This is a genomic window from Burkholderia sp. Bp8994, assembly GCF_003853805.1.
Lineage (GTDB): Bacteria > Pseudomonadota > Gammaproteobacteria > Burkholderiales > Burkholderiaceae > Burkholderia.
On sequence record NZ_QTQH01000019.1, the window covers coordinates 113424 to 159853 of the forward strand.

At 66.6% G+C, this 46430-nt stretch carries 46 protein-coding genes (1 of these 46 only partly in view); 20 read left to right on the forward strand and 26 right to left on the reverse strand.

Annotation, left to right across the window (positions count from 1 at the left end):
• From DIE04_RS21510 to DIE04_RS21520, 3 genes are all read left to right on the forward strand, one after another.
• Positions 1-40, forward strand: the 3' portion of a protein-coding gene (locus DIE04_RS21510; protein WP_124487888.1) for an MFS transporter. 1244 nt of this gene lie to the left of the window's left edge; the window shows 40 of its 1284 coding nt (coding positions 1245-1284); its start codon lies off the left edge, out of view; it ends in the stop codon at positions 38-40.
• A gap of 157 nt (positions 41-197) precedes the next feature.
• Entirely contained in the window at positions 198-803 is a 606-nt protein-coding gene (locus DIE04_RS21515) for a nitroreductase family protein (RefSeq protein ID WP_044845905.1), read from the forward strand.
• Positions 804-1162: 359 nt separating this feature from the next.
• On the forward strand, positions 1163-2413 hold the full coding sequence (locus DIE04_RS21520; RefSeq protein ID WP_044845904.1) for an Hsp70 family protein: 1251 nt from the start codon (positions 1163-1165) through the stop codon (positions 2411-2413).
• Positions 2414-2515: 102 nt separating this feature from the next.
• Here DIE04_RS21520 and DIE04_RS21525 read toward each other — a convergent pair whose 3' ends face one another.
• Complete coding sequence (locus DIE04_RS21525) at positions 2516-2719, reverse strand: cold-shock protein (protein WP_006477070.1); 204 nt, start codon at positions 2717-2719, stop codon at positions 2516-2518.
• Between the two features lie 421 nt (positions 2720-3140).
• Between DIE04_RS21525 and DIE04_RS21535 the strand changes: the two genes are divergently transcribed.
• A complete protein-coding gene (locus DIE04_RS21535; RefSeq protein WP_124522197.1) occupies positions 3141-4739 on the forward strand; it encodes an APC family permease in 1599 nt (532 codons plus the stop codon).
• Between the two features lie 115 nt (positions 4740-4854).
• Here DIE04_RS21535 and DIE04_RS21540 read toward each other — a convergent pair whose 3' ends face one another.
• From DIE04_RS21540 to DIE04_RS21570, 7 genes are all read right to left on the reverse strand, one after another.
• Positions 4855-5646: a class III extradiol ring-cleavage dioxygenase gene (locus DIE04_RS21540; RefSeq protein WP_059607887.1), complete on the reverse strand. Its 792-nt coding sequence runs from the start codon at positions 5644-5646 to the stop codon at positions 4855-4857.
• A 224-nt stretch (positions 5647-5870) separates the two neighbouring features.
• Entirely contained in the window at positions 5871-6467 is a 597-nt protein-coding gene (locus DIE04_RS21545; protein ID WP_124522195.1) for a UbiX family flavin prenyltransferase, read from the reverse strand.
• A 13-nt stretch (positions 6468-6480) separates the two neighbouring features.
• The gene (gene grxD / locus DIE04_RS21550) at positions 6481-6792 is read right to left on the reverse strand and encodes a Grx4 family monothiol glutaredoxin (protein WP_011883132.1); all 312 of its coding nucleotides are present in this window, start codon (positions 6790-6792) and stop codon (positions 6481-6483) included.
• Between the two features lie 67 nt (positions 6793-6859).
• Positions 6860-7702 (reverse strand): peptide chain release factor N(5)-glutamine methyltransferase, encoded by an 843-nt coding sequence (gene prmC, locus DIE04_RS21555; RefSeq protein WP_124522193.1) that lies wholly within the window; start codon positions 7700-7702, stop codon positions 6860-6862.
• Between the two features lie 7 nt (positions 7703-7709).
• On the reverse strand, positions 7710-8792 hold the full coding sequence (gene prfA, locus DIE04_RS21560) for a peptide chain release factor 1 (RefSeq protein WP_044845899.1): 1083 nt from the start codon (positions 8790-8792) through the stop codon (positions 7710-7712).
• Between the two features lie 85 nt (positions 8793-8877).
• On the reverse strand, positions 8878-10176 hold the full coding sequence (gene hemA, locus DIE04_RS21565; protein ID WP_044845898.1) for a glutamyl-tRNA reductase: 1299 nt from the start codon (positions 10174-10176) through the stop codon (positions 8878-8880).
• 26 nt (positions 10177-10202) lie between these two features.
• Positions 10203-10964, reverse strand: coding sequence for a response regulator transcription factor (locus DIE04_RS21570; RefSeq protein WP_124487893.1), 762 nt, complete (start codon positions 10962-10964; stop codon positions 10203-10205).
• Positions 10965-11135: 171 nt separating this feature from the next.
• Between DIE04_RS21570 and DIE04_RS21575 the strand changes: the two genes are divergently transcribed.
• From DIE04_RS21575 to DIE04_RS21590, 4 genes are all read left to right on the forward strand, one after another.
• Complete coding sequence (locus tag DIE04_RS21575; RefSeq protein ID WP_044845896.1) at positions 11136-11390, forward strand: hypothetical protein; 255 nt, start codon at positions 11136-11138, stop codon at positions 11388-11390.
• Positions 11391-11408: 18 nt separating this feature from the next.
• Entirely contained in the window at positions 11409-13223 is a 1815-nt protein-coding gene (locus DIE04_RS21580) for an aminopeptidase P family protein (RefSeq protein ID WP_124522191.1), read from the forward strand.
• A 66-nt stretch (positions 13224-13289) separates the two neighbouring features.
• A complete protein-coding gene (locus DIE04_RS21585) occupies positions 13290-13841 on the forward strand; it encodes a cysteine hydrolase family protein (protein ID WP_124522189.1) in 552 nt (183 codons plus the stop codon).
• Positions 13838-14461, forward strand: a complete 624-nt coding sequence (locus tag DIE04_RS21590) for an HAD family hydrolase (protein ID WP_124522187.1) — start codon at positions 13838-13840, stop codon at positions 14459-14461. The genes DIE04_RS21585 and DIE04_RS21590 overlap by 4 nt, the downstream gene beginning before the upstream one ends.
• A gap of 130 nt (positions 14462-14591) precedes the next feature.
• Here the strand turns inward: DIE04_RS21590 and ettA are convergent, their stop codons facing one another.
• The 3 genes from ettA to gcvA form a co-directional block, all read right to left on the reverse strand.
• Positions 14592-16259 (reverse strand): energy-dependent translational throttle protein EttA, encoded by a 1668-nt coding sequence (gene ettA / locus DIE04_RS21595; RefSeq protein WP_044845892.1) that lies wholly within the window; start codon positions 16257-16259, stop codon positions 14592-14594.
• 189 nt (positions 16260-16448) lie between these two features.
• On the reverse strand, positions 16449-16757 hold the full coding sequence (locus DIE04_RS21600; protein WP_124487898.1) for a DUF3761 domain-containing protein: 309 nt from the start codon (positions 16755-16757) through the stop codon (positions 16449-16451).
• A 113-nt stretch (positions 16758-16870) separates the two neighbouring features.
• Positions 16871-17788 (reverse strand): transcriptional regulator GcvA, encoded by a 918-nt coding sequence (gcvA, locus tag DIE04_RS21605; RefSeq protein ID WP_124522185.1) that lies wholly within the window; start codon positions 17786-17788, stop codon positions 16871-16873.
• Positions 17789-17981: 193 nt separating this feature from the next.
• Here gcvA and DIE04_RS21610 point away from each other — a divergent pair, with 193 nt between their 5' ends.
• The 5 genes from DIE04_RS21610 (at position 17982) to DIE04_RS21635 (ending at position 23943) form a co-directional block, all read left to right on the forward strand.
• On the forward strand, positions 17982-19301 hold the full coding sequence (locus DIE04_RS21610; protein ID WP_124522183.1) for an MFS transporter: 1320 nt from the start codon (positions 17982-17984) through the stop codon (positions 19299-19301).
• A gap of 103 nt (positions 19302-19404) precedes the next feature.
• Positions 19405-19749, forward strand: coding sequence for an MmcQ/YjbR family DNA-binding protein (locus tag DIE04_RS21615; protein ID WP_124522181.1), 345 nt, complete (start codon positions 19405-19407; stop codon positions 19747-19749).
• A 457-nt stretch (positions 19750-20206) separates the two neighbouring features.
• Positions 20207-21598, forward strand: a complete 1392-nt coding sequence (gene gabP / locus DIE04_RS21625) for a GABA permease (protein ID WP_124487902.1) — start codon at positions 20207-20209, stop codon at positions 21596-21598.
• A gap of 374 nt (positions 21599-21972) precedes the next feature.
• Complete coding sequence (locus DIE04_RS21630; RefSeq protein ID WP_124522177.1) at positions 21973-22842, forward strand: alpha/beta fold hydrolase; 870 nt, start codon at positions 21973-21975, stop codon at positions 22840-22842.
• A 39-nt stretch (positions 22843-22881) separates the two neighbouring features.
• A complete protein-coding gene (locus DIE04_RS21635) occupies positions 22882-23943 on the forward strand; it encodes a radical SAM protein (protein WP_124522175.1) in 1062 nt (353 codons plus the stop codon).
• Between the two features lie 76 nt (positions 23944-24019).
• Here the strand turns inward: DIE04_RS21635 and ychF are convergent, their stop codons facing one another.
• Complete coding sequence (gene ychF / locus DIE04_RS21640; RefSeq protein ID WP_059532716.1) at positions 24020-25114, reverse strand: redox-regulated ATPase YchF; 1095 nt, start codon at positions 25112-25114, stop codon at positions 24020-24022.
• 247 nt (positions 25115-25361) lie between these two features.
• On the opposite strand from ychF, the gene DIE04_RS21645 reads away from it, so the two are divergent.
• The 4 genes from DIE04_RS21645 (at position 25362) to DIE04_RS21660 (ending at position 30029) form a co-directional block, all read left to right on the forward strand.
• Positions 25362-26540, forward strand: a complete 1179-nt coding sequence (locus DIE04_RS21645) for a UbiH/UbiF family hydroxylase (RefSeq protein WP_124487905.1) — start codon at positions 25362-25364, stop codon at positions 26538-26540.
• 90 nt (positions 26541-26630) lie between these two features.
• Positions 26631-27359 (forward strand): DsbC family protein, encoded by a 729-nt coding sequence (locus tag DIE04_RS21650; protein ID WP_044845883.1) that lies wholly within the window; start codon positions 26631-26633, stop codon positions 27357-27359.
• A 126-nt stretch (positions 27360-27485) separates the two neighbouring features.
• Positions 27486-29285, forward strand: a complete 1800-nt coding sequence (locus DIE04_RS21655) for a M61 family metallopeptidase (protein WP_124522173.1) — start codon at positions 27486-27488, stop codon at positions 29283-29285.
• Positions 29286-29432: 147 nt separating this feature from the next.
• The gene (locus DIE04_RS21660; RefSeq protein WP_124487907.1) at positions 29433-30029 is read left to right on the forward strand and encodes an FMN-dependent NADH-azoreductase; all 597 of its coding nucleotides are present in this window, start codon (positions 29433-29435) and stop codon (positions 30027-30029) included.
• 128 nt (positions 30030-30157) lie between these two features.
• Here DIE04_RS21660 and DIE04_RS21665 read toward each other — a convergent pair whose 3' ends face one another.
• From DIE04_RS21665 to rpe, 8 genes are all read right to left on the reverse strand, one after another.
• The gene (locus DIE04_RS21665) at positions 30158-31099 is read right to left on the reverse strand and encodes a uracil-DNA glycosylase (RefSeq protein ID WP_124487908.1); all 942 of its coding nucleotides are present in this window, start codon (positions 31097-31099) and stop codon (positions 30158-30160) included.
• Between the two features lie 13 nt (positions 31100-31112).
• Positions 31113-31739 carry a CYTH domain-containing protein gene (locus DIE04_RS21670; protein WP_044845879.1) on the reverse strand — a complete coding sequence of 209 codons (627 nt, stop codon included), beginning with the start codon at positions 31737-31739 and terminating at the stop codon, positions 31113-31115.
• Positions 31739-32524: an indole-3-glycerol phosphate synthase TrpC gene (gene trpC, locus DIE04_RS21675; protein ID WP_044845878.1), complete on the reverse strand. Its 786-nt coding sequence runs from the start codon at positions 32522-32524 to the stop codon at positions 31739-31741. The genes DIE04_RS21670 and trpC overlap by 1 nt, the downstream gene beginning before the upstream one ends.
• A 29-nt stretch (positions 32525-32553) precedes the next feature.
• Entirely contained in the window at positions 32554-33585 is a 1032-nt protein-coding gene (gene trpD, locus DIE04_RS21680) for an anthranilate phosphoribosyltransferase (protein ID WP_039318793.1), read from the reverse strand.
• A gap of 13 nt (positions 33586-33598) precedes the next feature.
• Positions 33599-34198, reverse strand: a complete 600-nt coding sequence (locus DIE04_RS21685; protein ID WP_124522171.1) for an aminodeoxychorismate/anthranilate synthase component II — start codon at positions 34196-34198, stop codon at positions 33599-33601.
• Positions 34199-34211: 13 nt separating this feature from the next.
• Complete coding sequence (trpE, locus tag DIE04_RS21690) at positions 34212-35705, reverse strand: anthranilate synthase component I (protein ID WP_059449739.1); 1494 nt, start codon at positions 35703-35705, stop codon at positions 34212-34214.
• Positions 35706-36063: 358 nt separating this feature from the next.
• Positions 36064-36810, reverse strand: a complete 747-nt coding sequence (locus DIE04_RS21695; protein ID WP_124487911.1) for a phosphoglycolate phosphatase — start codon at positions 36808-36810, stop codon at positions 36064-36066.
• A gap of 4 nt (positions 36811-36814) precedes the next feature.
• The gene (gene rpe / locus DIE04_RS21700; RefSeq protein WP_044845875.1) at positions 36815-37501 is read right to left on the reverse strand and encodes a ribulose-phosphate 3-epimerase; all 687 of its coding nucleotides are present in this window, start codon (positions 37499-37501) and stop codon (positions 36815-36817) included.
• A gap of 177 nt (positions 37502-37678) precedes the next feature.
• Between rpe and apaG the strand changes: the two genes are divergently transcribed.
• Positions 37679-38053 carry a Co2+/Mg2+ efflux protein ApaG gene (apaG, locus tag DIE04_RS21705; protein ID WP_057924835.1) on the forward strand — a complete coding sequence of 125 codons (375 nt, stop codon included), beginning with the start codon at positions 37679-37681 and terminating at the stop codon, positions 38051-38053.
• Positions 38054-38131: 78 nt separating this feature from the next.
• Positions 38132-39364, forward strand: coding sequence for a murein transglycosylase A (locus DIE04_RS21710; RefSeq protein WP_124522169.1), 1233 nt, complete (start codon positions 38132-38134; stop codon positions 39362-39364).
• Between the two features lie 136 nt (positions 39365-39500).
• On the opposite strand, the gene paaK is transcribed toward DIE04_RS21710, so the two are convergent.
• From paaK to paaN, 5 genes are all read right to left on the reverse strand, one after another.
• Entirely contained in the window at positions 39501-40799 is a 1299-nt protein-coding gene (gene paaK, locus DIE04_RS21715) for a phenylacetate--CoA ligase PaaK (protein WP_044845874.1), read from the reverse strand.
• Positions 40800-40837: 38 nt separating this feature from the next.
• On the reverse strand, positions 40838-41290 hold the full coding sequence (gene paaI, locus DIE04_RS21720) for a hydroxyphenylacetyl-CoA thioesterase PaaI (RefSeq protein WP_185500394.1): 453 nt from the start codon (positions 41288-41290) through the stop codon (positions 40838-40840).
• 1 nt (position 41291) lies between these two features.
• Positions 41292-42083 carry a 2-(1,2-epoxy-1,2-dihydrophenyl)acetyl-CoA isomerase PaaG gene (paaG, locus tag DIE04_RS21725; RefSeq protein WP_124487913.1) on the reverse strand — a complete coding sequence of 264 codons (792 nt, stop codon included), beginning with the start codon at positions 42081-42083 and terminating at the stop codon, positions 41292-41294.
• Between the two features lie 45 nt (positions 42084-42128).
• Complete coding sequence (pcaF, locus tag DIE04_RS21730; RefSeq protein ID WP_124522167.1) at positions 42129-43331, reverse strand: 3-oxoadipyl-CoA thiolase; 1203 nt, start codon at positions 43329-43331, stop codon at positions 42129-42131.
• 87 nt (positions 43332-43418) lie between these two features.
• Positions 43419-45125, reverse strand: a complete 1707-nt coding sequence (gene paaN / locus DIE04_RS21735; RefSeq protein ID WP_124522165.1) for a phenylacetic acid degradation protein PaaN — start codon at positions 45123-45125, stop codon at positions 43419-43421.
• Positions 45126-45254: 129 nt separating this feature from the next.
• On the opposite strand from paaN, the gene DIE04_RS21740 reads away from it, so the two are divergent.
• A complete protein-coding gene (locus DIE04_RS21740) occupies positions 45255-46031 on the forward strand; it encodes an enoyl-CoA hydratase (protein WP_044845869.1) in 777 nt (258 codons plus the stop codon).
• Positions 46032-46190: 159 nt separating this feature from the next.
• On the opposite strand, the gene DIE04_RS29840 is transcribed toward DIE04_RS21740, so the two are convergent.
• The coding region (locus DIE04_RS29840; protein WP_185500395.1) for a hypothetical protein at positions 46191-46430 on the reverse strand (240 nt) is incomplete at its 5' end.

The following is a 46430-nucleotide window of genomic DNA, read 5'->3' on the forward strand; positions in this document are numbered from 1 at the left end:
CAATCGCGGCCCGTCCCGCGCGGCCGCGCAGGCCGCCTGAGCTCGGTGCGCCGGCCGACCCGTGCGCGGGTGCGGCCGGTCAATGCAGGATCGGTGATTTGCATTGCGCGGGATGACCGGGCGCGCGACGGCTCAAGCGGTTATGCTTGCGGTTCGCCGGGCGTTCGCGCCCTTCATCGATGTCAGCGAGGAACCGCATGTCCGTCAAACCTGCTCCCACCACTGTTTCGATTCACGACCTGATCGCCGGCCGCTGGAGCCCGCGCGCGTATTCGGACGAGCCGATCAGCGCCGCCGATCTGCACGCGGTGCTCGAAGCGGCGCGCTGGGCGCCGTCCGCCTACAACGCGCAACCGTGGCGCTTCATCGTGTTCGATCGCACGCAGGACGAAGCGGCGTTCAAGCACGCATTCGCGACGCTGGTGCCGTTCAACCAGGGCTGGAACGCGCCGGCGCCGGTGCTGATCGCCGTGACCGCGCATACGCTCACGCCGAAGGGCGAGCCGGCGCCGACCGCGCTGTACGATGCGGGCGCGGCCGCGATGTCGCTGGTGCTGCAGGCGCACGCGCTGGGTCTCGCCGCGCACCAGATGAGCGGCTTCGATGCGAAGGCGTTCCGCGATGCGTTCGAGATTCCGGCCGACGTCGCGATTCCGGCGATCATCTCGCTCGGCCACTACGGCAACGTCGACAAGCTCGACCCGGTATTGCGCGAACGCGAAAAGGCGCCGCGCACGCGCCATGCGATCGGCGAGGTCGTGTATGCGGGCGCATGGAAGAAGGGTTTCGACGCCGCGGCCTGATGGTGCAAGCGGCCAGGCGTGCGTCGAGCACCTTGTCCGCACCGGTTGCCGGTGCGCTGCAGGCGGGCAGCGGGGCGCGTCGGGCACCCCGTCTGCACCTGTCGCCGGTGTGCCGCAAGCGGGTGTCGGGGCGCGTCGAGCACTCTGTCCGAACCTGTCGCCGGTGCGCTGCAAGCGGGCGGCGGGGCGCCTCGGGCACCCCGTCCGCCCCTGTCGCCGGCATGCCGCAGGCGCGCCTGATCTCCGCCCCGGGCCGGTTGCACCGCGCCGGCGGCCGCCCCCGGTTGTGATCCGGCGGGCTTCATGTTAAAAAGCCCGTCCTTTCCGTTTTCGCGCCGGCCATGCTGCGGCACCTTCCCATGACTTACTGCGCGATCGATTTCGGCACGTCCAATTCCGCCGTGGCCCTGCCCGACGGCGATGCCATGCGCCTCGCGCCCGTCGAGGGCGACCACCTGACGCTGCCCACCGCGATCTTCTTCAACAACGACGAGCAGACGGTCGAATACGGCCGGGCGGCGCTCGCGTCCTATATCGACGGTTTCGACGGCCGCCTGATGCGCTCGATGAAGAGCATCCTCGGCTCGCCGCTCGCGGAAACCACGACCGATCTCGGCGACGGCAGCGCGATGGCGTACACGGAGATCATCGCGCGCTTCCTGACGCACCTGAAACGCAAGGCCGAAGCGCGCGCCGGCGCGCCGATCGGCCGCGCGGTGCTCGGCCGGCCGGTGTTCTTCGTCGACGACGATCCGCGCGCCGACCGTCTCGCGCAGGACCAGCTCGAAGCGGCCGCGCAGTCGGTCGGGTTCGCGGACGTGCATTTCCAGTACGAACCGATCGCGGCCGCGTTCGACTACGAGTCGCGCCAGCAGGCCGAGCGGCTCGTGCTGGTCGCCGACATCGGCGGCGGTACGTCGGACTTCTCGCTGGTGCGCGTCGGGCCGGAGCGGATGGCGCGCCTCGAGCGCAAGGACGACGTGCTCGCGCACCACGGCGTGCACGTCGCGGGCACCGATTACGACCGGCGCGTCGAGCTGGCGGCGATCCTGCCGGCGTTCGGCTACCGCGCGCTCGATCCCGAGGGACGCGAGCTGCCGAACCGGATCTACTTCGACCTCGCGACCTGGCACCTCATCAACACGGTCTACACGCCGAAGCGGCTGGGCGAGCTGAAGCTGATGAAGCACCTGTACCAGGACGTGCGGCAGTACGACCGGCTCACGCGCGTGGTCGAGCAGCGGCTCGGGCATGCACTGATGGCGCGCGCGGAAGAAGCGAAGATCGGTGTGGCGGCGGGCGGGGAGACGATGATCGACCTGAACGACGTGGAAGAGGATCTGCAGATCGCGTTCGACGCCGAACGCCTGGTCGACGCGAGCGTCGACGACACGGCGCGCATCGTCGATGCCGCGCGCGAAACGGTGCGGCTGGCGGGCGTCGCGCCGCGCGACGTCGGCGCGCTGTATTTCACCGGCGGCTCGACCGGGCTCGCGTTCCTGTCGGGTGCGCTCGCCGGCGCATTCCCGGACGCGCAGCCGGTGTTCGGCGATCGCCTCGCGAGCGTCGCGACCGGGCTCGGCATTCACGCGCAGCGGCTGTTCGGCTGACCGGAGGCCATTCTCGATCGTGGCGGCCGCATGGCCGCCCGCGCCGGAAAACAAAAAGCCCCGCCGAAGCGGGGCTTTTTTACACGAATTATCGCGCCGAACTTAGACCGGACGGATGTTCGCAGCTTGCAGACCCTTCGGGCCCGTCTTCACTTCGAATTCAACCTTCTGGTTTTCTTGCAGCGTCTTGAAGCCTTCGACGCGGATTTCCGAGAAGTGCGCGAACAGATCGTCGCCGCCGCCTTCCGGGGTGATGAAGCCGAAGCCCTTTGCGTCATTGAACCACTTGACGGTACCGGTTGCCATGTTACTTGTTCCTAAAAAGATAAAACGGGGCCGAGGCCCATGGGGTGCGGAAAATCAAGGAAGGGGGTAATGGGACCAACCGGAGTACCGTTGATGGGCGAACTACGAAAGAACCAATTCACTCGCCGCTTGAAATCCTGCAACGTTGTTTATACGGGTAATCGGTCGCGCGGTCAACCGGATTTCCATGCACTCAGGGTTATTGCGGAGTTAAGGTTTACAAACCTTGCAAACGATGCGACTTTTTTGTAGGGGCCGAACGATTTTGGCGCCAACTTGGAGGTGCAACCGTTAAACTACGCGCCGCGTGGACGGGTTGCCCCGATCGGGTGATCCTTCCCCCCAAAATTGCATGCGCGCTGCTGTCCGAGCCGATCCCGGACCGCGGGCCGACCATGCTTTTTGAGACATAGGAGAGGATGTGAAGAGTTCTATTCAACGGAACATCGGCCCGTTTGCACTGATGCTGACGGGGCTGGGTTCGATTATCGGTTCGGGCTGGCTGTTCGGCGCCTGGAAGGCTGCGAAGATTGCCGGTCCGGCGGCGATTTGCGCATGGATCATCGGCGCGGTCGTAATTCTCGCGATTGCGCTGACGTACGCTGAACTCGGTGCGATGTTCCCCGAGTCGGGCGGCATGGTGCGCTACGCGCGCTACTCGCACGGTTCGCTGGTGGGCTTCATCAGCGCGTGGGCGAACTGGATCGCGATCGTATCGGTGATCCCGATCGAGGCGGAAGCGTCGATCCAGTACATGAGCACGTGGCAGTATCCGTGGGCGCATGCGCTGTTCGTGAACGGCGAGCTGACGACACCCGGCCTGCTGCTGTCGGCCGTGCTGGTCGTCATCTACTTCATGCTGAACTACTGGGGCGTCAAGGCCTTCGCACGTGCGAACACCGCGATCACGATCTTCAAGTTCCTGATCCCCGGCCTCACGATCCTCGGCCTGATGCTGTCGAGCTTCCACTCGGAAAACCTCGGCACTGCATCGAATGCAAGCTTCGCGCCGTACGGCTGGTCGGCCGTGCTGACCGCGGTCGCGACGAGCGGTATCGTGTTCGCGTTCAACGGCTTCCAGAGCCCGGTGAACCTGGCCGGCGAAGCGCGCAATCCGTCGCGCAGCGTGCCGTTCGCGGTGATCACGTCGATCCTGATCGCACTCGTGATCTACGTGCTGCTGCAGATGGCGTACATCGGTTCGGTGAATCCGGCCGACGTCGCGAAGGGCTGGTCGCAGTTCAACTTCTCGTCGCCGTTCGCCGAACTCGCGATCGCGCTGAACCTGAACTGGCTCGCGATCCTGCTGTACGTCGACGCGTTCATCAGCCCGAGCGGCACCGGTACGACCTACATGGCGACGACCACCCGCATGATCTACGCGATGGAGCGCAACAACACGATGCCGAAGATGTTCGGCAACGTGCACCCGATCTACGGTGTGCCGCGCCAGGCGATGTGGTTCAACCTGCTCGTGTCGTTCATCTTCCTGTTCTTCTTCCGCGGCTGGAGCTCGCTCGCGGCAGTGATCTCGGTCGCAACGGTGATCTCGTACCTGACCGGCCCGATCAGCCTGATGGCGCTGCGCCGCGCGGCGACCGACATCGAGCGTCCGCTGTCGATCCCGCTGATGAAGCTGATCGCACCGTTCGCGTTCGTCTGCGCGTCGCTGATCCTGTACTGGGCGAAGTGGCCGCTGACGGGCGAAATCATCCTGCTGATGATCGTCGCGCTGCCGGTGTATTTCTACTTCCAGGCGAAGTCGGGCTGGACCGGCTGGGGCGCCGACCTGAAGGCCGCATGGTGGCTGGTCGCGTACCTGCCGACGATGGCCGTGCTGTCGCTGGTCGGCAGCAAGGAGTTCGGCGGTTACGGCGTGCTGCCGTACGGCTGGGACATGCTGATCGTCGCGGCAATCTCGCTGGTGTTCTACTTCTGGGGCGTGAACACCGGTTACCGGACCCAGTATCTCGACGAGCGCGAGTCGCACGACGAGATCCTTGAAGGGGTCGGTGCCTGACGCCTGACCTGCCACCGGAATCGGCGGTGGCGGAAAGCGCAAAAAAGCCCGTCCGAGCGATGCTCGGGCGGGCTTTTTATTTGTGCTCGGCGCTTGTGTCGCCGTGTCGCGCGATTCAGGCGGCCGCGCTTGCGAACACGTAGTTCGTCATCGCGAGCACGCGTTGATACGTGCCGAGCGACTGGATGCCGAGCTGGTAGTCGTCGTCGGCTGCGCCGAGCGCGGTGAACACCGGCAGCAGGTGCTCGTCGGTCGGATGCATCAGCGCTGCGTGCGGCGCCTGCCGGCGATAGTCGAGCAGCGCGTCGACGTCGCGCGCGGCCAGCTTCGCCTCGAACCAGTCGGTGAATTCCGCGACGCGCGGGTCCGCATCCTCGGGCGCCGCGCTGAAATCGGCCGCGCGCAGGTTGTGCGTGATCTGGCCCGAGCCGATCACCATCACGCCTTCGTCGCGCAGCGGCCGCAGCGCGCGGCCGAGCGCGAAGTGATGGGCCGCGTCCGCACGCGGCTGGATCGACAGCTGCGCGACGGGTACGTCGGCCTCCGGGAACATCAGCAGCATCGGCACCCACGCGCCGTGGTCGAGACCGTGCTCGGTCGTCGCTGTCGCGATGCCGGCCGCGTTCAGCAGCGCGGCCGCCCGCTCGGCGACCTCGGGCGCGCCCGGTGCCGGGTAGCGGATCTCGTACAGTGCGCGCGGGAAGCCGTAGAAGTCATGGATCGTTTCCGGGTGCGCGGCCACGCTCGCGACCGGCTGCTGCGTGCCCCAGTGCGCGGACAGCATCAGCACCGCGCGGGGGCGCGGCAATTCGGCGCCGAGGTGCGTGAATGCGCCGGACGGCAGCGTCGGGTCGATCGGCAGCGTCGGGGCACCGTGTGACAGGTAAAGCGAAGGCAAGCGGTTCATGGTGGGGAGCCTGCAATAGTGGGTTGCCTGTGACTATAGGCGCGCACCGGACATTGATAAATCGGCTTGCCGGAATTTGATTGAATCGCAATGGTTGATAATTCGGCCGATTCAGGTGCGCGGGAGCCGGCGCGGGGAGGCGGGGCGTGGCTGGATCGAACCGGAAGGCGGCCGAATCGACGAAGATGCGTGGAGAACGGCGCCGAAGCGCCGCGTCGAGCGGCTTACCGTGCGGGCCGGATGCCGGCCCACGGCGTCGTCATCGGTGCGCTGAGCGCGAACAGGTCGAGCACGCGCGTGACGGTCTGGTCGACGAGTTCCTCGATCGTCTTCGGCATCGCGTAGAACGCGGGCAGCGGCGGAAACACGATGCCGCCCATTTCGGTCACGGCGGTCATGTTGCGCAGATGCGCGAGGTTGAACGGCGTTTCGCGCACCATCAGCACGAGACGGCGGCGTTCCTTCAGCGTGACGTCGGCCGCGCGCGTGATCAGGTTGTCCGACAGGCCGTGCGCGACGCTCGCGAGCGTCTTCATCGAGCAGGGGGCGATCACCATCCCGTCGGTTGCGAACGAACCGGACGCGATCGTCGCGCCGACATCGCGTACCGAATGCACGACATCCGCCCGGCCTTCGACTTCGGCCTTCGACAGCTGCAATTCATGCTGGATATTGAGCCAGCCGGCGTTCGAAACCAGCAGATGCGTTTCGACGCCGCCGGCGGCGCGCAGCAATTCGAGCAGCCGCACGCCGTAGACCGCGCCGGTGGCGCCGGTGATCGCGACGATCAGCCGGCGTGGCGGCGCGCTGGGAGATGCCATCGGGAACGGGGCGTTACGCGGCGGCGAACAGTTGCTGCAGTTCGCCCGACTGGTACATCTCCATCATGATGTCCGAGCCGCCGATGAATTCGCCCTTCACGTACAGCTGCGGGATGGTCGGCCAGTTCGAGAATTCCTTGATGCCCTGGCGGATCTCGTCGTCCTCGAGCACGTTGACCGTCTTGAACTGGTCGACGCCGCAGGCTTTCAGCACCTGCACGGCGCGGCCCGAAAAGCCGCACATCGGGAATTGCGCGTTGCCTTTCATGAAGAGCACGACCTGGTTTTCGTCGACGATTTGCTTGATACGTTGTTGGGTGTCCATGACTGACCTTGCGTTGGCGGGGCGTTAGAACGAAATGATAGCGGATTTCAACCGGGCGGGCCGGCCGTCAGACGGGCCGGCGGCCGCCCGTGGTGCGTTCGATCGCGGCGACATCGGCGAGCGATTCGACCGCGACGAAGCCGCGTGACACGAGCAAGGCACGCACGGCTTCGGCCTGGTCGTAGCCGTGCTCGATCCAGAGCGTGCCGCCCGGTTTCAGGTACGCGCCGGCGCCTGCGACGATCGTGCGGATCGCGCTGAGGCCGTCGGCATCGTCGGTGAGCGCGCCGCGCGGCTCGAACCGCAGGTCGCCCTGCGCGAGGTGCGGATCGTGCTGCGCGATGTACGGCGGATTGCTGACGATCGTGTCGAACGCGAGCGTCGGCTCGAGCGCGGCGTACCAGTCGCTCTGCAGCCAGTGCAGCGGGCCGCCGGGGCGGCGCGCGTCGAGCAGCTTGTGCGCGTTGCGCCGGGCGACGTCGAGCGCGGCCGATGAGCGGTCGAGCGCCCACACGCGTGCGTCGGGCCGTTCGGCGGCGATCGACACGGCGATCGCGCCGCTGCCGGTGCCGAGATCGAGCACGGCCGGATGCGGGCGACCGTCGATCGCGTCGAGCGCGGCTTCGACGAGGAGTTCGGTTTCGGGGCGCGGGATCAGCACGTCGGGCGTCACATCGAACGGCCGGCCGAAGAATTCGCGCATCCCGACGAGCTGCGCGACCGGCTCGCCCGCGACGCGGCGCACTTCGAGCGCCCGGTAGCGCGCGATCGCGGCGGGCTCGAGCGGGGCGTCGCCGCGCGTGATCAGCTGCGTGCGGGTCCAGCCGAGCGCGTACGCGAGGAGCACGCGCGCATCGACCGGGTCGAGCGGCGACGCGCGCAGCAGATCGTCGGCGGTGGTGTCGGGCATCGCGACCTCAGTCGGTGTCGCCGAGCGACGCGAGCAGTTCGGCCTGGTGTTCGGTGACGAGCGCGCCGATCAGTTCGTCGAGATCGCCGTCCATCAGCGCCTCGAGCCGGTACAGCGTGAGGTTGATCCGGTGATCGGTCATCCGGCCCTGCGGGAAGTTGTACGTGCGGATCCGCTCCGAGCGGTCGCCCGAGCCGATCAGGCTCTTGCGCGTCGCCGCTTCCTTCGCGTGCTGCTCGTGATACTGCTTGTCCTTGATGCGCGCGGCGAGCACCTTCAGCGCACGATCCTTGTTCTTGTGCTGCGAGCGGTCGTCCTGGCACTCGACGACGATCCCGGTCGGGATGTGCGTGACGCGCACCGCCGAATCGGTCTTGTTGATGTGCTGGCCGCCCGCACCCGACGCGCGGAACGTGTCGATCCGCAGGTCGGCCGGATTGATCTCGACCTCGCCGATTTCGTCGGCTTCCGGCATCACCGCGACCGTGCAGGCGGACGTGTGGATGCGCCCCTGCGTCTCGGTCGCCGGCACGCGCTGCACGCGATGGCCGCCCGATTCGAACTTCAGCCGCGAGTAGGCACCCTGGCCGGCGATCCGCACGATCACTTCCTTGTAGCCGCCGAGATCCGACGGGCTCTCCGACATCATCTCGACCTGCCAGCGCTGGCGTTCCGCGAAGCGCAGGTACATGCGCAGCAGGTCGCCCGCGAACAGCGCCGACTCGTCGCCGCCGGTGCCCGCGCGGATTTCGAGGAAGATGTTGCGGTCGTCGTTGGGGTCCTTCGGCAGCAGCATCTTCTGCAACTCGCCTTCGAGGCGAACCATGCGTTCCCGCGCGCTGCGAATCTCGTCTTCGGCGAAATCGCGCATCGATGCATCGGCGACCAGCTCCTGCGCGGCCGTCTCGTCGCTGCGCGACTGGCGCCACAGCGCGTACTGCTCGACGACCGGGCCGAGTTCCGCGTGTTCGCGCGTCAGCTTGCGGTACTGGTCGAGGTCGGCCGTGACGTTTTCGCGGCTCAGCAGGTCGTTCAGTTCGGCCAGCCGGATAGACAGCTGGTCGAGCTTGCGTTGCATGCTCGTCTTCATGGTGTGGAGCGACGCTCCCGGACAAAAGGGGTATTCGAAAAGGATAGGCCGGCGCGCGGCCGGCGGCAGGGGCAACCGGCCGGCGCTAGTGGCCGGACTGGTCGTTCGAGCGCGGCGCGTGCTGGTAGAAGCCGCGCATCAGGTCGATCAGCGAATCGCGGTCGGTGCCGTTCACGCGGTTGAGCGCGCTCGTCGGGCCGTGGATCAGCTTGTTGGTGAGCGCCTGCGACAGCGCTTCGAGGACGGCGGCCGGATCGTCGCCGCGCGCGAGCAGCTTCTGCGCTTTCTCGACTTCCGCGCGGCGCAGCGCGTCGGCCTGCGTATGCATGTGACGGATCACCGGCACGACGCTGCGCGTGTCGAGCCACTGCATGAAGTTCTGCACGCGGGTTTCGATGATCGTCTCGGCTTGTGCAACCGCGGCCTGGCGTGATGCGTTGCCTTCGCGCACGATCGCACCGAGATCGTCGACGGTGTAGAGGAACACGTCCTTCAGCTTGCCGACTTCCGGCTCGATGTCGCGCGGCACCGCGAGGTCGACCATGAAGATCGGCCGGTGGCGGCGCGCCTTCACCGCACGTTCGACCGCGCCGAGGCCGATGATCGGCAGCGTCGACGCGGTGCACGACACGATGATGTCGAATTCGTGCATGCGGGCCGGCAGGTCCGACAACGGCATCGCGCGGCCGTTGAAACGTTCGGCGAGCCGCTGGCCGCGTTCGGCCGTGCGGTTCGCGACGACGAGCTCGCGCGGGCTCTGCGCGGCGAAGTGCGTCGCGCACAGCTCGATCATCTCGCCGGCGCCGATGAACAGCACGCGCTGATCCGACACTTTTTCGAAGATGCGCTGCGCGAGGCGGACCGCGGCGGCGGCCATCGACACCGACTGCGCGCCGATCTCGGTCGTGCCGCGCACTTCCTTCGCGACGGCGAACGTGCGCTGGAACAGCTGGTTCAGATAGGTGCCGAGCGCGCCGGCTTCCGTCGCGGTGCGCACCGCATCCTTCATCTGGCCCAGGATCTGCGTTTCGCCGAGCACCATCGAATCGAGACCCGACGCGACGCGGAATGCGTGCCGGACCGCTTCCGATTGCGGCAGCGCATAGACGTGCGGGGCGAGTTCGTCGACCGGAATCTGGTGGTACTCCGACAGCCAGCGAATCGCACCCTCGCGGGCGGCCCGATCGTCGGTCGCGCAATAGAGTTCGGTGCGGTTGCAGGTGGAGAGGATTGCCGCTTCGGGCGCATTCGGCGCCTGGGGGCCGAGGAACACGTTCTTGAACGTGACGAGAGCCGGCTTGATTTGCTCGAGCGGAAACGCCACGCGTTCGCGCAGGGCGACAGGCGCAGTGTGGTGGTTGATTCCGATCGTGAGGAGTTGCATATCGAGGGCTATCGTTTAGCCCCATATTATAGCGTTTCAGCGATTTCCTCACTTGCGGCATACCGGGCATCGGCGTGGCGCGGCCTCGAATTTGGGGGCTCGATCGGCACGCGGTCGAGCTGGTAGCCGTAGCCGTAGAGCGGCAGAAGCCGGTAGCCGTGCTCCGGAAGCAGCCGCAGCTTGCTGCGCAGCCGGGACGCATGGGTGTCGAGCGTGCGCGACTTCATGTCGCGGCGGCGGCCCCACACCGTTTCGAGGATATGGGCGCGCGACACGGGCCGCGACAGGTTCGCGAACAGCAGCTGTGCGAAGCGGAACTCCTTCGGCGTGAGCGCGACGATCGCATCGCCGAAGCGCACGAGGCTGTGGGTCGCATCGAACGCGTATTCTCCATACATTTCGCGCGAGCGATTCGGCGGCCGCCGGACACCTGCGCGCCGGCTCAGCGCGTTGACGCGTGCGAGCAGCTCGGGGCCGCTCACCGGGCGCACGAGGCAGTCGTCGGCCCCAGCGTGCAGGCACGACACGACTTCGCTTTCGCGCGGCAGCTGCATCACGGCGATGGCCGGCAGCCCGGGCAGGATCGCCTGCGCCCGCGGAATGACTTCCTCGGCTGGCTGGTCGCCGGCCCAGTTGCCGATGATCAGCATGTCGCAGGTATCGGTGGCGAGCCACTCGAAGAATGCCGCGCTGGACGGAAACGCGTGGCACACATGGCCGCCGGCGAACAGCAGGCGGTTCAGGAGCGCAGCATGATGCGCCTCCGGATCGATGAGAGCGATTCGCATGAGGATTTCTTCAATACGCCTGCGGGTGCGCGCTTGCCATAACGTCGGGTCGGCCCCTACACTCGAATGTTCGCGGCGCCCGGCTGGTCTCGGGTTCGATGGATGAATCGATGCTAGCCGCTGGCAACGTTCACGCCTATGGGACGAATCTGAATTTATAGAAGGCGTCGAATGAACTGGTTTGGAATCCTTGTCCTGGGAGCGGCCGTCGGGCTGTTCGGCCGGTGGCTGCATCCGATGCGGCGCACGGGCCGGCCGGCATGGTGGATCGTGGTGCTGGTCGGCATCGCAGGCGCCGCCGCCGCGCGCATGGCCGGCAATCTCTCTGGACTGTTTTACGACGGCGAAACGCTCGAATGGCCGGTCTGCACCGGTGTCGCGTTCCTCGCCGTAGCCGTGACGGTCGCCGTGTCGGCCCGTCGCTGAACGCTCTCAGGTGAAATCATGAATGCCCGTCTCCCCGAAGTCTCGTCGGTGCCGGCCCGCCTCGCGCTGCTGCGCGGCGCGATGGTCCGCGAGGACCTGGCCGCCTATCTCGTGCCGTCCGCCGATCCTCACCTGTCCGAGTACCTGCCCGAGCGCTGGCAGGCGCGACGCTGGCTGTCCGGTTTCACGGGCTCGGTCGGCACGCTGGTCGTGACCGCGGATTTCGCGGGCTTGTGGGTCGACAGCCGCTACTGGGTGCAGGCCGAGGCCGAACTCGCCGGCACGGGCGTCCAGCTGATGAAGATGACGGGCGGGCAGCAGAGCGCGCCGCACGTCGACTGGCTCGCGCAGAACGTGCCGGCCGGGACGACGGTCGGCGTCGACGGCGCCGTGCTCGGCGTCGCGGCGGCACGCGCGCTGACGGCCGCGCTGAGCGCGCGCGGCATCGCGCTGCGCACCGATCTCGACCTGCTCGACGCGATCTGGCCGGAGCGCCCGGGGCTGCCGGGAGACGCGGTGTTCGAGCACGTGGCGCCGCAGGCCGACACGACGCGCGCGAGCAAGCTCGCCGAAGTGCGCCGCGCGATGCACGCGCAGGGCGCGCAATGGCATTTCGTGTCGACGCTCGACGATCTCGCGTGGCTGTTCAACCTGCGCGGCGCCGACGTCAACTTCAACCCCGTGTTCGTCGCGCACGCGATGATCGGGGCCGATCGCGCGACGCTGTTCGTCGCCGACGGCAAGGTGTCGCCGGCGCTGGCCGCGTCGCTCGCGCAGGACGGCGTCGAGGTCCGCGCGTACGACGCCGCGCGCGCGGCGCTCGCGGCGCTGCCCGACGGCGCGACGCTGCTGATCGATCCGCGCCGCGTGACGTTCGGCACGCTCGAGGCCGTGCCGGCCGGCGTGAAGCTGATCGAGGCCGTGAACCCGTCGACGTTCGCGAAGTCGCGCAAGACGTCCGCCGAGATCGAGCACGTGCGCGTGACGATGGAGCACGACGGCGCCGCGCTCGCCGAGTTCTTCGCGTGGTTCGAGCAGGCGGTGAACCGCGAGACGATCACCGAGCTGACGATCGACGAGCAACTCACGGCCGCGCGCGCACGGCGCCCTGGCTACGTGTCACCGAGCTTCGCGACGATCGCCGGCTTCAACGCGAACGGTGCGATGCCGCACTATCGCGCGACGCCCGAGTCGCACGCGACGATCGCCGGCGACGGCCTGCTGCTCGTCGATTCGGGCGGCCAGTACACGACCGGCACCACCGACATCACGCGCGTCGTGCCGGTCGGCACGGTCAGCGACCTGCAGCGCCGCGATTTCACGATCGTGCTGAAGTCGATGATGGCGCTGTCGCGCGCACGCTTCCCGCGCGGCATCCGCTCGCCGATGCTCGACGCGATCGCGCGCGCGCCGATGTGGGCGGCCGGGCTCGACTACGGCCACGGCACCGGTCACGGCGTCGGCTACTTCCTGAACGTGCACGAGGGCCCGCAGGTCATCTCGCACTACGCGCCGGCCGAGCCATACACGGCGATGGAAGAGGGGATGATCACGTCGATCGAGCCGGGCGTGTACCGGCCCGGCAAATGGGGCATCCGGATCGAAAACCTGGTCGTGAATCGCGCGGGCGGGCAGACCGAATTCGGCGATTTCCTCGCGTTCGAGACGCTGACGCTGTGCCCGATCGACACGCGCTGCGTGCTGATCGAGATGCTGCATGAAGAAGAACGCGCGTGGCTGAACGCGTATCACGCGACCGTGCGCGAGCGCGTCGGCCGGCACGTGAGCGGCGACGCGAAGGCGTGGCTCGACGCGCGCACGCAGCCGATCTGACGCGACGCGCAATACACGACAGATACTGGCCGCGCGACGGCCGGACCACGACGGAGAGGGCAATCGATGGCAGACACCGCAGTGATCGTGATCGACATGCAACGGGGGCTGGTGCAGCGGGCGCGGCCCGCGTACCGGCTCGACGACGTCGTGTCGGGCATCAACCGGCTGACGGCGGCGGCACGTGCGGCAAACGCGCCCGTGTGCTTCGTGCAGCACGACGGCGATGCGGACGACGACATCGTGCCCGGCACGCCCGGCTGGGAACTGCATGAGGAACTGATCGTCGGTCGCACCGACTGGCGCATCCGCAAGCAGGTGAGCGATTCGTTCCACGACACGCCGCTCGCCGCGCAGCTCGACGGCCACGGCATTCGTTCGGTGCTGATCTGCGGTTATGCGACCGAGTTCTGCGTCGATTCGGCCGCGCGCCGCGCGGCACTGCTCGGCTATCGGACGACCGTCGTGTCCGACCTGCACACGACGAACGAGCGCGCGCACCTGTCGGCCGCGCAGATCGTCGCGCATCATCACTTCGTGTGGGAAAACAATACGCTGTCGGGCAATGCGGTGACGCCGCGTCCGCTCGCCGACGTGCTTGCCACGGAGTTCGCATGACGATCAAGGCGGTGGTGTTCGATTTCGGCGGCGTGCTGATCGACTGGAGCCCCGAGTACCTGTACCGGCAACTGATTCCAGACGAAGCCGAGCGCCGCTGGTTCCTCACGCACGTGTGCGCGATGGACTGGGTGATCCGGCAGGACGGCGGGCAGACGATCGACGACGGCACGAGCGAGCTGGTCGCGAAGTTTCCGGCGCACGAGACGCTGATCCGCGCGTTCTACGCGCGCTGGCACGAGATGATCGGCGGCGTGCTCGACGAAGGCGCCGCGCTCGTCGACCGGCTCGATGCGCAGGGGATGCCGCTCTTCGGGCTGACCAACTGGTCCGCGCAGACCTTTCCGTATGCGTGGGACAACTTCCCGGTGCTGCGGCGTTTCAAGGACATCGTCGTGTCGGGCCGCGTGAAGCTCGTGAAACCCGATCCGGCGATCTACCGCGAGATGCATGCGCGGATCGATCCGCACCTGCCGGGCATTGCGCCGCATGAGCTCGTGTTCATCGACGACAACGCGAAGAATGCCGCGGCCGCGACGGCACTCGGCTGGCATGGCATTCATCACACGAGCGCGGCCGCGACCGAGACGCGTTTGCGCGAACTGGGCGCGCTCGCGTAGGCGTCGCGCCGGACCGCCGGATGAAAAAAGCGGGCCATGAGCCCGCTTTTTCGTTCTGCCGATCTGGAAGCGGCCGCATTCGGCACCCGGCGTCGTGTCGCCGCGTCGCCGGATGCACGGGCCGCGCCACTTAGCGGCTGATCGGCTTGTAGCGCAGGCGCTTCGGCTTCGCGGCTTCCTCGCCGAGGCGCGCACGCTTGTCGGCTTCGTATTCCTGGTAGTTGCCGTCGAAGAACGTGACCTGCGAATCGCCTTCGAACGCGAGGATGTGCGTCGCGATCCGGTCGAGGAACCAGCGATCGTGCGAGATCACCATCACCGAGCCGGCGAATTCGAGCAGCGCGTCTTCCAGCGCGCGCAGCGTTTCGACGTCGAGGTCGTTCGACGGTTCGTCGAGCAGCAGCACGTTGCCGCCGGAGATCAGCGTCTTCGCGAGGTGCAGGCGGCCGCGTTCGCCGCCCGACAGGTTGCCGACGATCTTCTGCTGGTCGCCGCCCTTGAAGTTGAAGCGGCCGATGTACGCCCGCGACGGCGTTTCGTACTTGCCGACCGTCAGCACGTCGGCGCCGCCCGAGATTTCCTCGAACACCGTCTTCGAGCCGTCGAGCGCATCGCGGCTCTGGTCGACGTACGCGAGCTTCACGGTCGGGCCCATCACGACTTCGCCCGAATCCGGCTGTTCCTTGCCGGTCAGCATCTTGAACAGCGTCGACTTGCCGGCGCCGTTCGGGCCGATGATGCCGACGATCGCGCCGGCCGGAATCTTGAAGTTCAGGTTGTCGATCAGCAGGCGGTCGCCGAACGACTTGCTGACGTTCTTGAACTCGATCACTTCATTGCCGAGGCGGTCGCCGACCGGAATGAAGATTTCCTGCGTTTCGTTGCGCTTCTGGTATTCCTGGCTGTTCAGCTCCTCGAAGCGCGCGATACGCGCCTTCGACTTCGCCTGGCGGCCCTTCGGGTTCTGGCGCACCCACTCCAGTTCCTTCTTGATCGCCTTCTGGCGCGCCGATTCCGACGCTTCTTCCTGCTTCAGGCGCTCTTCCTTCTGGTCGAGCCAGCTGCTGTAGTTGCCCTTCCACGGAATGCCGTGGCCGCGGTCGAGTTCGAGAATCCACTCGGCCGCGTTGTCGAGGAAATAGCGATCGTGCGTGACGGCGACGACGGTGCCCGGGAAGCGCACCAGGAACTGCTCGAGCCAGTCGACCGATTCCGCGTCGAGGTGGTTGGTCGGTTCGTCGAGCAGCAGCATGTCCGGCTTCTCGAGCAGCAGCTTGCACAGCGCGACGCGGCGTTTTTCACCGCCCGACAGGTGCTCGATCTTCGCGTCCCACGCCGGCAGGCGCAGCGCGTCGGCGGCCACTTCGAGCTGCTGCTCGGGGCTGCCGCCGTCGCTCGACGCGAGGATCGCTTCGTATTTCGCCTGCTCGGCCGCGAGCGCGTCGAAGTCGGCGTCCGGTTCCGCATAGGCCGCGTAGATTTCCTCGAGCTTCTTGTTCGCCTGGAACAGGTCGCCGAGGCCTTCCTCGACGGCTTCGCGCACCGTCTTCGTCGGATCGAGCTGCGGTTCCTGCGGCAGGTAGCCGATGTTCAGGTTCGGCATCGGCGTCGCTTCGCCTTCGATGTCCTTGTCGACGCCCGCCATGATGCGGATCAGCGTCGACTTGCCCGAGCCGTTCAGGCCGAGCACGCCGATCTTCGCGCCGGGAAAGAACGACAGCGAGATGTCCTTCAGGATCTGGCGCTTGGGCGGCACGATCTTGCCGACCCGGTTCATCGTGAAAACGTATTGGGCCATTTGGGTGTGAAACTCAGAAAGGGTTGAGACTGCCGCGCAGCGCATCGGCGTGCGTGGCGTCGGGTGATTCGGTACGGAGCGTGCCGCGCGGGGCGCGGCGGTGTCGCCGCGGGTTGGCGGCGCGAGCGCGTATTGTACTTCGGCGCCGGCTGCCGCTGGCACCGCGCTGGCCATTCGGCCGACCCGCGTTCACAGCCATCCGGCGACGCCGCCGTGCCCGGAGCAGGTGCCGCGCCGATGGCGGCTGAAGCTGTACGTGCCGTCGCGGCAGCGCGCGCTCGCGCCCTCGGGCACGCGGCCCGATTTCGAATGCGCCGGTGCATGGACGGTGTCGCCGTCGCGATTGCGGTACGTGTCGTGCCGGTCGAGGTCGGCTTCGCTGCCGTAGCCGGGCGACGCGCGATAGGCGTGCGCCGCGGGCGGCAGGGCGGCGCACGCGACGAACAGCGCGGCCGACAGGGTTGCGATGCGTGTCGCGCGGCGGAGCAGGGCGGGCATGGTCTCTCTGCGGATGTCGTTGTCCGTTGCCGGTGGCTGGCGGGCCGACGGCCCGGGCCGCATGTTAGCCGATCGGCTCGAGATCGTTGCCGCCGCCCCGCGCTGCAGCGACGCTACGCCGTGCCCGTCATCGATGCCGCGCCGTCGGCCTGGGCTGCCTCGAGAATCCACCGACGGAACGCGGCGACTTTCGCGCGCTCCGCATGATGCGGCGGATAGACGAGGTAGTACGCGAAGTCGTCGAGCCACGCGACGTCGGCAAGCTGCACGAGCCGGCCGCTCGCGAGCTCGCCGCGCACCATCGCCGCCGGCAGCAGGCCGGCGCCCTGGCCGGCGAGGATCGCCTGCAGCAACAGACTGGAATCGTCGAACGCGGGGCCGCGCGGCGGGCCGAAATCGGCGATTCGCTGCGCGTCGAACCAGATGTGCCAGCCCTTGCGTTCGGCGTCGTGCAGATGCGGCCATCCGGCCAGGTCGGCGGGCGTGGCCGGCATGCCCAGCCGCGCGACGAGTTCCGGCGCCGCAAGCGCGACGATCTCCACGGTCAGCAGCCGTTCGCTGCACAGCCCGATGTAGCGGCCGAGACCGTGGCGGATCGCGACGTCGACGCCGTCGCGCGAGAAATCGGCGAGCGCATGGCTCGCGACGATCTGCAGGTCGACGTCCGGGCATGCGTCGCGGAACTGCGCGAGGCGCGGCACGAGCCATGCGGATGCGAAAAACGGCGTGACGCTCACCGTCAGCACGCCGCTGTCGGCGGCGCCCGACACGCGCTGCGACGCGTCGGCGATTTGCCGGAACGCGTTGCGCACGGGCGGCAGATAGTCGCGGCCCGCGGCGGTCAGCAGGATGCCGCGGTTCACGCGCTCGAACAGTTGCACGCCGAGATGGGTCTCGAGCGTGCGGATCAGCTGGCTCACCGCGCCGGGCGTGACCGACAGCTCTTCCGCTGCCGATTTCACCGACAGGTGGCGGGCCGCTGCCTCGAACGCGCGCAACGCGTTGAGCGGTGGCAGACGGGAACGGTTCATTGAGTTTTTCTAAAGCGAAAGGCCGACGAAATATCGTTTGAGGCAAGGCATGCGCGCGAGTACCGTTGTCGCATCGGATCGGATTCGTCACGGCTGCTTCGCGGCGGTCGATGCGATCAACATAGTTCAACTATATCCATGAGGCAATCCGGACGCCGCGCGGCGTCCGGCGGAACCTGAGAGGACCATCGTCATGAGCGGCCCGCGCGCGTCGCGCGTCTTCTACGGCTGGTATGTGGTGGCGGCCGCGTTCGCCGTCACGTTCGTCGGCTTCGGCAGTGCGTACACGTTCAGCGCGTTCGTCGAAGCGCTGCAGCGGGATTTCGCCGCATCGCGCGGGCAGATCTCGCTCGTGTTCTCGCTGGCCGGCTTCCTGTATTTCGGCTTCGGCATCGTCAGCGGCCCGCTTGCCGATCGTTTCGGCTCACGGCGGCTCGCCGTCACCGGCATGTTGCTGACGGCGGCGGGTCTCGCGGCGGCCGGCGCCGCGCATACGCTGCTGCAGGTCTATGTCGCGTACGGGCTCGGTGTCGGCCTCGGCGTCGGCTGCGCGTATGTGCCGGCCGTCGGCGCCGTGCAGCGCTGGTTCGTGCGGCGGCGCGGCTTCGCGTCGGGGCTCGCGGTCGCGGGGATCGGCGTCGGCACGCTCGTGATGCCGCCGCTCGCCGCCGCGCTGATCGCGCACGTCGGCTGGCGCGGCGCCTATTTCACGCTTGCGGCGCTCGCCGTCGCGATCGGCGCCGGGATGTCGCTGCTGATCGAGAACGACCCGCGCGGGCGCGGGCTGTTGCCGGACGGGGAGGCCGTGCATCCGGCCGCCGGCGGAGGCTTGCCGGAAGCGGGCGGGCACACGGCAGGGGCCCCGGACTCCGTGAACGCTGCTGATCGCGCGCGGGCTGCCGCAGCGGCGCCCACCGGCGCGACGCTGCGCGAGGCCGTCACGTCGCGACCGTTCGCGAGCCTCTACGCGGCGTGCCTCGTGTGCTCGTTCGGCGTCTTCGTGCCGTTCGTGCACCTCGTGCCGTATGCGCTCGATCATGGCGTCGCATCGTCGACGGCCGTGCTGCTGCTCGGCGCGATCGGCGTCGGCAGCACGGCTGGGCGCTTCTTTCTCGGTGGCCTCGCCGACCGCTTCGGCCGCCGCGCATCGCTGCTCGCGATGTTCGCGGGCATGGCCGTCGCGCTCGTCGCGTGGGCCGGCGCCGGCAGCGTCGCGACGCTGGCCACGTTCGCACTCGTGTTCGGCGTGTTCTACGGCGGCTGGGTCGCCGTCCTGCCCGCCGTCGTGATGGACTACTTCGGCGGCCGCAACGTGAGCGCGATCATCGGCGTGCTGTACACGAGCATCGCGTTCGGCACGCTGATCGGGCCGGCTGCGGCCGGTTTCATCTACGACGCGGGTGGCGGTTATCTCGTGCCGATCCTGGCCAGCGCGGCCGCCAATGCGATCGCGTTCGCGATCGTCGCCACCACCGGCCGCGCGCAGATGGCCGTGCGCGCGGCCGGCCGCTAGACGCGCGTCGCCCGCTGCGAGGCACGGCGCCTTCCAGCTAGGCGCGATCTACGATTTCCGCTACGGTGGCCGGATCTCGATCATCGACGGCTGGAGGCGCATCGTGACATTCGACGAAGTGCGGCAGATCGCGCTCGCATGGCGCGGCGTCGAGGAGGGGGCGTCGTACGGCACGCCCGCACTCAAGGTGAAGGGCAAGATGCTCGCTCGCCTGCGCGAGGACGGCGATACGCTCGTCGTGAAGGGCGTCGGCCCCGACGAGCGCGCGTGGCTGATCGAAGCGGAACCCGACGTGTATTACCTGACCGACCACTATGCGGGCTGGCCGATCGTGCTGGTGCGCCTGTCGGCCGCGCATCCCGACGCCGTGAGAAACCTGCTTCTGCGCGAATGGCGCGCGATCGTGCCGGCCAAATGGCGCGACGCAGGGCCGGACGACGCCAACTGAGCCGCGCCGGCGCCGCACGCGATCCGCTTCGACGGAACGTGTTCACCATGATGCCGAGCGGGCACGCGCCGTCATCACTTGCCCGATCCGGTTGCCCGCAGGCGGACGCCGAACCGGATCATGCGTTGCATCGGTTCGCATCGATGCAACAAGTGGATCCATCGAAATTCTTCAATTGGTTCTTAGTGAAGAACCGTTTGATGCTTACACTCCTTCGCTTCGAAGGCGGCTGACCGACAGCCGACGGAAAGGGCGCACGCGATGCGCCGGCACCTCGTGCGCCGCATCGCACCCGCGGCTTCGCAGACTGCGTCGCGCACCGACCGGAACAGGCTCGACCCGGCTTCCTGCCCGTATGCGCGCATGCGCGGCGGGCTGCCGGGTTCAACAACGACAACTCCCCGCCGCCTTCACGCGACACCCGGTCATACCAGAACCGTTTTTTGGAGAGAGACACATGAGTGGAAGCAAGACAGGCCTCGGCACGGGTCTGAAGCAGCGGCACGTGACGATGATGTCGATTGCCGGCGTCATCGGCGCGGGCTTGTTCGTCGGCTCCGGCCACGCAATCGCGGAAGCCGGCCCGGCTTCGATCCTCGCGTATGCGATCGCGGGCGTCCTGGTCGTGCTGGTGATGCGCATGCTCGGCGAGATGGCCGTCGCGCATCCGGACAGCGGTTCGTTCTCGACCTATGCCGATCGCGCGATCGGTCACTGGGCGGGCTTCTCCATCGGCTGGCTGTACTGGTGGTTCTGGGTGCTCGTGATCCCGATCGAGGCAACCGCTGCGGCTACCATCCTCAATGCGTGGTTCCCCGGCGTCGCGACCTGGATCTTCGCGCTCGGCATCACGCTGCTGCTGACGATCACCAACCTCTTCTCGGTCAAGAACTACGGCGAATTCGAATTCTGGTTCGCGCTGATCAAGGTTGTCGCGATCGTCGTGTTCCTGTGCATCGGCGGTGCGGCAATCGTCGGCATCGTGCCCGCGCCGGCCGTATCGGGCGTGTCGAACCTCTTCGCGCACCAGGGCTTCATGCCGAACGGCGCCGGCGCGGTGCTCGCGGCGATGCTGACGACGATGTTCTCGTTCCTCGGTACCGAGATCGTGACGATCGCGGCCGCCGAGTCGGACAACCCGCAACGCCAGATCGTGCGTGCGACCAATTCCGTCATCTGGCGTATCACGCTGTTCTATCTCGGCTCGATCCTCGTCGTCGCGGCGATCGTGCCGTGGAACGATCCGCTGCTGCCGAAGCACGGCTCGTATCAGCGTGCGATGGAGCTGATCGGCATTCCGAACGCGAAGGCAATCATCGACGTGATCGTGCTCGTGTCGGTCGCGAGCTGCCTGAATTCCGCGCTGTACACCGCATCGCGGATGCTGTTCTCGCTGTCCAAGCGCAAGGACGCACCTGCGTTCCTGCACAGCACCGATTCGACCGGTACGCCGCGTGCGGCCGTGCTGGCATCGACCGCATTCGGTTTCCTGACCGTGATCGCGAACTACCTGATGCCGGAGCAGGTGTTCGGCTTCCTGTTGGCGACGTCGGGTGCGATCGCGCTGCTCGTGTATCTCGTGATCGCGATCTCGCAGCTGCGGATGCGCAAGACGCTCGAATCGGGCGGCGCCGACCTGACGCTGCGGATGTGGCTGTTCCCGTGGCTCACGTGGGCGGTGATCCTGTTCATCTGCGGCACGCTGACCGTGATGTTCGTCAGCGAGGAACACCGGATGGAAGTCGGTGCGACGGCCGTGCTCGCGCTGCTCGTGCTGTTTGCGTCTTGGCTGAACAAGCGCGGTCGCGATGCGCGAGCGGGGGCGGGGCGGCGGGTGTCGGCGATGTGATGAAGTGACGATGCGGCAGCGGGCCTGAGCGTTCGCTGTCGGTTGGCGGAGAGGTTCCCGTCGTAACAAATGGCCTGATCGGCAAAAGCCGGTCCGGCCATTTGTCTTTCAGAACAAGCGGATGCCGTTTCCCGTGTCGACATGGATTTTTCGGCGACAGCGGCGGTATCGACATTTGTGGTCAAAAATCGAACTTGTCTGATTTCATTGGCGGCAGTGACTTAATACATTGATCACTTCGATAACCGGGGTGAATCGATGGGCGAATCGATTTGGAATCCTTTGTTATACGGCTGGATTCAGAAACCAGGCCGTAGGTTCGTTACCGAATACGGGGCGCATCTTCCCGTGTTCACCCTATCGAGCCCAGAGCGATGAGCGGGCGGCCGATACCCCATGTACGCGCTGCATTTCATGCACGCGACGGTTTTCCCTTGGGGGGCACGTATTTTCCTGCGGCCGGTGCCACTTGTTTACCGGTACTCATTTGCCCTGCAACGGGCCTTCGCCAGTCCTTTTATTTTCCATTCGCGGATTGGCTGCGCGCAACGGGATATTCGGTATTCGTATTCGATTATCGGGGGATGGGGGCGTCGCTCGACGTGCGTCACGTTCGCCAGTCGCGTGCCCGCAAACAAGACTGGGGGCAGCTTGACATGCCCGCAGCGCTTGACTGGCTTCTTCGAGAAACCGGCGCGAGCGAAGCGCATCTGATCGGTCATAGTGCCGGCGCACAACTGGTCGGACTGATGCCGAATCACGCGTCGGTACGCTCGCTGTGTGCGATATCCGCTTCATCCGGATACGTCGGCAACATCCGGTGGCCGAATCGAATTGCCGCATTGTCGCTGGCAAATGTCTACGTCCCGGTTACCGCACGTCTGCTCGGCTATGTGCCTGCCCGGGTGCTCGGCTGGGGCGACGATCTGCCTGCACGCGTCGGGCTTCAGTGGGCCCGATGGTGTCGCCGCCCCGGATACGTAGCGAACGAGTTCGGGGTCGGCATTGCGCGTCATTACTACAACGAATTCTCCGCTCCCGTCACCGTAGTCGCAGCGACTGACGATCCGCTCGCGACGCCGGCCAATATCGAAGACTGGCTGCGATGGTTGCCGCGAGCCAGATGTCACGTCCATTTCATCAGCCCGGAAAAATGCGATGGCCGCGCAATCGGTCACGTCGGCATGTTCCGCCGCCAGCATGCGTCGCTGTGGCCGGAACTCACCAGAGGATTGCTGAGTTGACGCTCAGGCCCGCTTGCGTCCTCAAATCAGGAGACCACGATGGACGATTCAATCGACATGAAGATGCGCTTCAAAGCAGTCAGAAACGAAGCGAGGGAGACGCGCGCGTCGCTTTACCATCTCACCAATCGATGCAATTTGCGCTGCAAGGGGTGCTGGTTCGTCGAAAACGAATTCGACGTCGCGTCGGATGAGTTGAACGATACGTTGCATCTCGAGGCACGCGTGAAGGATGAGGCGGCGCGCGGGATCAACGCGCCATTGCTGATAGGCGGCGAGCCCGCGCTTTATCTGGACCGGATAAGCGTGTTCAGGAAATACATGCCGAAGGTGTCCGTTTCGACAAACGGGCTTCGACGAATTCCTTACGAGGGTTTCGAAGATGTCACCATTGCGGTCTCGGTGTTCGGTGGCGGCCCGCTCGATGACGAACTACGCGCGATCGGCCCGAACGGAAAGCGTTTCACTGGCTTGTTCGACAAGGCGTTGGCTAATTATCGCGACGACGAACGGGCAGGTTTCGTCTTTGCCGTGTCGATCGATGGAATGGCTTATATCGAAGAAACGGTGCGCAGGATCCGGGATAACGGAAATCGACTGCTGTTCAATTACTACAGTCCATACGATGTTGCCGGGCCGCTTCGCCGACGTGGTGAGGAGCAACTCCTGAACGTATTGCTCGAATTGAAGGCCAAATACCCTGAAACCGTGGCGAGCCATCCGTACTACCTGGCAGCACTCATGCGTGGGGAAACCGCCTGGGGAACATTCGGCTATGCCAGTTGCCCGAGTGTCAGCGAAGGTCATCCGCAGAATGCGGAACGGTTTGCCTCGGGGTGGCCCGCGTTGCCGAAATTCAACGCGTATCGCGCAGACCTGCATACGCTGGCGCGCTGCTGTACTTCAGGAGAATGCGCGAAGTGTCGCGACAGCCAGGCCGTGATGTCGTGGTTGCTCGTTAACGCCAAGCATGTGCTGCAGGAAGCCGATGGACTTAGGACATGGACGGAGGTCGCGGAGAGCTATTTCAGTCAGTTCGTCTGGTCAAGTTACCATCCGCGCAACCGCGTTGGGCGCACGTCGGATTGCACGGTGCAGTAATGCGATGCAGTTGCCGGAATCGAAAATCAAAAAGCCCGCAAAATGCGGGCTTTGTGCATGGGTATCGGAGCGAGGTTCAGACGTTGAACAGAAAGTTCATCACATCCCCGTCGTGCACGACGTATTCCTTCCCTTCCGCACGCATCTTCCCGGCTTCCTTCGCACCTTGTTCGCCCTTGTACGCGACGAAGTCGTCGAATGCGATCGTCTGCGCGCGAATGAAGCCGCGCTCGAAGTCCGTATGAATCACGCCGGCCGCTTGCGGCGCCGTGTCGCCGATGTGGATCGTCCACGCGCGCACTTCCTTCACGCCCGCGGTGAAGTAGGTCTGCAGGCCGAGCAGCTTGAAGCCCGCGCGGATCACGCGGTCGAGGCCCGGCTCTTCCATGCCCATGTCGGCGAGGAACGCTTCCTTGTCCGCATCGTCGAGATCGGCGATTTCCGCCTCGATCGCCGCGCACACCGCGACCACCGGCGAGTTCTCGCTTTCCGCGTACTTGCGCACCGCTTCGAGGTGCGGGTTGTTCTCGAAGCCGTCGTCCTTCACGTTCGCGACGTACATCGCCGGCTTCGCGGTGATCAGGCAGAACGGCTTGAGCAGCGCCTGCTCGTCGTCCGACAGATCGAGGCCGCGCACGGCCTTGCCCTGGTCGAGGTGCGCGCGCACCTTCTCGAGCACCGCGGCGAGCTTCACCGCTTCCTTGTCGTTGCCGGACTTCGCGGCCTTCGAGTAGCGCGTGAGCGCCTTCTCGACGGTGCCGAGGTCGGCGAGCGCGAGTTCGGTGTTGATCACTTCGATGTCGTCGATCGGGCTGACCTTGCCGGCGACGTGGATGACGTTGTCGTCCTCGAAGCAGCGCACGACGTGCGTGATCGCATCGGTTTCGCGGATGTTCGCGAGGAACTGGTTGCCGAGGCCTTCACCCTTGCTCGCGCCCGCGACGAGGCCCGCGATGTCGACGAATTCGACGACGGCCGGCACGATGCGCTCGGGGTTGATGATCTCGGCGAGCGCCTTCAGGCGCGTGTCAGGCACTTCGACGATGCCGACGTTCGGCTCGATCGTGCAGAACGGGTAGTTCTCGGCGGCGATGCCGGCCTTGGTCAGCGCATTGAACAGGGTGGACTTGCCGACGTTGGGCAAGCCGACGATGCCGCATTTGAGACTCATGGAATCCTTCGGACGGGTGGCGCGGCGCGGCCGGACAAGGCACGGCGGCGCGGGAAAATAGGGACGGCCGGCGCGCGGGGCGCGGCGGGCCGACGTTCAAAGGCGCTATTGTACCGTGCCGACGCCCCGGTTTCCGGCCTTCACCCGAACGCCCGATGCGACGGGCCGCCGCGCTGCCGGACCCGCCTGCGATTCTGCTGATTTCCCGCAAAGTCCGGCCGCGTAAGGGATTGGCCCCACGGCTATAATGCCCGCCATGACTGCCCACCACACCTTCGACGTCGCCGTGGTCGGCGGCGGGCTCGTCGGCAAGACGGCCGCGCTCGCACTGACCCAGTCCGGCTACAAGACCGCCTTGCTCGCCCAGCCGGCCACGCCGCGCCCCGCCGATCTCGCGTTCGACACCCGCATCTACGCGCTGTCGTCCAGCTCGCAGGCATTGCTGGAGCGGCTGCGGGTCTGGCAGGCGCTGGACCATGGCCGGCTCGCGCCGGTGTACGACATGCGCGTGTACGGCGACGCGCACGCGGAGCTGCATTTCTCCGCGTACCAGGCCTCCGTGCCGCAACTGGCCTGGATCGCCGAATCGTCGCTGATCGAGACGTCGCTGGACGCGGCGCTGCGGTTCCAGCCGAACCTCACGTGGTTCGACGCGCGTGCACAGGGCTTCGACGTGCGCGACGACGCGGCCGTGCTGACGCTGTCGTCGGGCAAGGTGCTCGAAGCGGACCTCGTGGTCGGCGCGGACGGCGCGCATTCGTGGGTGCGTTCTCAAATGGGGGCCAGGGTCGAGCGGCGCGATTACCGGCAGACGGGCGTCGTCGCGAACTTCAAGGCGTCGCTGCCGCACCGCGAGACGGCCTGTCAGTGGTTTCACGAAGGCGAGATCATTGCGTTGCTGCCGCTGCCGGACGGTCACGTGTCGCTCGTATGGTCCGCGCACACCGCGCATGCGGACGAACTGCTCGCGCTCGATCCCGCGCAGCTCGCGGCGGAAGTCGAGCGCGTGTCGCACGGCCAGGTCGGCACGCTGGAATGCGTGACGCCGGCGGCCGGCTTCCCGCTCGCGCTGCAGACCGTCGACAAGCTGATCGCCCCGCGCGTCGCGCTCGTCGGCGATGCCGCGCACCTGATCCATCCGCTCGCGGGGCAGGGGATGAACCTCGGGCTGCGCGACGTCGCGGCACTCGCCGATGCGATCGCGAACAAGGAGAGCTTCCGCAACCTCGGCGATACGGTGCTGCTGCGCCGCTACGAGCGCTCGCGCCGCGAGGACATCCGCGCACTGATGGTCGCGACCGACGGGCTGCAGCGGCTGTTCGCGGTTCCGGGCTCGTTCGCGAAGGCGGTCCGCAACGCGGGCATGGCGTTCGTCGGCGCGCAACCGCTCGTGAAGCGCTGGCTCGTGTCGGCCGCGCTTGGCTGAGCGAACCTTCGCGCCCTCGGCCTGTCGGACTGGGCTCCGTTACGGCGTACACTGTGACGTGCACTCCGATTGAGCTGAAGGAACGACAGGATGAAAAAAACGATCCGCATCGCATCGCTGGCGCTGGCCGTCACGATGGCGACGCTCGGCTGTACCGCGCAGGCCGACCAGACCACCGACAAGCTGAAAGCCACGCTGCAAGCGCGTCTCGGCAACGACGCGCCGATCAAGAGCGTGTCGAAGTCGCCCGTCGCGGGCCTGTACGAAGTGAACCTCGGCACGCAGATCATCTATAGCGATGCAGCCGGCGACTACGTGCTGCTCGGCGATCTCGTCGACACCAAGACGCACAAGAACCTGACCGACGCGCGCCTGTCCGACCTCAACAAGATCGACTTCGCGAGCCTGCCGCTCGCCAACGCGATCAAGGTCGTCAAAGGTAACGGCGCCCGCAAGATCGCGGTGTTCTCCGATCCGAACTGTCCGTACTGCAAGCGCCTCGAGACGACGCTGCAGTCGGTCGACAACGTGACCGTCTACACGTTCCTGTACCCGGTGCTGTCGCCCGATTCGACCACGAAGTCGAAGGCGATCTGGTGCGCGACCGACCGCGCGAAATCCTGGGAGGGCTGGATGCTCGACCATCGCGTGCCGACCGGCGCCGGCGCCTGCGATACGACCGCGCTCGACAAGAACCTCGCGCTGGGCCGCGGGATGAACGTCACCGGCACGCCGACGATCTTCCTGCCCGACGGCCGCCGCCTGCCGGGCGCGGTGTCGGCCGACCAGCTGAACCAGGCGCTCGCGTCGAGCAAGTAACCGGCGACACGCCGGGCCGCACGGCCCGGCCAGCGAGGGGCGCCCGCGATCTCTGCCGGCGCCTCTCTTCGTTTCCGCCGCCGTATTCCGTCTGATTCCCCGTCCGATTTTCGACCGATTGCCACGATGACCCAGCCGATCCGCTATTCGATTGCCCCGAAAGATCTTGCCGCGCACCTGTTCGAAGTGACGGTGACGGTCACCGATCCCGATCCCGAAGGCCAGCGCTTCTCGCTGCCGGTATGGATTCCGGGCAGCTACCTCGTGCGCGAGTTCGCGCGCAACATCGTGACGCTCGCCGCGTTCAACGACGCGGGCCGCAAGGTACGGATCGCGAAAACCGACAAGAACACGTGGCAGGCCGCGCCGGTGAACGGCGCGCTGACGTTGCGCTATGACGTGTACGCATGGGACCTGTCGGTCCGCTCCGCGTATCTCGACGACTCGGGCGGCTTCTTCAACGCCACGGCCGTGTTCCTGAGCGCCGCCGGCCGCGAGGATGCGCCATGCGAGGTCGACATCGCGAAACCGGCGGGCCCGGCGTTTCGCACGTGGCGGGTCGGCACGTCGTTGCCCGAGGCACGCGGGACCAGGCGCTACGGGTTCGGCGCGTATCGCGCAGCGAACTACGACGAGCTCGCCGACCATCCGGTGACGATCGGCGAATTCGCGCTGGCGACGTTCGACGCGCACGGTGTGCCGCACGACATCGTGATCGCCGGGCGTGTGACGCAGCTCGACATGGAGCGGCTGCGCACCGACCTGAAGCGCGTGTGCGAAGCGCAGATCGCGCTGTTCGAACCGAAATCGAAACAGGCGCCGATGGACCGCTACGTGTTCATGACGCTCGCGGTCAGCGACGGCTACGGCGGCCTCGAGCACCGTGCGTCGACCGCGCTGATCTGCAACCGCACCGACCTGCCGGTGAAGGGCCGGCCGGAAACGACGGAAGGCTATCGCACGTACCTCGGCCTTTGCAGCCACGAGTATTTCCATACGTGGAACGTGAAGCGCATCAAGCCGGCGGCGTTCGTGCCGTACGACCTCGCGCGCGAAAACTACACGTCGCTGCTGTGGCTGTTCGAAGGCTTCACGTCGTATTACGACGACCTGATGCTGGTGCGCAGCGGGCTGATGTCGCAGGACGAATATTTCGCGGCGCTCGGCCGTACCGTCGGCGGCGTGCTGCGCGGTACGGGGCGCCTGAAGCAGAGCGTCGCGGACAGCTCGTTCGACGCGTGGATCAAGTACTACCGTCAGGACGAGAACGCGACCAACGCGATCGTCAGCTATTACACGAAGGGTTCGCTCGTCGCGCTTGCGTTCGATCTCGCGATCCGCGCGCAGACGCGCAACCGCAAGTCGCTCGACGACGTGATGCGTCTGCTGTGGCAACGCTACGGCCGCGAGTTCTATCGAGGCAAGCAGGCGGGTGTCGAAGAAAACGAGGTCGAGACGCTGATCGAGGAAGCGACGGGCGTCGCGCTCGGCCGGCTGTTCGCGGACGCCGTGCACGGCACGCGCGACCTGCCGCTCGCCGACCTGCTGGCGCCGTTCGGCGTGACGCTCACGCCGGAGGTTGCAGCGGGTGCGACCGCGAAGCCGACCATCGGCGCGCGGCTGCGCGGCGGCGTGGACTGCACGCTGGCGGCGGTCTACGAAGGCGGCGGCGCGCATCGCGCGGGGCTGTCGGCGGGCGACACGCTGATCGCGCTCGACGGGCTGCGCGTCACCGGCACGAACCTCGACATGCTGCTCGCGCGTTACCGGCCGGGCGACAAGGTCGAGGTGCACGTATTCCGCCGCGACGAGCTGCGGACCGCGAAACTGAAACTGGACGGGCCGGAAATCGCGCGCTACCGGCTCGCGGCCGCCGCGAAACCGGCTGCCGCGCAGAAGGCCCGCGAAGCCTGGCTGAAGGGCTGAGCATGCACGGGCGGGTTTCGGGGCGCGATCATGGATTGTTCTGTTGCTGCAACAATCCGTCGCCCTGAACCCGCTTTTTCGCGGCCATGCGGCCACGCACAATGGCGTCACTCGCGCTACCGAAGCGCAACCAAACCGGAGCCTGACATGACGACCATTCTGCAAATCAATTCCGCGGCGCGCTCGCAAGGTGCGCAATCCACGCTGCTGGCCAACGAACTGACGGCAAAGCTGCAACAATCGAACCCCGGTTCGAAGGTCGTGGTTCGCGACCTGCTGGCCGACGCGCTGCCGCACCTCGACGAATCGGTGCTCGGCGCATTCTTCACGCCGGCCGACCAGCGCAGCGCGGAACAGAATGCGATCGTCGCGAAGAGCGATGCGCTGATCGCCGAACTGCAAGCCGCCGACATCGTCGTGATCGGCGCACCGATGTACAACTTCGGCGTGTCGTCGCAACTGAAGACGTATTTCGACTGGATCGCCCGCGCAGGCGTCACGTTCCGCTACACCGAGAACGGTCCGGAAGGCCTGATCAAGGGCAAGAAGGTTCACGTGGTGACGGCGCGCGGCGGCAAGTACCTGGGTACGCCGAACGACAGCCAGACGCCGTACCTGCGCTCGTTCCTCGGCTTCATCGGCCTGACCGACGTGAACTTCATCCACGCTGAAGGCCTGAACCTCGGGCCGGATGCGCAGAGCGCCGCGCTCGCCAGCGCACGCGAAGCGATCGCTGCCGTCTGAGGCCGACGCGGGTGCGCCGCACCCGCTGCGTCCGACGGATGAAAAAAACGCCGCGTCCCGAAAGGGGCGCGGCGTTTTTGCTTGATGCGGACGAAGGCGAAACGTGAAGCGCTAACCGCGCAACGCGGTTACGCAAGCGTTTCGGCCACCTCCGGCAGGCGCCAGTCGATCGGCTCGCGCCCAGCGTCGACCAGATAGTCGTTCGCGAGCGCGAAGTGGCGGCAACCGAGGAAACCGCGGTGAGCGGACAGCGGCGACGGATGCGGCGCCTCGAGCACGCAGTGCGCGCTCGCATCGAACAGCGCGCGCTTGGCCTGCGCATGCGCGCCCCACAGCATGAACACGAGGCCGCGATGGCGGTTGGCGAGTTCGCGGATCAGCGTGTCCGTGCATTGCTCCCAGCCGCGCTTCGCGTGGCTCGCGGCCGCACCGCGCTCGACCGTCAGCACGGTGTTGAGCAGCAGCACGCCCTGGCGCGCCCAGGTATCGAGGCAGCCGTGACGCGGCGTGTCGTGGCCGAAATTCGCGGCGATCTCCTTGAAGATGTTGCGCAGCGACGGCGGCGTGCGCACGGCCGGCGGCACCGAGAACGCGAGGCCGTGCGCCTGCGGCGTGCCGCGGTCGTCGCCGTGGTACGGGTCCTGGCCGAGGATCACGATCTTCACGTCGTCCGGGCTCGTCAGGCGCAGCGCGCGGAACACGTCGGTCGGGTAGACCGTCTTGCCGGCCGCGCGTTCGTCGTCGACGAAGCGGCACAGCGGCGCATACGCGTCGCTGTCGGTGAAGGGTTTCAGCACGTCGCGCCAGACGGCCGGCAGCGCGTCGAATTGCGCGGCGAGGTGCGGGACATCCGCGACAACAGGGGCGGCGGGAGTGCCGGGAGCGTCGGCGGCAGCGGGCTGCGGCGCGGCGGAAACCGGCGCGGCGGCCGCGGCCTTCTTTGCGGGCTTGCGCCCGGCTGCGGCCGGCGCAGGCGCCGGGGCGGGAACATCGTCCTGCGCCGTTTCCGGCACGGGATCATCGAACAGCGACGCCTGCTGCGGCGTGCGGAAAGTCTTGCGGGTTGCCATGCGTGATGCGGGTTTATTGCGCGCGCAGCCGGTAGCCGCGTTGCGCCTTGCTGATGTTTTCGGGGGCGAGGCCCGGCAGCGCCTGCTGCAGTTCGGCGGCGAGTGTCGCGAGCGCCGCTTCCGGGCCGTCGATCAGTTCGAGTTCGATTTCGCTGATCGGTTCGCGGCGCGTATCGTGTTCCGCCTGGACGACGATCTCGCCGACGTCCACCGCGGCCTCGACGGTTGCGCCGCCGATTGCGATGCGCCACAGCGTACGCGAAAAATCCGTCCGGAACAGCGCGTGCAGCGCGGGCGCCGCATCGCGCAGCGCGCCGGCAGCCTCCGGCACGTCGCACGCGGTGACCAGCGCGTCGATTTCGAGCGCATCGCCGGCGACCGGCAATTCCCATTCATGGCGGCGATGCAGGCCGGCTTCGGCGCTGCCGACGGTCTTGAAGGTCTGCAGCCAGCCGTGCGGCGTGCGGCGCACGCGCACCGCGCTCTTCGAACGAGCCAGCGCGAGGTCGGGCGTGTCGTAGTAGACGTTCGCCAGCGCGATCACGTTACCGGTTTCGCCGGTCAGCGTCTCGAAAAAGCGCCGCGCCGCATCGGCCTGGCCGGCCGGCAGTGCGAGCTTGATTTCCTTTTCGATCGCCATCAGAAGAACATCCGCGCCAGTTCCTCGCCCGGCTGGTCGGCGCGCATGAACGCTTCGCCGACGAGGAACGCGTTCACGTTCGCCGCGCGCATCGTGTCGACGTCGGTGCGCGACAGGATGCCCGACTCGGTCACGACCATGCGATCCGGCGGAATCATGTCGAGCATGTCGAGCGTGGTCTGGATCGTCGTCTCGAACGTGCGCAGGTTGCGGTTGTTGATGCCGAGCAGCGGCGTCTTCAGCGTCAGCGCCTGTTCCATCTCGTCGCGGTCGTGAACTTCGACCAGCACCGCGAGGCCGAGCGAGTGCGCGTATGCCTCGAGGTCCTGCATCAGCGGCGTGTCGAGCGCGGCCGCGATCAGCAGGATCGCGTCGGCGCCCATCGCGCGCGCCTCGAGGATCTGGTACGCGTCGACGATGAAGTCCTTGCGCAGCACCGGCAGCGTGCACGCCGCACGCGCTTCCTCGAGATAGCGGACGCTGCCCTGGAAGAATTGCTCGTCGGTCAGCACCGACAGGCACGCCGCGCCGTGGGCCGCATACGAGCGCGCGATGTCGGCCGGCACGAAATGCTCGCGCAGCACGCCCTTCGACGGGCTCGCCTTCTTCACTTCGGCGATTACCGCCGCCTGGCCCGCTGCCTGCTTCGCGCGCAGTGCGCCGACGAAGTCGCGCAGGTCGCGCGCCGATGCGTCCAGTTTCAGTGCCTCGAGCGGCGTGCTGCGCATGGCCGCCGCGACTTCTTCGCGCTTGACGGCGATGATTCGGTCGAGAATGTCGCTCATGTGGGTTCCTGCTTGATTCGTAAAGGGAGTCAGCGCTTGAACTGCTGCGTGAAGCGCACGAGTTCGTCGACCTTCGCGCGTGCCTTGCCGCTCGCGATCGCTTCGCGGGCGAGCTGGATGCCGTCGGCGATCGATTCGGCGATATTGGCTGCATAGAGCGCGGTGCCCGCGTTCAGCGTGACGATCTCGCGTGCGACACCCGGCTGGTTGTCCAGCGCGCCGAGCAGCATCGTGCGCGATTCCTCGGCATTTTCCACCTTCAGCGTGCGGTTCGATACCATCTGCAGGCCGAAGTCCTCCGGATGGATCTCGTATTCGTGCACCTTGCCGTCGCGCAATTCGCCGACGAGCGTCGCGGCGCCCAGCGATACTTCATCCATCCCGTCCTTGCCGTACACGACCAGCACGTGCTGCGCGCCGAGGCGCTGCATCACGCGCACCTGGATGCCGACGAGGTCGGGGTGGAACACGCCCATCAGCTGGTTCGGCGCGCCGGCCGGATTGGTCAGCGGGCCGAGAATGTTGAAGATCGTCCGCACGCCGAGCTCGCGGCGCACGGCCGCGATGTTCTTCATCGCCGGATGATGGTTCGGCGCGAACATGAAGCCCATGCCGGTTTCGGCGATCGATGCGGCAACCTGGTCGGGCTGCAGGTCGATGTTCACGCCGAGCGCCTCGAGCACGTCGGCGCTGCCGGACTTGCTCGACACGCCGCGGTTGCCGTGCTTCGCGACCTTCGCGCCGGCCGCCGCCGTGATGAACATCGACGCGGTCGAGATGTTGAACGTGTGTGCACCGTCGCCGCCCGTGCCGACGATGTCGACGAAGTTCGAGTTGTCCTGCACTTCGACGTGGTTCGCGAATTCGCGCATCACGGTCGCGGCGGCGGCGATCTCGCCGATCGTCTCCTTCTTCACGCGCAGCCCGGTGATGATCGCGGCCGCCATCACGGGCGACATGTCGCCGCGCATGATGAGCCGCATCAGGTGCAGCATTTCGTCGTGGAAGATCTCGCGGTGCTCGATCGTGCGTTGCAGCGCTTCCTGCGGGGTAATCGTCATCGTGCGTCTCCCGTCAGGCTGCCGGCGCGGCCGCGCGGGCCGTTGCGCGGTTCTGCTTCAGGAAATTCTCGAGCAGCGCGTGGCCGTGCTCGGAGAGGATCGATTCCGGGTGGAACTGCACGCCTTCGACCGGCAGCGTCTTGTGACGCACGCCCATGATCTCGCCGTCGTCGGTCCACGCGGACACCTCGAGGCAGTCGGGCAGCGATTCGCGTTCGATCGCGAGCGAATGGTAGCGCGTGACGTCGAAATGCTTCGGCAGGTCGGCGAACACGCCGCGGCAGTCGGTTTCGATCCGGCTCACCTTGCCGTGCATGATGGTCTTCGCGCGCACGACGCGGCCGCCGAACGCTTCGCCGATCGCCTGATGGCCGAGGCAGACGCCGAGGATCGGCTTCTTGCCCGCGAATTCGCGCAGCACGTCGAGCGTGATGCCCGCGTGCTGCGGGTTGCTCGGGCCGGGCGACAGGCAGATGGCGTCGGGGTTCAGGCGCGCGATGTCGTCGAGCGTGATTTCGTCGTTGCGATAGGTGTGCACGTCCTCGCCCAGTTCGCCGAAGTACTGGACCAGGTTGTAGGTGAACGAGTCGTAGTTGTCGATCATGAGCAGCATGGTCAGTCTCCGGTCAGAAGTCGCTATCGAGGCCGTCCTGGACCTGTTCGGCCGCACGCAGCACCGCGCGCGCCTTGTTCTCGGTCTCTTGCCATTCGGATTCGGGCACCGAGTCCGCGACGACGCCGGCTGCCGCTTGCACATACAGGTTGCCGTTGTGGATCAGGCCCGTGCGGATCGCGATCGCGAGATCCATCTCGCCCGAGAACGACAGGTAGCCGACGGCGCCGCCGTACAGCCCGCGCTTGATCGGCTCGAGCTCGTCGATCAGTTCCATCGCGCGCACCTTCGGCGCGCCGGACAGCGTGCCGGCCGGGAACGTCGCGCGCAGCACGTCGTAGTTCGTCATGCCGGGCTTCAGCTTGCCTTCGACCGAGCTGACGATGTGCTGCACGTGCGAGTACTTCTCGATCACCATCTTGTCGGTCACCTGCACCGAGCCGATTTCCGCGATGCGGCCGACGTCGTTGCGCGCGAGGTCGATCAGCATCACGTGCTCGGCGATTTCCTTCGGATCGTTCAGCAGTTCGGTCGCGAGTTCCGCATCGCGCTCGGGCGTATTGCCGCGCGGACGCGTGCCGGCGAGCGGACGGATCGTGACGATCTGGTCTTCGCCGCGCTTTTCCTGGCGCACCAGGATTTCCGGCGATGCGCCGACCACGTGGAAATCGCCGAAGTTGTAGTAGTACATGTACGGCGACGGATTCAGCGAACGCAGCGCGCGATACAGCGACAGCGGATTGTCGCGATACGGCTTCGTCAGACGCTGGCCGACCTGGATCTGCATCAGTTCGCCGGCCGCGATGTATTCCTTCGCCTGGCGCACGGCGGCCAGATAGTCTTCCTTCTTGAACTCGCGGAACGTCTCGGTGCGCACACTCGCCGACGTGACGGGCGGCTGCACGGTCGTGCGCAGGCGCTGCTTCAGCTCGCGCAGGCGCTGCTTGGCCTTCGTATAGGCTTCCGGCTGGGCCGGGTCCGCATAGATGATCAGATAGAGCTTGCCGGCGAGGTTGTCGATCACCGCGACTTCTTCGGTGAGCAGCAGCTGGATGTCGGGCAGGCCGAGATCGTCGCGCGGCGCGGTGTTCGCGAGTTTCTTCTCGATGTAGCGCACCGCGTCGTAACCGAAATAGCCGGCGAGGCCGCCGCAGAAGCGCGGCAGGCCCGGGCGCTGCGCCACCTTGAAGCGCGCCTGGAACGACTCGATGAATTCGAACGGGTCGCCGTCGTGCGTCTCGACGACCTGGCCGTCGCGCACCACTTCGGACACGCCGTTGCGGGTGCGCACCAGCGTGCGGGCGGGCAGGCCGATGAACGAATAGCGGCCGAAGCGTTCGCCGCCGACCACCGACTCGAGCAGGAACGAGTTGGCGCCCGCGCGTTCAGGCTGGGCCAGCTTCAGGTAGAGGGACAGCGGCGTTTCGAGGTCGGCGAGCGCTTCCGCGATCAGCGGGATGCGGTTGTAGCCTTCGTTCGCAAGCGATTGGAATTCGAGTTCGGTCATGTTCCGGTCCTGTTCGGGACGAGCGGCGGAGTGCGCCAGGGATCACTTGACGCTACGCGGGCTGCCGTCGGCGAAAGGGCGGTCGATCGAGAAGTGCCTGTTGCCGGCCGGCACGCCGGGCGTGAACGTCGCGAGCCTGCGGCCGGTCCTGAACGCAAGCGTTCGGACGCGGTAGAACTCGAGGTGGTGCGACGATCGGCGCGCGGCTGCGCAGCGAGATAAAAAACGGCGCTGAAGACGTGCCTCAGCGTACCTCATCGAAGAGGTTAGCGCGACCAGCGACGCCAGGGCCAGGCTCCCCGGTCGATGCTGCTCAGACTCCGTTTTTTATTCAGAAACATGCGGATGGAAGAAATAATCAGAGGGTTGGCCGGCCGGCGTTGTGCGCGGTGATCGCGCGGGCCGCGACCAGCAACGAATCGACTATACCATCCGAATTTATCGTTTGTATAGCTTTGCCGTGGTTGTAGCCGTATGGCACCGTCAGCGTCGCCATCCCGGCCGCGCGGCCCGCCAGCGCGTCGTTTTCCGAGTCGCCGATCGCGACCGCCGCGTCCGGCGCGACGCCGAGCGCTTCGCACGCCGTCAGCATCGGCAGCGGATCGGGCTTCTTGCGCGCGACGCTGTCGCCGCCGAGCACGATGCCGAAGCGATCGATCAGCCCGTATTGCTCGAGCAGCTCGACCGCGAAGCGGTGCGGCTTGTTCGTCACGCATGCGAGCCGGATGCCGGCCGTGCGCAACGCATCGAGGCCGGTTGCGACGTCCGGATAGAGACGCGTGTGGCGGCCGTTGATCTTCGCGTACTCGGTCTGGTAGATCGCGAGCGCGTCGTCGAAGCGCGCGTGCGCTTCGTCGCGCGTGAAGCGCGGCTTCAGCACGCTCTGGATCAGATGCTCGGAGCCCTTGCCGACGTAGCCGATCACCTCGTCGCGCGACGTGGCCGGCGCGCCGAGCTGCGCGAGCATTCCGTTCAGCCCGGCCGTGAAATCGTCGGCCGTGTCGACCATCGTGCCGTCGAGGTCGATCAGCGCCGCGTCGATGCGCGGCGTCGCGAAACGGACCGTGCCGTCGGCTGCGGCCCCGGCCAGCGAGGAATCGGCCACGGCGTCAGCTCCGCGCGACGGTGGCGAGCGCGGCACGCATCTCGTCGATCACCGTGCGGTAATCGGGCTTGCCGAAGATCGCCGAACCCGCGACGAAGGTGTCCGCGCCGGCCGCCGCGATTTCCGCGATGTTGTCGGCCTTCACGCCGCCGTCGACCTCGAGCAGGATCTCGCGGCCGGTGCGCTCGGTGTACGCGTCGATGCGGGCGCGCGCTTCGCGCAGCTTGTTCAGCGTTTCCGGAATGAACGACTGGCCGCCGAAGCCCGGGTTCACCGACATCAGCAGCACGAAGTCGAGGCGATCCATCACGTGATCGAGATAGTTCAGCGGCGTCGCCGGGTTGAACACGAGGCCGGCCTTGCAGCCGTGATCGCGGATCAGCGACAGCGTACGGTCGATGTGGTCCGAGCCTTCCGGGTGGAAGCTGATCAGGTTCGCGCCGGCTTTCGCGAAATCGGGCACGATCCGGTCGACCGGGCGCACCATCAGGTGCACGTCGATCGGCACCTGCACGTGCGGGCGGATCGCCTCGCAGACGAGCGGGCCGATCGTGAGGTTCGGCACATAATGGTTGTCCATCACGTCGAAGTGAATCCAGTCGGCGCCGGCGGCGACCACGTTGCGGACTTCTTCGCCGAGCCGTGCAAAGTCGGCCGACAGGATGCTGGGAGCGATGCGGAATTGAGTCATGACAGGGGAGCGGGGACGCTGCGGCGCAAAACCGCCATTCTACCGTCCGGCGACCCGGTGCGCGGCGACGGGCCGTGCGGTTGCGGCCCGATTCCGCATAGAATGCCGAACCAGTGCGGCGCGCCCGCGGCCCTGCCGCTCGAGTGGGCGCGGGCGGTTACCTACAGCGGAAACATCATGAGTCAGTATCAGTTCACCGTTTCGGTGAAAACCAGCTACTTGCCGGAACAATCCGACCCCGATCGGCGTCAATACGCATTCGCGTACACGCTGACCATCCGCAATACCGGGCAGGTCGCGGCCCAGCTGATCGCGCGTCACTGGATCATCACGGACAGCGAAAACCACGTGCAGGAAGTGAAGGGGCTCGGCGTCGTCGGGCACCAGCCGCTGCTGCAGCCGGGCGAACAGTTCGAATACACGAGCTGGGCCGTGATCGCGACGCCGGTCGGCACGATGCGCGGCGCGTACTTTTGCGTGGCGGAGGACGGCGAGCGGTTCGACGCGCCGGTCGACGAGTTTGCGCTGCACATGCCGCGCACGCTGCATTGAGCGTGCGGGGCTGGTCAGCGCGGCTGGCGGTCGTTGCCGCGGGCGTGCTTCTTCCTGCCCGACGACGTCCACACGACGATGAAGACCAGCAGGGCAAGCGCTACGAAGGCTTCGAGCGCGAAGATGAGCATCGGATATTGGTCGAGAAAATCTGACATGGCGGTTTCCATCAAGAACGGACATTGTATGTGGTTTGGGCCGCGGGCGGCCGGCTGGGTTGCGGCGGTCGCAGCGGCAGCGCTGCTTGCCGCGTGCGGCGGCGCGCCGACGCGCACGTCGACGCTCAAGCCGCCGACCGGTGCGGCGATCGTGCCGGGGCAGGTCGCCGCGAAGCGGCTGACGCCGGTCGCATGGCAACAGGTGCCGGGGTGGCAGGACGATTCGCTGATCGGCGCGACGGCCGCGCTGCGGCAGAACTGCGCGCGGCTTGCGCGGCAGCCGGCGTGGCAGCGCGCCTGCGCGGCCGCCGATCGCCTCGACGAACTCGACGTCAGCAGCGCGCGTACCTTCTTCGAAACGTATTTCACGCCGTTTCAGCTGGCGAACACCGACGGCACGCTCGACGGGCTCGTGACCGGCTATTACGAGCCGCTGCTGCATGGCTCCCGCGTGCGTCGCGGTCCTTACCAGTACGCGCTGTACCGCTGGCCGGCCGGCTATCGTGCCGGTGCCGCGCTGCCCGCTCGCGCGCAGCTCGAGCGCGCCGGCATCCTGAACGGCAACGAACTCGTGTGGGTCGACGATCCGATCGAGGCGTTCTTCCTGCAGGTGCAGGGCTCGGGACGCGTGCTGCTCGACGACGGTTCGGTGATGCGGGTGGGTTTCGGCGGCACCAACAACCAGCCGTATCGCTCGATCGGCAAGTGGCTGCTCGATCGCGGCGAGCTGACGCCCGCCCAGGCGACGATGCAGGGCATCAAGGCGTGGGCGAAGGCGAACCCGACGCGCGTGGATGCGTTGCTCGACACGAATCCGCGATTCGTGTTTTTCCGCGACATGCCGACGAAGGAAGATGCACCGCACGGCGGCGCGGACGGCCCGATCGGTGCGCTCGGCGTGCCGCTCACGGCGGAGCGTTCGATCGCGGTCGATCCGTCGTCGATCCCGCTCGGCACGCCGGTGTTCCTGCAGACCACGCGTCCGCTGACCAATACGCCGATGAACCGGCTCGTGTTCGCGCAGGACACGGGTTCCGCGATCAAGGGCGGCGTGCGGGCCGACTATTTCTGGGGGCTCGGCGACGACGCCGGCGACCAGGCCGGACGGATGAAGCAGATCGGCCGGATGTGGCTGCTGTTCCCGAATTCGTGATCCGCGGTGACGCCGGCACGCACGTGTAGCCGGCGCATCGAGACGAGGCAGCCCGACCGGTTTTGGCCGGTCGGGCTGTTTTTTCGAGGGCCGCGCATGATCGCTGTTCCGGAGCGCCCTCGTGCCGTAGCCGGTATCAGCCCTTGCGCTTGTCGATGACGCGTCGCGCCTTGCCGACCGAGCGCTCGATTCCGTTCACGGGCAATACGTTGATGACAGCCGTCACGCCGATCAGCGACTTGATGTCGTGTGCGAGCGCCTGTCTGGCCGCGTGGATCGCGGCCGTGTCCGGCGCCGTTTCGGGACACGGCTCGACATTGAGCGTCAGCACGTCGAGCGGACCTTCCTTCGTCAGCACGATCTGATAGTGCGGTGCCAGCGCGCGCTGCTTCAGCAGCTGTTCCTCGATCTGCGTCGGGAAGACGTTGACACCCCGCACGATCATCATGTCGTCCGAGCGCCCGGTGATCTTTTCCATCCGGCGCATCGTGCGCGCGGTGCCGGGCAGCAGGCGCGTGAGGTCGCGGGTGCGATAGCGGATGATCGGCAGCGCTTCCTTGGTCAGCGACGTGAAGACCAGCTCGCCGAGTTCACCGTCCGGCAGCACTTCGCCGGTTTCGGGGTCGATGATTTCCGGGTAGAAGTAGTCTTCCCAGATGGTCGGGCCGTCTTTGGTCTCGACGCATTCCGACGCGACGCCCGGGCCCATCACTTCGGACAGCCCATAGATGTCGACCGCGTCGATGCCCATCCGCTGCTCGATGGCCACGCGCATGTCGTTCGTCCACGGTTCCGCGCCGAAGATGCCGATGCGCAGCGAACTCTGCGCGGGATCGAGACCCTGGCGCTCGATCTCGTCGGCGATCGACAGCATGTAGCTTGGCGTCACCATGATGATGTCGGGCCGGAAATCCTGGATCAGCTGCACCTGCTTCTCGGTCTGGCCGCCGCCGAACGGGATTACGGTGAGCCCTGCGCGTTCGGCGCCGTAGTGTGCGCCGAGCCCGCCGGTGAACAAACCGTAGCCGTAGCTGACGTGAACCTTGTCGCCGCGCCGCGCGCCGGCCGCGCGGATCGAGCGTGCGACGAGATTCGCCCACGTATCGATGTCGCGCGCCGTATAGCCGACGACGGTCGGCTTGCCGGTCGTGCCCGACGACGCGTGAATGCGCGAGATCTGGTCCTGCGGCACCGCGAACATGCCGAACGGGTAGCTGTCGCGCAGGTCGCTCTTGGTCGTGAACGGGAAGCGCGACAGATCCGTGAGTGTCTTCAGGTCGTCGGGATGCACGCCCGCTTCGTCGAATTTGCGGCGATAGACGGGGGAGTGCTCATACGCATGCCGGAGCGACCATTTCAGGCGTTCGAGCTGTAACGCGGTCAGCTCGTCGCGTGAAGCGGTCTCGATCGGCTCGAGCGGTAGCGGGGTAGTCATGCCTGTCTCCAGTGATTGTTATGAGCGAGCCGTGGACGTCAGCGGTCTTCCGGGAGGACCGTGCCCTTGATCTGGGCCGATTTGCCGCGAAACATCGCGACCGTTTCGCCTGTCTGGTTCGTGACGCGGATGTCGTAGACGCCATGCCGGCCGCTGCGTGTCTGCTCGATCGCCTCGGCCGTCAGCAGGTCGTTGCCGTAGACGGGGCGCAGGTATTCGATCGAGCAGCCCGCGGCAACGGTATTCAGGTTGTACGAGTTGCACGCGAACGCGAACGTCGAATCGGCGAGCGTGAAGATGATGCCGCCGTGGCAGGTCTGGTGCCCGTTCAGGAATTCCGGCCGTACGCGCATCTGCAGGCGTGCGTAGCCGGCGCGCACTTCGGCGATTTCCATGCCGAACGCGCGGCTGCAGGCGTCCGCGTCGTACATGGCCCGTGCCGCCGCACGGGCGAGCGCATCGGGGTCGAGCGTGTCGGTGGGGGTGGTCATGTCAACGTCCCTCGAACCGCGGCGCGCGCTTCTCGATGAACGCCTTCACGCCTTCCGCGTAGTCGTACGACTGGCCGAGCTTGCGCTGCAGGTCACGCTCGAGGTCGAGCTGCTGGTCGAGCGTATTCGTGACGCTGTCGCGCATCGACTGCTTGATCGACGCGATCGCGAGCGTCGGTTGCTGCGCGAGCTGGTTGGCAACTTGACGGGCCGACGCGGCGAGCGCATCGTCGTCGACCGCGCGCCAGATCAAGCCCCATTGTTCGGCCTGTTCGGCGCCGAGCTTGTCGCCGGTCAGGGCGAGCCCCAGCGCGCGTGCCATGCCGACGCGTTGCGGCAGGAACCATGTGCCGCCCGAATCGGGCACGAGCCCGATCTTGACGAAGGCCTGGATGAAACTGCTCGAGCGCGCGGCGAACACGATGTCGCAGGCGAGCGCGAGATTCGCGCCGGCGCCGGCCGCCGTGCCGTTGACGGCGGCGATCACCGGAATCGGCATGCGTTGCAGGCGGCGGATCAGTGGATTGAAATGCTCGTCGATCAGCGTGCCGAGGTCGGTGGACGCGCCCGGCGTGAAGTCGAGGTCGGCCAGGTCCTGGCCTGCGCAGAAGCCGCGCCCCGCACCCGTCAGGATCAGCGCACGCGCGCCGGCCGTCTCGACTTCATCGAGTGCCGACTGCAATTCGCGGTGCATTGCCCGCGTGAAGCTGTTCAGCTTGTCCGGACGGTTGAGGGTGATCGTGGCCACGTGGGCAGCCTGATCGATATCCAGCTGGATCGCCTGATATGACATGCAGTGTCTCCTTCATGACTTCGTTATAGGCGCGCGGTGCGTCGGTTACACGCGTTCGATGGCGATCGCGATGCCCTGGCCGACGCCGATGCACATCGTACAGAGCGCAAAGCGGCCGGCCGTACGCTCGAGTTGATGAAGTGCCGTGGTCACGAGCCGGGCGCCCGATGCGCCGAGCGGGTGGCCGAGCGCGATCGCGCCGCCGTTCGGGTTCACGCGCGGATCGTCGTCGGCGATGCCGAGCATGCGCAGCACCGCGAGACCCTGCGACGCGAATGCCTCGTTCAGCTCGATCACGTCGAACTGGTCGATCGTCATCCCGAGCTGGCGCAACAGTTTCTGCGCGGCCGGCGCCGGGCCGATGCCCATCACGCGCGGCTCGACGCCGGCGGTCGCCATGCCGACGACGCGCGCACGGCGGCGCAGCCCGTATTGATCGGCGGCTTCCGCGTTGGCGAGCAGCACTGCGCATGCGCCGTCGTTGACGCCCGACGCGTTGCCGGCCGTCACCGAGCCGTCCGGGCGCACGACGCCCTTCAACTTCGCGAGCGCTTCGAGCGACGTTTCGCGCGGATGCTCGTCGACGGATACGACGAGCGCGTCGCCTTTCTTCTGCGGAATCGTCACCGGGACGATTTCCTCGGCGAGCGTGCCGTCCCGCTGCGCGCGCGCGGCTTTCTGCTGGCTGCGCAGCGCGAACAGGTCCTGGTCGGCGCGGCTGATGTCGTAGTCGACCGCGACGTTCTCGGCCGTCTCCGGCATCGAATCGACGCCGTATTGCTGTTTCATCAGCGGATTGACGAAACGCCAGCCGATCGTCGTGTCGAAAATGGCGGCCTGGCGCGCAAACGCGCTGGCGGCCTTGCCCATCACGAACGGCGCGCGCGTCATGCTTTCGACGCCGCCCGCGATCATCAAGCGTGCCTCGCCCGCCTTGATCGCGCGCGCGGCGGTGCCGACGGCGTCCATGCCCGAGCCGCACAGCCGGTTCAGCGTCGTGCCCGGCACGGCGGTCGGCAGGCCCGCAAGCAGCGCGGACATGCGCGCGACGTTGCGGTTGTCCTCGCCGGCCTGGTTCGCGCAGCCGTAGATCACGTCGTCGATGGCCGACCAGTCGACGTTGCGGTTGCGTTCGATCAGCGCCTTGAGCGGCACCGCGCCGAGATCGTCGGCACGAACGTCTTTCAGGGCGCCGCCGTAGCGGCCGATGGGGGTGCGAATCGCGTCGCAGATGTAGGCGTCGGTCATGGGTGTGTCGATGTGCAACGAACCCGCCGGTTGACGGATTCGTTCATGGTAGAGAACGTGGCGGCGTTTGCACGTCGGCCATTCGGGTTATGCCGTCTGGCCGGCTTCCGCAGGCACTGCCTTCGGCGCAACATGGACGCGGCTTTGCACCACGCGGAACCGATTGGCGACGAACGCCGGGTCGGCCAGCGCCGCGTTGGCGGCCGGGTTCGCGCCGGTGCCGTGGAAGTCGGAGAAGGCGGCCGACTGGTTGACGAACACGCCGCCCGTCAGGTTGATCGACAGCGCGACGCCGCCACGCACCGCCGCATCGTGCGCAGCGTCGAGGACCTTGTCGTCGGTGCTGTAGACGGACAGCGTCAATGCGCCATGTTCCGCGGCGATTTCGCCGGCGAGATCGAGCGACTGCGCGGTCGAGTCGGTCGCGATCACGAACGAGATCGGGCCGAACCATTCCTGCGTGAACTTCGCGCGGTCGGCCACGTCGAGTTGCAGCACGAGCGGCGTGCGCACGCGAGCGTCGGCGAACGCCGGGTGCTGGAGCGTCTGGCTGTCGGCGAGCACGCGGCCGAGCTTGCGCGCGTCGTCGATGCGCGCGGTCACGCCGTCGTTCTGGATCGCGCCGATCAGTTCGACCGAGCGCGCCGGGTCGCCGGTCAGCTTCTGCACGGAGACGGCGATGGCCTGTGCGACTTCGTCGAAGCTCGCATGACCGTCTGCCGTCCGGATGCCGTCGCGCGGCACATAGATGTTCTGCGGTGCCGTGCACATCTGGCCGGAGTACAGCGCCAGCGAGAACGCGATGTTCTTGGCTGCAGCCTTCAGGTCGTCGGTCGAGTCGATCACGATCTGGTTGACGCCTGCCTTCTCGGTATACACCTGTGCTTGGTGGGCATTGCGTTCGAGCCACGTGCCGTTTTGCGTGCTGCCCGTGAAGTCGATCAGCTTGATTTCAGGACGCAGCGCGAGGTCCTGCACGAGGGCGCCGTCGTTCGGCTCGGTCGCGAGGAGCGTGACGACGTTCGGATCGAAGCCGGCTTCGCGCAGCACGTCGCGGGCGATGCGGACCGTGATCGCGAGCGGCAGGATCGCGCCCGGATGGGGTTTGACGATCACCGTGTTGCCGGTCGCCAGGTCGGCGAACAGGCCCGGGTAGCCGTTCCAGGTCGGGAACGTGCAGCAGCCGAGCACGAGGCCGGTGCCGCGCGGGACGATCGTATAGCGCTTGTGCATCGCGAGCGGCGGGTTCTTGCCTTGCGGCTTCTCCCAGTGCGCATCGGCGGGGATGCGACGCAATTCGTCCCATGCGTAGGCGACCGCTTCGAGTGCGCGATCCTGCGCGTGCGGGCCGCCGGCCTGGAAGGCCATCATGAACGCCTGGCCCGTCGTGTGCATCACGCTGTAGGCAATCTCGAAGCTCGCACGATTCAGTCGCGCGAGAATTTCCAGGCTGATGCCGATCCAGGCGCTCGGGCCGGCTTCGCGCCATGCACGCTGGGCCGCGGCGGCCGCGGCAATCAGTTCGTCGGGCGTCGATTTCGGGTAGCGGATGTCCAGCGCGACCCCGTACGGCGACTGCTCCGCGCCGACGGTTCCGTCGGACGCCGGCTGGTCGAGCACGAACGTGTTGCCGAGGTGTGCTTTGAACGCCGCTTCGCCATCGGCGCTCGCGCTTTCCCCGTACACTTTGGGACTCGGCATTTCCGCGAACGGGCTCCAGTACCCGCGGCTCTCGATGGCGGCGAGGGCGTGTTTCAGCGTGTCTTCGTGCTTCGTGAACAGTGCATGGGTCATGACGGCGGCCTGATGGACGTTGAGAAGGGTTGGATCGATTAATTAACCGACCGGTTGGTCGGAGAATGGTAGCATCAAACTATTCGCATGTGCGAGGCGTTTCTCATTTCATTGATCGAGGAGAAATAGATGTCTTACGAGAACATCCTGGTGGAGACCCGGGGGCGAGTCGGGCTGGTCACGCTCAACCGTCCGAAGGCGCTGAATGCGCTGAACGATGCATTGATGGATGAATTGGGCGCTGCGCTGAAGGCGTTCGACGCGGACGACGAGATCGGCGCAATCGTCGTGACGGGGAGCGAGAAGGCGTTCGCGGCCGGGGCCGACATCGGCATGATGGCGACCTATTCCTATATGGATGTTTACCGCGGCGACTACATCACCCGTAACTGGGAGACCGTCCGCGAGATCCGCAAGCCGATCATCGCTGCCGTGGCGGGCTTCGCGCTCGGCGGTGGCTGCGAACTCGCGATGATGTGCGACATCATCTTCGCGGCGGAAACGGCCAAGTTCGGTCAACCCGAGATCAAGCTGGGCGTGATGCCTGGCGCAGGCGGTACGCAGCGCCTGCCGCGCGCGGTCTCGAAGGCGAAGGCCATGGACATGTGCCTGACCGCACGTTTCATGGATGCAGCCGAGGCGGAGCGGGCCGGGCTGGTGTCGCGTGTGCTGCCTGCCGACAAGCTGCTCGACGAGGCGATTGCCGCTGCGACGACGATCGCCGAGTTTTCGCTGCCGGCGGTCATGATGGTCAAGGAGTCGGTGAACCGCGCATACGAGACGACGCTGGCCGAGGGTGTCCATTTCGAGCGTCGACTGTTCCATTCGTTGTTCGCTACCGAAGATCAGAAGGAAGGGATGGCGGCATTCGTCGAGAAGCGGAAACCGGTATTCAAGAACCGTTGATTCGCCGGCGGCCGGGTGGAGCTTGGCGAGCGACGGGTGTCGGTCGCCGCCATGATCGCCTGGTGCAATGAACCCAAAGCCCCCGTGCGCGGCAGCGCACGGGGGCTTTTCAAAATATTTTCACAAAGGGGTTGCGGAGAGCGGGGCAGGTGCTTAGAATCACGCCTCTTTCGCGCTAACGGAAACGCGGCGCGGGAGAAGAAGGGAAGCGGTGCTGTCGGGCTGGTCGTAGCGGCCTCGGCGGTGCAAGAAGTTGAACCCCAGCCGTCGCAACGAAGTAGTTAAAAAGTTGTTGACGAACTGAAAAAAGCGGTTAATAATCTCGCTTCTCTGCTGCTGAAAACGCAGCGCTGCTGAGAAAGCCTCCGGGTCCTCGCAGAAATGCTCTTTAAAAATTAA

Coding starts and splice junctions, on each gene's coding strand:
- DIE04_RS21545 (WP_124522195.1), bottom strand. CDS start 6,467: ATGGCATCTCCCAGCGCGCCGCCACGCCGGCTGATCGTCGCGATCACC.
- DIE04_RS21585 (WP_124522189.1), top strand. CDS start 13,290: ATGGCAGACACCGCAGTGATCGTGATCGACATGCAACGGGGGCTGGTG.
- DIE04_RS21740 (WP_044845869.1), top strand. CDS start 45,255: ATGTCTTACGAGAACATCCTGGTGGAGACCCGGGGGCGAGTCGGGCTG.
- trpE (WP_059449739.1), bottom strand. CDS start 35,705: ATGACCGAACTCGAATTCCAATCGCTTGCGAACGAAGGCTACAACCGC.
- DIE04_RS21660 (WP_124487907.1), top strand. CDS start 29,433: ATGACGACCATTCTGCAAATCAATTCCGCGGCGCGCTCGCAAGGTGCG.
- DIE04_RS21685 (WP_124522171.1), bottom strand. CDS start 34,198: ATGCTGCTCATGATCGACAACTACGACTCGTTCACCTACAACCTGGTC.
- paaK (WP_044845874.1), bottom strand. CDS start 40,799: ATGACTACCCCGCTACCGCTCGAGCCGATCGAGACCGCTTCACGCGAC.
- paaG (WP_124487913.1), bottom strand. CDS start 42,083: ATGTCATATCAGGCGATCCAGCTGGATATCGATCAGGCTGCCCACGTG.
- DIE04_RS21635 (WP_124522175.1), top strand. CDS start 22,882: ATGGACGATTCAATCGACATGAAGATGCGCTTCAAAGCAGTCAGAAAC.
- DIE04_RS21520 (WP_044845904.1), top strand. CDS start 1,163: ATGACTTACTGCGCGATCGATTTCGGCACGTCCAATTCCGCCGTGGCC.
- DIE04_RS21590 (WP_124522187.1), top strand. CDS start 13,838: ATGACGATCAAGGCGGTGGTGTTCGATTTCGGCGGCGTGCTGATCGAC.
- prmC (WP_124522193.1), bottom strand. CDS start 7,702: ATGCCCGACACCACCGCCGACGATCTGCTGCGCGCGTCGCCGCTCGAC.
- DIE04_RS21515 (WP_044845905.1), top strand. CDS start 198: ATGTCCGTCAAACCTGCTCCCACCACTGTTTCGATTCACGACCTGATC.
- DIE04_RS21580 (WP_124522191.1), top strand. CDS start 11,409: ATGAATGCCCGTCTCCCCGAAGTCTCGTCGGTGCCGGCCCGCCTCGCG.
- DIE04_RS21525 (WP_006477070.1), bottom strand. CDS start 2,719: ATGGCAACCGGTACCGTCAAGTGGTTCAATGACGCAAAGGGCTTCGGC.
- DIE04_RS21645 (WP_124487905.1), top strand. CDS start 25,362: ATGCCCGCCATGACTGCCCACCACACCTTCGACGTCGCCGTGGTCGGC.
- apaG (WP_057924835.1), top strand. CDS start 37,679: ATGAGTCAGTATCAGTTCACCGTTTCGGTGAAAACCAGCTACTTGCCG.
- DIE04_RS21670 (WP_044845879.1), bottom strand. CDS start 31,739: ATGGCGATCGAAAAGGAAATCAAGCTCGCACTGCCGGCCGGCCAGGCC.
- rpe (WP_044845875.1), bottom strand. CDS start 37,501: ATGACTCAATTCCGCATCGCTCCCAGCATCCTGTCGGCCGACTTTGCA.
- DIE04_RS21630 (WP_124522177.1), top strand. CDS start 21,973: ATGAGCGGGCGGCCGATACCCCATGTACGCGCTGCATTTCATGCACGC.
- DIE04_RS21575 (WP_044845896.1), top strand. CDS start 11,136: ATGAACTGGTTTGGAATCCTTGTCCTGGGAGCGGCCGTCGGGCTGTTC.
- trpC (WP_044845878.1), bottom strand. CDS start 32,524: ATGAGCGACATTCTCGACCGAATCATCGCCGTCAAGCGCGAAGAAGTC.
- pcaF (WP_124522167.1), bottom strand. CDS start 43,331: ATGACCGACGCCTACATCTGCGACGCGATTCGCACCCCCATCGGCCGC.
- DIE04_RS21650 (WP_044845883.1), top strand. CDS start 26,631: ATGAAAAAAACGATCCGCATCGCATCGCTGGCGCTGGCCGTCACGATG.
- paaI (WP_185500394.1), bottom strand. CDS start 41,290: ATGACCACCCCCACCGACACGCTCGACCCCGATGCGCTCGCCCGTGCG.
- DIE04_RS21610 (WP_124522183.1), top strand. CDS start 17,982: ATGAGCGGCCCGCGCGCGTCGCGCGTCTTCTACGGCTGGTATGTGGTG.
- DIE04_RS21655 (WP_124522173.1), top strand. CDS start 27,486: ATGACCCAGCCGATCCGCTATTCGATTGCCCCGAAAGATCTTGCCGCG.
- DIE04_RS21540 (WP_059607887.1), bottom strand. CDS start 5,646: ATGAACCGCTTGCCTTCGCTTTACCTGTCACACGGTGCCCCGACGCTG.
- ettA (WP_044845892.1), bottom strand. CDS start 16,259: ATGGCCCAATACGTTTTCACGATGAACCGGGTCGGCAAGATCGTGCCG.
- gabP (WP_124487902.1), top strand. CDS start 20,207: ATGAGTGGAAGCAAGACAGGCCTCGGCACGGGTCTGAAGCAGCGGCAC.
- DIE04_RS21710 (WP_124522169.1), top strand. CDS start 38,132: ATGAAGACCAGCAGGGCAAGCGCTACGAAGGCTTCGAGCGCGAAGATG.
- grxD (WP_011883132.1), bottom strand. CDS start 6,792: ATGGACACCCAACAACGTATCAAGCAAATCGTCGACGAAAACCAGGTC.
- ychF (WP_059532716.1), bottom strand. CDS start 25,114: ATGAGTCTCAAATGCGGCATCGTCGGCTTGCCCAACGTCGGCAAGTCC.
- gcvA (WP_124522185.1), bottom strand. CDS start 17,788: ATGAACCGTTCCCGTCTGCCACCGCTCAACGCGTTGCGCGCGTTCGAG.
- prfA (WP_044845899.1), bottom strand. CDS start 8,792: ATGAAGACGAGCATGCAACGCAAGCTCGACCAGCTGTCTATCCGGCTG.
- DIE04_RS21600 (WP_124487898.1), bottom strand. CDS start 16,757: ATGCCCGCCCTGCTCCGCCGCGCGACACGCATCGCAACCCTGTCGGCC.
- hemA (WP_044845898.1), bottom strand. CDS start 10,176: ATGCAACTCCTCACGATCGGAATCAACCACCACACTGCGCCTGTCGCC.
- DIE04_RS21665 (WP_124487908.1), bottom strand. CDS start 31,099: ATGGCAACCCGCAAGACTTTCCGCACGCCGCAGCAGGCGTCGCTGTTC.
- DIE04_RS21570 (WP_124487893.1), bottom strand. CDS start 10,964: ATGCGAATCGCTCTCATCGATCCGGAGGCGCATCATGCTGCGCTCCTG.
- paaN (WP_124522165.1), bottom strand. CDS start 45,125: ATGACCCATGCACTGTTCACGAAGCACGAAGACACGCTGAAACACGCC.
- trpD (WP_039318793.1), bottom strand. CDS start 33,585: ATGACGATTACCCCGCAGGAAGCGCTGCAACGCACGATCGAGCACCGC.